Here is a 56,350-nt window from a genome sequence, read left to right as displayed (position 1 = left end):
TCGGAATGACCATTCAATTGCTCCCGATTACAGGTATTCCGCTCCCCTTCATCAGTTATGGTGGAAGTTCGCTAATGGGGAATATGCTCGCGATAGGACTCGTTTTCAGTATGAAGTTTCATCATCGAACGTATATGTTCAGTTCGGATGACGACGAATAAAGAAAAGCGCAAGCGCCTTGGTAGACCCGAGGGGCTGGGCGCTGGAGCTAGACATTGCTTTAGGTTGAAAAACTTGTACTTTCTTATCTTTTAAAGAAAAAAGCTTCGACGGTAAAACCCGTCGAAGCTTTTTTTAGATAAGATCACTTTCATTATTGAGATTGAATTTGCGGGTCTTGTGCAGGTGGCGCAAGGGCTTTCAGCATTTCCAGACGGGATTTCGTCATCGTAGCCGAAACACCCAACTTCGCCAAGTTGGAGATGATCTTTTTCAAATCAACTTCTTTAGCCATCTATTCCACCTCGACCTTTCTATTAGTTATAGACGAATACGCATAAGTAAAGTTTCTTTTCACAAGTAAATGTCGTTCTATTTTGCTCGTACTACAATCATACCACCCCTGTCCACTTTTTAATCTTTCAATTCTGTTACAATTGTGGACTTTTTGTAAATGTTTCATACCTCTAATTTTAAAAATCGATTTCATCAACATACCCTCACTAGGTATAATTAACTTAACTTAACGTAAAGAGGCGGCAAATTGACAAAAGACCTAATCTGAGATGATATTTCAGTAGAGACAGCAATTCAATCATGCCGGAAAAGCCATCATCCCCAGAACGTAAAAACCAATATGGTTCACCGGTTGAACAGAATTGAAGGGCAAATTAGAGGCATCAAAGGCATGGTTGAAAAAGATGTATATTGCGACGACATTATCACTCAACTTTCTGTCACTCAATCTGCACTTAATAGCGTGGTAAAAGTACTGCTCGATGGTCATCTGAAAGGCTGTGTCAAAAACCGACTTGCTGGAGGCGACGATGAAGCTCTTGATGAACTGCTTATTATAATTACAAAATTGATGAAAAAATGAGGAAGAATAAATTATGACAAATCTACAGTACTAAACGTTACAGGTATGATTTGCGGGCATTGTGTAAAAGCAGTAGAAGAAAGTCTCAGTAAACTTTCGGGCGTTGAACATGCGAAAGTCAATCTTGAATCGAGTAGCGTTGAAATCGATGCTTAATTTCAATATATACAGCATGAGATTTCATTATTTACTTAGCAATAACAACACTGCGGCTGGCTATAGTTCTTTTTTAAACACTATATCCTCCTGGAGAGTAGTATTTTTTTGCTTTGTTGGAGGCTTACGTGAAATGGGTGGACACTTCGAGGGGGTGGTTGGACACTTCAGGGATTTTGTTGGACACTCTCCCGTTTGTTGGAGGCTTTTCTGAAATGGGTGGACACTCCGAAGGGTGGTTGGACACTTCAGGGATTTCGTTGGACACTTACCATCCGATAACACCTGCTATCTGCGAAATACACTTATCCTTTGTGCGTTTAGTATATGACAGGTAAAATGAATGTATTGATTCAGCAGAAAGTGGGTTTGAATATGAAAAAAGCAATCCTTCTTCTTATGTCCGTACAATTTTTTGTTTATCTTGGATTCGGCATTATAATTCCAATCCTTCCGGAAGTCATCTTGCAGCAAGGATTTTCTGAAGTTCATGTCGGCGGTTTACTGACTGTTTATGCCCTTGCCTCATTCTTCACCGCACCGCTTTGGGGCGCATTGTCAGACCGTACTGGGAGGAAAAAGCTTATTTTGACAGGGCTTATCGGCTTCAGTCTTAGCTTCTTCCTATTTGCATTATTCCTTGAGAACTTGCCATTGTTGTATGTGTCCCGCGTTGTCGGCGGTATTTTCTCCGGTGCTCTTTACACCGCTGTTACTGGATTCGTTGCAGATATGACGGATGAAGAAAACCGCAATAAATATATGGGACTGCTCGGCATGTCGATTGGTCTCGGTTTCATTTTTGGGCCGGCAATCGGCGGTGTGCTCGGTAATGTCAGTCTTCAATTGCCTTTCCTAGCGTCCGGTACGCTGACATTGTTCCTGATGGTGTATGCGGGAATCATTTTGAAAGAACCCGAACGACGTGGACAAGCAAATAAACGTGCAATCCTTCCAAAAGGAGGAGCTACACTATGGCAATATCGAATCCGTTACCTGTTTTTGTTCTCGTTCATGGTGACATTCCTTCTTGCCGGGCTTGAATCGACGTTCCAACTGTTCCAAATATCAAAAATTGAAATCACACCGCTTCAACTTGGGTACTTATTCATGGCCAGTGGTTTTGTGGATGCAGCGATTCAAGGCGGTGTCGTCCGTCGTGTCAAAAATGGAACAGAAACGAAGTGGATTATTGGTGCGCAGATTGTTACCGCACTAGGACTTCTTCTTATTCCTTTCACTTCCAATCTCTTCTGGGCGGGATTTGCTCTTAGTGTCTTCACTGCCGGAAACGCACTCGCCCGTACAGTTCTCGTTTCATTAACATCAAAAGAGTCTGGCGGGAAATACGGAACGGCCGCTGGGATGACCTATTCCATGGACAATATGGGGCGCATCATCGGTCCATTATTATTTACATGGATTTTCACGCAACAAGCCGGCAATATGTATTTCATTTCCGCAATTCTTGCAGTTGTTTCTGTTGTGCTAATCGTTGCGTTCAGAAAGTCTGCTAAATCGCTCAAGAATTTGGAAACAGTTGCTGAATAATAGAAAACCGCTGGAGGCATTGCTCCCAGCGGTTTTTCTTTAAAGCAATTGCACAAATCCAACAAAAAAGTTATGAGCTTCAGGGTAATATTATTCCCTTCAATTTTATCCGTTTGCCTTATCTTTGTCGCTCAACCTAATTGGTAATCTCAAGCCGATTCGGAGATGAAATTGTAAATGCGATCTCCATATCCACATCACGTTCTATATGTTCAGGCGTCCACGGAATATGCAGATGCGGTTCAATTCCGATTCCTGTCATCCCTTGCCCTTTATCGATTCGGGACAGTCGGGATGTCGGGTACATCAGTTCAAATCCTTCGTCCCATTTTTTTGTTGCTAAGTTCGCATAATCATTTAGCCCCATTGTTGATCGACCGATGATGGTTACTTTGCTAGATTTCTTGCAAACTTCTACAAAAGAATCACCAGCACTGCCACACCTTACGTCCGTTAATACAACAATAGACTTTGGAAGTTCGTTCCCCTTGATAAAAGTGTCAGATATAATTTCACTGAAGTTGAATTCAACAAAACCTTTCCCCTTGTTCTTCTCCCATTGTTTCTTAAAAACCTTTAAAAACACTTGAGCCTGCTCGTCTTGAATATGTTTAAGAACTTCATCCAGTTCAGCTATTATTCGATTCGCACTTGCATCCGTGCAATTAAATAACATCTTTTCTTCATCGTCTGCCAAGTCGACGCCTTCCTCGGGCAAAAGGTATGGGAGTAAAGGATAATAACTGGAATCGCTTCCCCCATAATTGACACGTACATCGATGATCCATTGCTCCGCCGATTCAAGGATTGCCTGATTTTCAGTTACCACCATAGCTATGGCATCGGGATTTGCGAAGTCCGTCATGGTAATGACCACTTTTCCATCTGCTAGTTGCTGAACTGAATAAGTAGGCGTGTAGGTTTCTTTTTCATAGTAATCAAATGAAATGATATTCCGAATTTTCCCGTCGCTCTCAATTTCACCAACATCATAAAGTGACAGAATTGAAGTCCAATCTTCACGTTCAGAATGGTTTTCGTTTAGCAATCGATGGTGTCGTTCCCTTAATTCAGAAATGCTATGTCCTCCAAGTGATACGAAGTACATACCGGGCTTTAAACGATTTTCCGAGTCAACATGCGTAACATAAAGACGTTCTTCAAAACGACGGACTCGAAATCCGCGGACTTTCGGCTTTTCATTATTTTGTAAATCCGTCGCCGCGAAGAAAATATGATGATCGTTGAAATCCATCAAATAATCCTTAACAATTTCCTTAAACGTTTCTTTAGAAAGCTGATTTCTATCCTGTAATCCTCTTATCTTCTCGCTGAAGTATTCCGGATTATCACACCCTTTTTTATCTTGCCAACCCGCGTAATCATTATTCATAATATGGACGATTTCTTCGAAAACTCTTTCCATTTCCCCACCCCTTATTTCATTATTCAACAACTGTCTTCGCCTCCAACGCTTTCGAATCCCCAAGTTCCGGATGCGCTTTTCGTACGACGGACGGTCTTGCTAAGAATAGAACGGTGCCAATCAATAGTAGACTTGATGCAATGAGGATCCATTGTGCCGGGAATAGATCATATAAGAACCCATAGATAACTACTCCAAGCGGCATAAGCGCCATCGACATTGTTTCAAGGATAGAAAATACGCGCCCTTTATAATCATCGTCAATCATTTTCTGCATCATTACTTGCAAGGGCGTATTAACGATAATCATTATTGCTCCAAAGCTGAACATGATGAACAAATAAAAGCCAAACATAAAACTATATTGCATAGGTATGAAAAGGGGAATTGCTATGCTTCCCATAATGACACCCATTCCAAGAATGCCTCTCTTTGAGACAAGCAACGGATACTTCACTTCTTTGCGCATCGTCAAATAGATTGACAATAGCAGCATCCCCACCGCAAATGCACCTTCCGTCAATCCGAAATGCGTCGATGCCATCTTCATCTTTTCAATAAGAATGAATGAATAGCCGACTTGGAATGCACCAAATAGGAAGTTGATGAATAAAGCAATCCAAATCAATGTCATGAGAATTGATTGTAATTTTAAATAGGCTAATCCAGCCTTCATACTCTGCATCATCGATTCCTTCGGTTCCCCATCGACTATTTCTTTACGTTTCGCAAATAACTTGAAATTCATCGTTGATTCGAGAAACACTCCAATAACTGAAGCAATCATATACATTATGAGAAATACTGGCATCGAGACTGTTCCGTACAATAAACCACCTACTGCCGGGCTTCCGATTGCCGCAAATGAAATGGACATCTGATTTAAAGACATCGCCTTTTGAATTCGTTCTTCATCAACTAGACCAGTAATGGAAGAACTAAACGTTACGCCCGAAAATGTTGATGTAATTGATAAAACAACGGTTGTCGTATAGATAGCAAGTAAGGATAATCCTGAAGTTAGACTAACGATCAGAAGCCCCCCGATTGCAAGGGTTGAAGCAATTTGGGCTGTAATAACGATTGCCTTTCTTGAATACTTATCAGCCGCATAGCCTGCAAAAGGTGCAACAAGCGTCCGAGGTAAAAGGTTGCAAATAAGGTTCGTCGCAAAACTTGTTGCCGATCCTGTCAGTTGTAAAATGTAAAAACTGATAGCGAATGCGTATACTTGCGATCCGAATGAAGAAATAAGCTTGCTGATTGTGAACGTCCATAAATGATAGGTTGCTTTTTTAAGCTTGAAAACCTCTTCCATACAAACACCCCTGTCTGAATTGTTTAACTTCATTAAACGAATATTAACACGATAGATACTTCCATCACAAGAGAAAGTTTAATATAATTAAACTATATGATGAAAACTTCGGAGGTGCGCCTTATCGAAACGTTAGGTGAGCGAATACGGAAAATAAGAAAACAACAGAAACTTACGTTGGAAGCATTGGCGGGCAACGAGCTAACGAAAGGCATGCTGAGCCTTATCGAGAATAACAAGGCGAATCCTTCGATGGAAAGCCTATCTTATATCGCGGAAAGGCTCGGCGTTGAAGTTACTGAGCTATTGGAAGAAGTGAGTACGCAGGAACTGAGGGAAATATTGGAGCAATCGGAGAAGCTCTATAATACCGGACTAATGGCACTAACCGATGAATATGCCCAACTGATTTCAATCATTGAACCGTACGCTGAAAATTTAACACAAGGGTACGAATCTGCGCGCCTATTAGAAATGTATAGCTTCTGTCTTTATTACGAAAAAGCGGAAGGGTGGCAAGAAATTGCTGATAGAGCCGCCTGCATATATGAGCGAATGAACATTATTCCGAGACGTGCCGCAATCGGTATTTTCCGGGCGATGGTCAAATTCACAGAACATAACTATACCGTGGCTCTGGAATTTCTACTCCAAGAACGTTCCGAAATTGAAGCAACTAATACTTTTATCGATCCAATAACACGACTTGATTTTGACTATACGGAAGCAGTTCTTCACTTCGCAGTTGGAGATTCAGAAGCCGCTATCCGAGTAATGGCAAGTGCCTTTAAATTTTCGAAAGAACAACAAGTATTTTATCGGATCGACCACTTATATAGGCTGGCTGCCGCGCATGCCATGATGAAGGTAGATGAAATTGAATACACATATTATGTAAAGAAGTTGGCTCAATATGGGGATTTTGCCGAAGACAAAGAAGCATTGTTTTTCACGGAGTTCTCGGAAGTCCATTATTTGAATTCATACAAAAAGTCATATAAAGAAGCACTTTTACTTTTAGAGAAACTTCAGGAGAAAAAGGATACGCCAGATGAATACATTCCGTTTCTCAATTTAGAAAAAGGGAAATCCCTTTATGGAATTGGTCAATATAAAGAAGCCATTGCATTTTTAGAAAAAGTAACAATAGCGGATTATATTCATCATCCCTTTGATTTATCTAGCCTTTATGAGCACGATGCATACGAAGCCCTTTGTCAGTTGGAAATTGGTAATTCCAGTGAGGCAAGCCGTCTTATTCAAATTGCAGTTGAAAATATTTCACTAATGCCACATACACCGTACAAAGACTTCATCATGGAAACATACGAATTAATAACAAACTAAAAATACCGCAGAAGACAATGACGTCTTCTACGGTATTTTTTCATTTTATGAACGCTATCGCTATTATATGATCGGTCTGCAACAGCTTATGAGCGCTATCGACGTTATACGAGCGGTCTGCAACAGCTTATGAGCGCCCTCGATGTTATATGAGCGGTCTGTAACAACTTATGAGCAGTCTCGAGTTATATGAACAGTCTGCAACAAGCTTATGAGCGGTCTCGATATTATATGAGCGGTCTGCAACAGCTTTTGAGCGCTATCAACGTTATATGAGCAGTCTGCAACGAGCTTATGGGAGCTCTCGACGTTATATGAGCAGTCCGCAACAGCTTTTGAGCGCTATCAACGTTATATGAGCAGTCTGCAACAAGCTTATGAGCGACCTCGATGTTATATGAGCGGTCTGTAACAGCTTATGAGCGCTCTCGATGTTATATGAGCGGTCTACCATAGTATATCGGTAGACGGCTTATACTTCAGCTGTCTGTTTATCAAGCGGAGCGTTGTACATGTCTTTATCCAGTTCGCCTGTTACACGTGCAGTTGTAACGCCCGCCGTCATGGAGCCGCTGACGTTTAATGCTGTACGACCCATGTCAATGAGCGGTTCTACTGAAATCAGAAGTCCTGCTAATACAACTGGTAAGTTAAGTGCTGATAGAACAAGAATCGCAGCGAATGTTGCTCCGCCGCCAACTCCGGCAACTCCGAATGAACTGATTGCCACGATCGCAATCAAGGTAATAAGGAATGTCGGTTCAAGTGGATTCTGTCCTACTGATGGTGCAATCATTACTGCGAGCATCGCAGGGTAGATTCCTGCGCAACCGTTTTGACCGATTGATAAGCCGAATGATCCGGCAAAGTTGGCAATACCATCAGGCACGCCGAGACGATTCGTCTGTGTATCAATGTTTAGCGGAAGCGCGCCTGCACTTGATCTTGAAGAGAAGGCGAATATCAATACTTCCCCTGCTTTTTTCACGTATGTGATTGGGTTTAATCCTGATAGTGCAATAATGATTAAGTGAATGCCGAACATAACCAAAATGGCTACATATGAAGCAAGTACAAACTTGCCTAGACTATAGATAGCTGCAAAGTCAGACGTCGCTACGGTGGTTGCAATAATCGCTAAAATACCGTATGGAGTCAAGCGCAAGACAATCTTTACAACACCCATGATCAGAGAATAAATCGCTTCGATGCCCTTTTTCACTGTGGCTGCATTTTTTTCATCTTTTCTTGTAAGAGTCAAATATGCAAATCCAAGGAATGCTGCAAAGATGACAACACCAATTGTTGAAGTTGGTCGTGCACCGGTGAAGTCAAGAAACGGATTCGCAGGCAACAAGTCAATTAACTGATCCGGCAGTGTACGGTCCGCAATCCCTGCTGAGCGCTCTTCAATAGAAACGCCACGTGCAAGCTCAGCTTCTCCTTGCACGATTTCCTTCGCATCGAGGCCAAAAAGAAGTGTAACAGAAATTCCGATAACCGCGGCGATTGCAGTTGTTCCGATAAGAAGCCCTAATATCACACCCGCCATTTTACCAAAGTTCTTGCCGATTGTTATTTTTGTGAATGCTCCAAGGATTGAAATGAAAACGAGTGGCATAACAATCATCTGAAGTAATTTAACATAGCCTGTTCCTATCAGGTTGAACCACGGCATAGACTCCTGCAATACTGTTGAATCTGTGCCGTATGCAAAGTGTAAAATAAGTCCGTATACGATTCCGAGACCTAGCCCGGTGAAAACACGTTTTGAAAACGAAACCTTTTTGCGATGCATATTATATAGTATACCGACGAGCAAGAGCAACCCGGCAATGTTCAGAATAAGTAAGAATGTATTCACTTTTTTTCCTCCTAGTTTTTCAAATAAGTGCGTAGCATAAATAATACTCTAAACCAGTAATACATATCAGTCAAGTAGGCTTTCTATTATTTAGTTGCTATAGTTATCTTCTTTTTCCTAAGTCTTCCGGTATACTAGTAAGATAAGCATTATATGTAAAGGAGGTCGCTTATGACTCAGCTAATCAGTATTTCAGTTACTGCAGTTTTTATATTGAATATATTTCTCGCGATTGCTCTTATTTTTTTAGAAAGAAGAGATCCTACCTCGACTTGGGCGTGGCTTCTCGTTATATTCTTCATTCCATTTTTCGGTTTCTTCATCTATCTTTTACTCGGCAGACAGCTTAGAGAAAAACACCTTTTCCGCTGGGAAGGACGAAGTAAAATCGGAATTGATCAATTGATTGACTATCAGATTGAAGCAATCGAAGAAGACACCTTGGAATTTAGACTCGATGATACAGCCCATTACAAAGATATGATCTACCTTCATCTCCGGAACAATCATGCTGTTCTAACACAAGACAATGACGTCCAGGTCTTTAATGATGGCGCAGCTAAATTCGATGCACTTATTCAAGACCTCGAACAAGCGAAAGATCATATTCATTTTCAATATTACATTTTCAAATTAGATACCCTTGGAAAAAGGCTATTAAACGTTTTGATTCAGAAGGCGAAGCAAGGCGTGAAAGTGCGTGTGCTCTTCGATGATATCGGTTCACGGGGGCTTCGCAAGAGACATTTGCAAGAACTGATTGATAACGGAGGGGATGTTGAAGCATTCTTCCCAGCTACTATGCCACTTATCAATCCTCGAATGAACTTCCGGAACCATCGCAAAATCGTTGTTATCGACGGACGAATCGGTTATGTCGGTGGGTTCAATGTGGGCGATGAATACTTGGGATTGAACAAGAAGTTCGGCTATTGGCGTGATACACATCTTCGAATTGAAGGAAGTGCGGTACACCCGCTTCAGACAAGGTTTATATTGGACTGGAACCAAGCATCTGAAAAAAATGATATCGAGTATGCCGAGCATTTCTTCCCGGCTATCCCTCGTAAAGGTTCCGTCGGAATGCAAATCGTGTCGAGCGGCCCCGACTCTGAGTGGGAACAGATTAAAGACGGTTATTTAAAAATGATTTTCATTGCGAAGAAATATATTTATATTCAAACACCTTATTTCATCCCAGATATCAGCTTTTTGGACGCGCTGCGCATTGCATGTCTCTCTGGAATTGACGTACGGATAATGATTCCGAACAAGCCTGACCACATGTTTGTCTACTGGGCAACTTATTCAAATGTCGGTAAATTATTAAAAGCAGGGGCAAAAGTATATATATATGAAAATGGCTTTTTGCATACAAAGCAAATTGTTGTGGATGATGAACTTTCAACTGTTGGAACTGCCAATATCGATGTCCGCAGCTTCAAATTGAATTTTGAAGTCAATGCCTTCATTTATGATCGTGAAAAATCACATGAATTAGCTGAGCTTTTCGAACAGGATATGAAATTATCAACTGAATTGACCTATGAAATGTATTTGGAACGTACTCGTCTCATTAAATTGAAGGAATCAGTTTCACGATTACTTTCACCCATCTTATAATAAAAGAAAAGCGCAAGCGCCTTGGTAGACCCGACACGCATAAGTCGATTAAGGAACACAGCCTAGGTGCGCCGCGTCCTGCGGCAACGTCTGTGTGACCCCACATCCTGTGGGCCTCCGAGGGGCTGGGCGCTGGAGCTAGACACTGCTCCAGGTTGTAAAACTTATAATTTCTTATCTTAAAACAAAAGGGACGCGCCGCTAATACGGTACGTCCCTTTTGTTCTATGGGGATCTGAGTCACTTAAGTATTTATTGGACCCCTAGATATTCTTCCAATGTGATATTTCGTTTAAAAACTTCATCTGCAATTTCCTTGCCAACATAACGGAAATGCCAAGCCTCATGCATATATCCAGTAATCTGTTCTTTCCCTTTTGGGTAGCGCATAATGAAACCGAAACGGTGAGCATTCGCTGCCACCCATTTCCCTGCTCCCGTTTCCCCAAATGATGATGAGGCAAAGTGCTGTTCAAAATTCACTTCACCTATGTCGAACGCTAGCCCTGTTTGGTGTTCGGAATAGCCCGGGCGTGCACTGTACGTATCTGCCGCTTTTTTACCATCACGAGCAACATATCTATCGTAAAGGGTCGTTTGGTATTCAAATGAGCGATATGTGCTGAAAGCATTGAGATTAAAATCTGCAAGTTTCGCTTCCGCTGCCATCTTTTCAAATGCCGCACGCGCTGCTTTGTCTTCACCAGGCGCGTATGTTGCCGGAAGCGGATATTTTTTATTGGCGAGTAAAATCCCGTTTATGAATTTTGGTTCTTTAGGCAGCACCTGACCTTCAATATATCCTCCGTTATCAATTGAAGAATCCGACTTTGTTGAGTCTGTACTGTCGCTTTTAGCGGGTTTGGATGGCGGTGTTGTTTGCTCCTGTGATTTCTGATCGGGTATTTCCTCTTGTTCATTTCCCTTCTCATCATCTTCTACTGTTGCATCAGTTTCAGGGGCAACTGTCTCGTCCTCTGCGGGAACTGACATACCAATGGCTTCCTGTGCATTTTTTATACTTTTGTCCACATCCCAATTATTCAATCCAAGCCAAGTCAGCAATCCAATCATGATAACAGCTGAAACAAGTAACGTAATTGTAAGGCCTTTGCCTTGTTTTTTATGTCTTTTCTTAGAATAGCTTTTTTTTCGTTTCATTACTAAGCCTACCTTCTCAATATATATATCTAGTCTACCACCATTTCGCTTTGTGGTCAGCGTGTGCTATTATTTAATTTACCATTAATAAGGAGTTTGTAAGGGAGCAGATCAGATGAACAACCAAAGATGGCTTTCGTTCAGTTTTTTCGTTTTCTTCTTTACTTGGGGTGTATTTCTTCCCTATTGGACCGGCTGGCTAACAATTGAAAAAGGTTTATCCGTAACAGCGGCTAGTATTATTATGGGGGCTGGAATGATTGCCCGATCATTATCGACATTTCTTGTTTTTCCATACCTGACACAAAAACTGTCCCTGATTCGTGCTATGAAATGGATGTCCCTTGCAGCACTTATTTTAGCGCTCCTCTATTTACCCGATTCACCTTCTATTGTACTTCTCATTATTACGGTCTTATTCAGTGCAGTCTATCCAATGATATTGCCCGCTGTTGAGAGCGGCGCGTCTATCTTAATGCAGACAGAAGGTATTCATTACGGCAAAAGTCGGTCGTTTGGATCAATTGGTTACACAGTTGCACTTTTGTTAATTGGGGCTGCTACAGCTATTTGGACCGAAAAAGCAATTCTTTACATAATGATCGCCGGATTAGCCATTGCAACCCTATTTTTCATGCGCCCAGCACCGGCAGTTTTACAATTGAACCCAGTAAAAGGTAATTCAACAAAACGAGCAATTGATTTTAAAGCCCTTTTCACCTCTAAAGGGTTTGCAGTTGTCCTGATACTCGCTATTCTTTTACAAGGCGCGCATGCGTCCTATTATAACTTTGGATTCATTTTTCTAAATGATCTTGGAGTTAATGGTTTTTATATCGGGATCATCTTGAACGTTGCAGTGTTATTTGAAATATTGTTCTTCACATACGCTGATCGATTACTTGCAAATGTCAAAGTTTCTACAATGTTTTTACTAGCGGGTATTGGATCCACGGCAAGGTGGATACTTATCTCTTCATTTCCATACATAACTGTTTTCATTGGTACTCAAGCACTTCACGCCTTGTCATTCGGCTTAGCTCATTTCGCGTTTATACAATTTATTTCTGAAAAACTTCCTCGTGATCAAATTGCTGGAGCACAAGGAATCTACGCTGCGTTCGCCATGAGTTTAAGCACGGCTATCCTAACATTTCTGGGGGGCTATTTGTACGACATTTCTCCGCGGCTCGCATTTCTCGGTATGATTATCTGTTCTGTTCCAGCAATCATCATTGTGCTGACAACTAAGAAACGCTATGTTTATTGACTTGAATTTATCGTTCCATCTAAAAAGACGCTCACCAGAGGTTTCAGTTCCCGGTGAACGTCTTTTTATGCAATAAAACTAACAATGAGCAATATCACAAATGCGCAACCGAAAAAAAGTGACATCCATAACATCCATTTCGACTCACGAAACAATCCCTGCTCACGAAATGATTTTGCCCGAGCTCCGTTTGTCAATGAAAACAGAGCCACCATCGAAAGAACAGCATTGTTCAAATCGAGCTTAACAATGAAATAGACAGAAGCTAACGCAGCTGCAACAATTCCAATTCCAAATAACCATTTAGACTGCATTTTGATAACCTCCCTAGGCTGTATAATCCATACCATGTGGGCGTAGATTTGAATTCTATAGTTTGACTATAAAAAAGGCCGAAGATTTCTCTTCAGCCTACTTTCATTTGTCATCTTTAGTGTCTATTTCTTTTACTTTATCTTTTTTTGTCTCTGGTGCTTTTTCTTCTTTTTCACTTACTATACCCTCATTACCTTCTACCACTACTTCAGGATGCTTGTAATAGAACTTGCGGCCTAAATACGTTTGGAAGATAAGTAGAAGTCCCCCAACTGCCCAGTAAAGAGGTAATGCTGCCATCGCTTTGAATGAAATAAACATAATCATAATCGGCGATAGGTAAATAAATGCCTTCATCTGTTTCTTCTGCTGTTCCGGCATCGTCCAGAGTGATACACGCGCTTGAACAAAGTAGACCGCCCCGGCAAGTACCATCATGATCATGTCGGGTTCTCCGAGATTGAACCAAAGGAACTCATGTGTTTGTACTTCAGTGGAATTGAGAATCGCAAAGTAAAGACCCATGATGATTGGCATCTGGATGACTAATGGAAGACAACCCATATTAAGCGGATTGACACCATGCTTTGAATACAGCCCCATCATTTCTTGCTGAAGCTTCATTTGCTCATCTTTTTGTTCTTTTTCTTTTGCTTCTTTCAAACGCTTTTGAATGTCTTCCATCTCAGGGCGAAGCGCATCCATTTTAATTTTCATATTCTGTTGCGATTTATAGTTTTTCAGCATTAGCGGCATTAGAACTAACCGGATTAATACCGTGATAAGTATAATCGCAAGGCCGTAATTCCCATTGAAGAAATCACTGAAAAAATGCAGTAACCAATCCATAGGCTTTACAAAAATATTATAAAATGTACCTTCTTTGTTCTGGATGCCTGCACAACCGCTCAAGAAAACGGCAGTGGTCATTAACATCGCGACTAATCCAATTTTCTTCTTCATTAGATTCACCTTCACTATTTCAAACTATTAAAAAGTATACCTTACCTAGTCCTAAAATTACAACGATTGACCGTCAAGGAAATTTTTTTCTTCCCCATTAATGGTGTAACGAAAATATTCTCCTGCCAGACTGCTTCGAAATCGCCTAGGAGTTTGCCCTGTATACTTCTTGAATATGCGTGTGAAATAGCTTTGATTGCAAAAATGAAAACGGTCAGATATGTCAGAAATTTTATCTTCTGAAAAGCGCAGATGGTACTGTGATTCCTCCACTTTACGAATTGCAATATATTCTACAAGCGTAGTACCTGTATGCTCTCGAAAAATTCGAGATAAATGGCTCGTACTAATATTAACTATTTTTGCAATTTCTTCGACGGTCATCGCAGATTCCACATTATTGTTAATAAAGTCGATGACATCGTTTACTGTGCCGTGTATTAGTTCTGGCTGCTTTGTCTCTGCAAGTATATGTGTATAAAATTCAATCAAGTCATCAACAAACTCAATCCTATTTTTTTCATTCAACTTCGAGTCAATCAGAATGAAACAATCTAAATTGAAATCAAATGCCCTGTGCGGAGTATGAGTGTTTTTCTCCAAATGTCTTGCTACCAGCGATGAAAGGCTAATCAAATAATATTTTATGACATCAATATCTTTATGTTCTGTATGCATTATCAAAGAATCCAAAATGATTCTAATCTCTTGTTGCGCTTCTTCTTTTTCAGCTCGAAACAGATGATTCAATAATTTCTCTTCCATTCCAAAAAAGTTTTCATTTTTCTCATAAGAGTCATGCTGCTTCATCTCATCAATGGGAACATTATCGATTTCTGGTTGTCGTCTGTCATAAGTAACTTTCACCTATCCACCTCTTTGCCAATAGTTAATAAGTTTTTATTCTTTATTCCATACTCCGACTTAATTTTTCCCTAGTTATTAGCGCTGATGCCTAGTTGTGAAGTCTCTATGTTATAATCTGTTCCCCAACTTTATTGTTTCTTAACTCAGAACAAAAAACGCTTCCTAATAGAAAGCGCCTTTTGTTCGTTACAATCCTCAATTTTATTGAGAGGATTGTTCCACACCAGGTTCATTTTGTTCTTTTTTATGATAGAGTCCGTCTGTTTCCGGAGTCATCTCCACATCGTCTTCTACTTCCTGGTTATAATAATGAACACTCGTTTGAGCACCCTCACTTACCATTTTATTGTCTTGAAGATCATAAGGATCTGAATGACCAACTTTAGTTTCAGGAGAGCGGTTTAACTTTTGTGATTCAATGAAGGAATCTACTTTCGTTTTCATGTTGTTAAATGCGACTTGTGCCTTGTCCCTATTTTCTTTTTTACTGAAATAGGCGTAAGCCCCTGCCGCAATTGTTGCAAGCAATAAGTTATTATTTCGTTTACGAGCCATTTAAATCATTCCTCTCAGATTTAATAAAAATACACTATGCATAGAGTATACCCGCATATGCCAGTTTAGAAACTTTCATTTTCCAGGTTTATTAAAATCATATCAACATGTGGAATCCCATCGTCGGCATAAGGCTCTGAAACCGCTTCAAATCCATGCTTACCATAAAAGCCAACTAGATGGTGTTGGGCTTGCAGGCGAATCTTTTCAGGTTTCCAATGACTTTTCATAAAGTCGACGCTTCGTTCCATGAGCATATGGGCAAGTCCCGTACCCCTCCTGTCCTCTCTGATGATAACACGGCCAATAGACGGTTCAATGTACTTCACACCCCCGGGAATCAGCCGGGCATAGGCGGCTAGTCCTTCATCGTCAGTGCAACATATATGAATCGCATTGTAGTCGTGACCGTCAACCTCGTGGTACGCACAATTTTGCTCAACGATAAATACATCAACCCGCAGCTTCAATATTTCATATACTTCATGTCCGCTTAATTCTCCAAATTCTTGATAAGTCCACTTCATAATATAACTCTCCCATATATATCATTTTCATTACAACGGTAGTGTTTACCCTCTTTTTTTGTTATGATAGCCAAAAGAAATGCAGAGGTGACAGTGCAATGATCCGACCTATGACTGCCAAGGATAGTGTGCACGTTCAACAAATTGTTCGTAATACTTGGAATGCAACTTATAAAGATATTATTCCAGAAGAAATCCAGAAGAAATTTATCGATTGCTCCTATTCGGATGCAATGATTTTGAAACGTATGGAGAAAACCTGCGTGCTCGTAGCTGAATGCAATGGTGTTCCTGTTGGATTCGCCAATTTCACAAAAAAAGATGAAGATGGCGATTCTGAATTGACTGCTATGTATATTTTACCATCGCATCAAAAAAGCGGCTATGGGAAAAAGTTACTTGAGTATGCGTTGTCTATACTTTCGGATGCCCAGCAATTGTTCGTCTATGTGGATGAACGAAATGCAATTGGACGAGCTTTTTATGAAAACCAGGGCTTCGAACTGCTCGATATCTTTGAAGAATATTTCGAAGGTTTGCCTGTGGAAACAGCCCAATATGTATATTATATTCATAATCCCGTACTTGCCTAGTGATTTAAAAAAACGCTTTCCTCTAATTTTGGGAAAGCGTTTTTTTATTCTGTCTAGCTCATAAAGGTCTCATTGTTCCATTATACTGGTCATCTACAAACTGTGGTTCATCTGTCAATGGTGGTTTCTTTACAAGACAAAGAATACCTGCAATGTAAAGAAGGATCGAAGTCACAGAAATTATCCCCGCAGTCAAACCTCCGATAATGAACATAATCCCGGCAAGTTTAGGGTTTTTGTTATTCCATATGTTAACGATTCCGATAATCGTTAAAATCAAGCTGATGATGAAGCTGATAATGAACAGCCACATAAAGTTCCCAACAAGGAAAAAGTTCGAATAGATTACATCTAAATCCGCAGTTGTTAGCGTTGGGTCAAACGCCATCATCTCCAAATCGAAATCTACACGGAATGTTGGCTCCGACTTCAAAAAGTTAAATAAAGCCAGTACCATAAAACTTAAGATGATCCCTATTGCAGTAAATAGGACACTTATTATCGATAAAATCTTTTCCGCAGTGCGGCTCATTAAATACACTCCTCTCTTAATCTATATATGACTATACGTTTAGCAGTAGAATAGGTTTCATTTCCCCCACATTATTAGACAGAATACAACAAAGATGTTTCCCTGGCGAGAAATGGGGGTATTTAGTATGTATTCAGGCATTACAGTTTGAATAAGAAAGGGGACGATACAAATGGAGAAAAAACTGATTTTCAGTCAATCCGACATGATGTATACTGTCGCCGGTGCTTCAGTGTTAACTGGCATATTGTACTTCATTACATTACTGTGAGGGATATGAATGATTCCAACTTTTTCAAATGAAATTTAAAAGGCAATCCGTCGTTGTATCTATAAAACGGATTGCCTTTTATTATGCTATTTTTTATACTTTGACGTCATCATAATCTTTATAACGTTCAAACGCTGTCACTACATATGAGCAGACAGGTTCCATTTTCAGCTCTTGTTCCCGTGCATAGTCAGCCGCACGGTCTAGGATTTTTTTCGCGATGCCTTGGCCTCGAAGTTCTGGTGAAACGAATGTATGATCCATCACCATAACATCTCCAAGAATTGTCCATGTAATTTCAGCCAGCACTTTTCCGCCTTCTTCATAACGAAACGCAAAAGCGTCTCCGCCTAGTTCAACAAATTGGAATTCCATCTAAACTCCCCCTTTTTAAGAAATTCAATTTCACAATAGAGCACTCTACTTTGTTTCTCGATTATTTAAACCATGACTGTATGGATTCAAATAGATTAGCGAAGAATTCCTTCACACTTTCCCAAAAACCCGGGTCAATGTCGCCAATTTTCTCTTTTATTTTCGAGGTCATATCCGATAATTGCTCGGATAATTTATTGAAATCGATATCTAAGTTTCGGATTCTATCCATTAAGTCTATGAGTAATTGACGATCCGCATCACTTAGATTGATGTTGAGTTTCTTCATCTGCTCAGTCACAATTTTCTCAACATCTTCTTTAGTCGCTGGGTTTTTCTCTGAGATTTGTTTTTTTATTTCTGTTAGCAGTTCAGCTACTTTGTCACTGTCGACACCAGATTCTTTTGCAAATTTCGTTGCTAGGTTCAATTCATCGTTTGCAACGTCTGTCCGTTCCGTATCGAGTTTTTCACCAGTCACTTCATATGCTTTATAAATACCGACGAGTGCCGAATGACCCGTTACTTTTTTAGGCGATGCCACTTCAACAATCGCATCTTCAATTCCTGCCGTCATCATGGCAGTTGCATATATTTCCGGCGTTACTTCTGTAATATTGTCCTGCGTAACAATCGTGATGACAAGCCCTTTACCTTCTTCCTGCCTCGTGATTTTAGCAGAAGAATACATTCTTGCTTTACCATTGCCATTTTCAATATATTTCACAAGATCATTGCCGTCAACTGTTATTTCTTCTACTTCCGCTTCCTTTTCAACACCCAGGCTTTTCTTCACACTTTCCTTTTCAGAATCCGACAAATCTGCGCCATATACGACAATCGGTACGCCAAGCTTTTCATTGATGACTGGATCCTCCGCACTGACAGTTCTCGGAACTAAAACTCCGATTGCCAGTACAGCCGCCGCCAACATCGTCAGAAGACGTTTCATGAAAATCCCCCCTTCTTACTACAAATTAATACGATTCAAAGCCGGAAAAGTTCCCGCGTCCCAGATTCATTTTAACATTGTCCATCCATCGCCCTGTTCAATTCTGCCCTCTTTCATAAGTTTTCCGAGCGCCCGTTTGAATGACGCCTTACTTAAATTGAACATTTCCTTAATCTCATCAGGCGTTGATTTGTCAGTAAACGGCATCCGTCCCCCGACTTCGTTTAAGTAACGCAGAAGTTTTTCAGCATCGTCTCCCAAGCGCTCTTCTTTACGTGGCAGCATCGAACCATTCAACGTTCCATCATCACGGACGCCAATAATGCGCACATTCATTTCCTGTCCCAGACGCGGTTCCCGCTCCTGCTCTGTATTGTGGATAAAAACACGGTAATTTTCCGGTACGCTGAGCATAAATGAACCGACCGGCAACAACCGGTAAGCTCTGGCCTTGACGTCCATATTAAATAGAGATGTTGGTGCTTCGACGATTTGTTCCATAACTCGTTCTTCTGTGGCGAGCCTGCCGAAAATCGTGCCGCCCAAATCCATTCGGAGTGTCATATACAACGCATCATCTATCTTTGGCCAAAGTGCACGAACTTTTGGCATATCATTCTTATTCACTAGCACTTCGAATGAAGAGCCGATATCAACATAGACACCTTCATGATCATCAACACGTATCACACGTGCCCAACCAAACGTGTCAGCTGTCATATTCGGCATTTGCATCGTTGCAGAGAGTTCTCCGCGCCTGTTCGTATAGAGGAAGACATGTACCTTGTCCCCTTCTTGGATCGTTTCATCAGCATCAGATGCATTCATCATTATATGATCGCCATCGCCATCCAATACCCATCTTGAACCGTCTTGCTCCAACACTTCTAATTCAGCTATATAGCCTGATTTAAGTTGTTCCATTATTTATCATCCTCTTCCTTCTGATCCATTACCCGTAATTTTCTGACAAACTCATTATCCTGTCCCATTGCTTCAACAAGATCCGTTATTCGATCCATTGCGTTCCAGCTTAAGTGATGTTCAATTCCTTCTACGTCGCCATAGATATTTTCCTCATCAACTCCAATAATGCGAAGAAATTGTTCAAGAAGTTCATGACGACGAACAAGTTTTTTTCCAAAAGAGAATCCTTTTTTCGTCAACTCAAGACCTTTGTAACGTTCATAGCTAATATAGCCTTCCTTATCAAGCCGCTGTGCCATTTTTGTAACGGATGAAGGGAGTACTGCCAATGATTCAGCAACATCCGATACACGTGCCACACCTTTCGCTTCGATATGCAAATAAATCTGTTCAAGATAATCTTCCATACCTGGTGTTGCCAATCTTAACGCCTCCAGTATGTATGCCCGGACTCATTCCCATTTACTCCTGTTCAAACGCACCATGTTTAACTTTTTATAGTCGGGGGTAAATTTAGAGTACAAAGTAAAGGGGTGAATCACATGGGTCGAATTCTCTGGTTAATTATTGTAGCATTATTTGTGTTTTGGTTACTCGGTCTCGTTTTTAAAATAGGTGGCGGGCTAATTCATATTCTTCTTGTAATTGCGGTTATCGTATTTATTATCAACCTCATAACCGGAAAACGAAGCGTGTAACGAAAGGGATGTCGACATTAGTCGGCATCCCTTTTTAATGTCTAACTACAAGCGCCAGCCCCTCGAGTCGCTTCAGTCTTGCAGATAAAGGCAAAGAACGCCTTTTTCTGCAAGACCTCCAGCACTTTTCGGGGCTAGACGGCGCCTAGAGCTTGGACCTACACGAAGTAGGTCATGCAGCTGTTGCGACAGGACGTCGCGCACTTAAGCTGCATTCCTTATTTAGTCTATTTTCGCATAGATGCATGTATTTCGTAAAATATTACCGTCGGGTGATAAAGAATCTTGTTTTAAAATGCCTTCGAGAGTAAATCCCGCACGTTCTGCGACACTGCGGCTTTTCATGTTTTCTTCGTCGCAACGAATTTCCACCCTGCGTGCTCCTAGTTGTTCGAATGCAAATTGTTCAATACGTTTAACGGCTTCTGTCATATAGCCCTGACCTTCAAATTCCGTAGCGAGCCAGTAGCCGATTTCAAACTTCGGGATTGACCAATCGATTCGATGAAGACCTGAAGAACCTATGAACCTTCCCGTTTCTTTATGATAAACATGGAAGCGAAGGTCTTGTCTTGTGATGAAATTTGCAATTGCCTTTCGCAAGCTTTCTTCTGTCATATGCAGTTCCGGTTCAGGTTGTGCCCATGGCATCCACTTACGAAGTGCAGGTAAAGAATTTCGAATCGCGTTCCAAGCATCTGACGCATCACCAAGTTCAGGCGCTCGAATGATGAGGCGTTCCGATTCGAATGAATCCGTGAAATCCGGAATACGCGGAGAAGGAGTGGAAGCCCGTGATTTCTCTCCGTCTTCCCAAATAACAGGCGTAGTCGTTCCCGCCATAAAATCTTCACGTGTAATGCCGTAAGTCACTGCATCATAATAGGAATTCTCTTTAGGAGAAAACCAAGCTTTCCGAAGATGTGCTTCTTTGACAAAACCAGCACGTTCGAACGTTTTTCGCATCGCAAGATTATCTTGCCTTGTATGACCTTCGAGACGAATTTTCTTGCCTGGTAGCCCGAATACATATTCCGCCACAAGACGGAGGGCTTTCGGACCGTAGCCGTACCCTCTCGACATATCTGCAATACGTAAATCGAACAAGGGTATCTCATCTTGCAGATCATAAATTTTTACAATACCCACTTTTTCTCCGGATTCATTTTCTACCCAGAATGTTTTCACTTCATCCGATTCATAGCCGCCCTCTTCGATTGTTTTTTCAATCAGATGACGTCCCGGATCGGAGTTGTCATGGTAAGGCCACGTATTAGTTGTCATGAAATGAATAAGTTGCTCCTGCTCTTCCATTGTCCATTCTTGTAAATGCATTAGAATTCGCCTCCGTATAGAACCTGCTTACTTATGAACACGCAATAAACGAAGCGAGTTCAGCACGACCAGCAACGTCGCACCCATATCTGCGAAAATGGCAATCCATAATGTCAGCCAGCCAGGAATGATAAGAAGCAATGCTATAATTTTTAAGCCTAATGCAAACATAATGTTTTCTTTGATGATGCGCAATGTTTTTCGGCTTAATTTCATTGTATAAGGCAATTTTCCTAAATCATCTGCCATTAGAGCAATATCTGCTGTTTCCAACGCTGCGTCCGTTCCCGCTCCGCCCATTGCAATACCAACTGAAGCTGCCGCTAAGGCAGGCGCGTCATTGATGCCATCGCCAACCATGGCGACACGGCCGTATTGCTCACTCAATTGTTTAATCGCTGTCAATTTGTCTTCCGGCATCAGTCCAGCGCGTACATCTGTAACACCCAACTCAGCAGCAATCGCTTCTGCCGTTACCTGGTGATCGCCTGTCAGCATAACAGTATGACGAATGCCAATACGTTTCAGTTGTTCAAGGACGTCATGACTTTCCTTACGGATAGGATCTGCTACAGCAAGCAGTCCGCTAAATTCGGTTCCTGTGACAATTGCCATTACAGACTTTCCTTGACGCTGAAGAGACGCCGCTTGCTGCAACATTTCTTTTGGCAATGAAGAAAGCTCCTGCGCCCAGCTCAGGCTCCCAATATAAGTCGTCATTCCCTCAATTTCAGCATAAGCACCTTTTCCGGTAACCGATTGAAAGTTGGAAACATCGACTTTCTGTGCACCATGTTGATGCGCGTAATCGACTACTGCTTTAGCAAGCGGATGCTGTGACATTGATTCGACTGCCGCGATTGCACTTAGTAATTGTTCTTGAACGACTTCTTCACTGACGATGAAATCAGTTACTTCCGGATACCCTTTCGTTAATGTCCCGGTTTTATCGAACGCAATCGCATCAAGCCTACCTGTTTCTTCGAGGTGAATGCCGCCTTTAATCAACACACCTTGACGTGCCGCGTTTCCAATCGCTGTGACAATTGCAACAGGTGTCGAAACAACAAGTGCACACGGACAACCAACTACAAGTACTGCAAGGCCTTGATAGATCCATGCGTGCCAATCCCCGCCAAGCAGAGGTGGTACGATAGCCACTAAAATTGCAATACCAATGATTGCAGGTGTGTAGTATTTAGCAAATTTATCAACGAACTTTTGAGATGGTGCTTTTTCTGCCTGTGCGTCTTCAACAAGATGGATGATTTTCGCAATCGTCGTATCGCCGACAAGCTTCGTAACCGTTACTTCAAGTGCACCCTCTTCATTGAGCGTACCCGCGAATACATTATCTCCGGACTTTTTCGCAACAGGGATGGATTCACCTGTAATTGCTGCTTGGTTCACAGTAGATGAACCCGTTAGAACTGCTCCATCCATAGCAATTTTCTGACCAGGTTTTACGATTAAAATATCGCCGATGACAATATCTTCTGTCGGAAGTTCTACAAACGCTTCCCCACGTTTTACTAGGGCGGAAGGAGGTGCAATATCCATCAATTGTCGAATGGATTGCCGTGCTTTATTCATTGAATAAGCTTCTAACGCTTCACTTACTGCAAACAGGAAGACAACAACCGCACCTTCACGCCATTCCCCAATGATTGCAGCACCAATAATAGCAATCGTCATCAACGTTTTCATATCGAATTCGAAACGGACCAAGTTCCGCAGTCCGGTTTTAAATATGCCCGTTCCACCGATTACAATAGCAATTGCGAATAAAGCAATCGCCGCTGGGTGCGTTTCCGTATAGCGAAATGATACAATCATTCCTATCAGTAAGAACAGAAGCGAAAAGAGCGTAACGAGGTTTTCTTTTCTTTTAAAGAAAGACGTTTTCGGTTCAATCAACTTATTCTGAAGCGGGACAACTTTAATGCCATCGAAAGCGCCTGCTGCTTCCAGGTCTTCAATCGTCGCACTACCACTAAATGCTAATTTAGATGCACCGAAGTTCACTTGTACATTATCAACAGAAGACAGATTTTTAACGTTTTTTTCAAACTTCATCGCACAACTAGCACACGTTAAATTCTCCAACCGGTATTCTTTCTTTTCAGCCGTTGCCATGCTCAACACCCTCTATCGTATGCTCATGTGCGACTTTCACGAGTTGGTGAATGTGGTCGTCTGCGAGCGAATAGTAGACCATTTTTCCTTTTTTCTTTGATTTTGCAAGTGCATGTTCGCGCAAATAACGCAGATGATGGGAAGCTGTCGCAACGGATGAACCAATCACTGCCGCAACATCACAAACACACATTTCTTCTTCAAGCGTCAATGAAAAAGCAATTTTCAATCTAGTTTCATCTGCCAACGCCTTAAAAATTCTGACCGCAGCCCCCATATCGGGCAACGCTTGCTGCACCCGTTCTACGATTTCCTCGTGAACCGTTGTCACATCACATACTTCTTTTATCGTCATAATCCCACCTCATTCAAATGATTGTTTGATTAACTTAAGTATATGCAATGTTCTTTGCAGTTGCAAGGCTAATCAAACGACCGTTTGATTGTTATTGACTTTCTAGACATTGACATACGAATTTATCGATATAGACACAACCTTAGTTTCTGGTATAGAGTGGCAGGCTGACATGGCTGGTTTATACGCTTTGTTCAGCATTGCCGTCATTATTGCATTCGTCGGCGGAGGACCGGGAATGATTTCTGCTGCAACGGGTGTGATGGCACTCGCTATGGTGTTATTAGTTAAAAGAGCATGGATATAGTATTTGTTTGCAGCCACTATTTTAACCGGTGTTTTACAAGTCCCATGGGGAATGCTGAAAATTGCAAGGTTCATAAAATTCATTCCGCGTGCGGTTATGATGGGCTTCGTCAATGCATTAGCCATCTTAATATTCAGTGCACAAATCCAATATATTTTTGGCATGTCCGTCATGACGTACATACTTGTCCTTGCGACTCTTGCGATTGTTTATTTATTCCCTTACGTGTTCTAAGCAGTGCCGGCAAGGCTTGTCGCCATTTTATCTTTAACCGCTGTTGTTCTGCTGTTTGGAATTGACGCCCTAAATGTCGGCAATCTTGGGACGATTTCACAAATGTTGCCTACGTTCTTAATTCCTGACGTGCCTTTCAACTTTGAAACACTAAAGATCATCTTTCAGACGGCACTGGCGTTATCAATTATCGAATTGTTGGAATCGCCGCTTACTGGTTTCTTCGGTGGCATGGTTGGGGCTTCGATGATCGGTCTGGAGGCCGAGATCGTTCTTATGTTTTTAATCGTCGTTCTAGGGGAATGGGTGGTGTTAATATCTATGCCAGTTTTAGCTGCCATTATGGTAATGGTATATTCGATTGGTTTTCATTCAAATACTTGAAAATAGCGCCTCGCGGGGACCATTTTAAGTGCAATTTTATTTACCGCAAAAATCTCCAAAAAACAGTCAAAAAGAAGGTCTCCGGCAATACTTTGCAGAACATTTATAGTATCCGGGGACAATTGTTTTTCGCTTCTGTACAAGATTTCATGAATGATTTCGATGATGTGAAAGAAGGAAGCCGACTCGTCATAGACTTTACGAAAGTACGCATATGGGATTATTCAGGCCCAGGTGCAGTTGACAAGTTAGTGGCCTAATTGAATCTGAATCATGTCGATATTGAAGTGATTGGTTTGGATGCTTCAAGTGCACATCTGTTCGATAGCTTGTTCGTCCCGTATGTGAAGTGAAGGAGGAGTTCAAATGTATAAACGAATACTAGTTGCGGTCGACGGCTCAGAAAACTCGCACCGCGCCGCTAGACATGCCGCTCAGTTAGCGGGATTGAGCTCCGGAGCGGTCGTTGAAGTCCTCTATGTCCTGGACTTTGACCGGACACGTACAGATGTTATCCATAATGCGGGCAGTGATGATCTTCATATCGATCGAAAGAAGCGACTTATACCTATCGAAAAGGCTTTCGAGCAATTGGAAATTCCCTATAAACTTGTCATCAAACATGGTGACCCTGGACCGATTATCATTCAGTTTGCCAATAGTGGTGAATTCGACCTTGTCGTTCTCGGCAGCCGAGGTCTGAACTCCTTTCAAGAAATGGTGCTCGGAAGTGTGAGTCATAAAGTGGCAAAACGTGTGACTGGACCGATTTTGATTGTTAAATAAAAAGCTCTTAGGGAGTGAGTGCATGTTGCGCGGAAAATGGAATGCCATAACAGACGTGCCAGGGGTCAAAGTTGGGCACCTAACGCTGGAACAATCATTGGACGCCGGTGATTGTGTGTGTACGGGCGTCACTGCAATTTTGCCGCATAACGGAAACGTTTTCGATCAAAAAGTGCCGGCAGCCAGTTTTGTATTAAACGGCTTCGGAAAAACAGCGGGCTTGATTCAAATTGAAGAGCTCGGCGTGATTGAATCCCCCATTATGCTAACCAATACGTTTAGCGTCGGTGCAGTGCTGGAAGGTACTTTATCGTATATGCTCAATGAAAACCCATTGATCGGTGATTCGACGAGTTCCCTGAACATCGTGGTGGGGGAATGCAATGACAGTTATTTGAACTCCATGCGGCTGATGAAAGTAAAGCCTGTCCATGCAATTGAAGCGATTCAAAACACTGACACCGGACCGGTTGAACAAGGAGCCGTCGGAGCTGGCAAAGGGATGATCTGTTTCGGAATGAAGGGCGGCATTGGCTCATCGTCTCGAATTGTACAGATAGACGGCGTCAGCTTTACGGTTGGTGCGTTGACACTGACAAACTTTGGGAAGGTTGGAGAATGCAAGATTGATGAATGGCTCAACCAGAATGGCTATAAGGCTACTGGATCGATTCCACAGTCTGAGGCGGACTGCATAAAACCAGACGGGTCAATCATGATTATCGTCGCGACAAATGCTCCTGTGAATGAACGTCAGTTGAAGCGCTTCGCTAAACGAGCATCGATTGGGCTCGCCCGGACAGGGACGCATATCCATAACGGAAGCGGTGATATTATCATCGCATTTTCGAACGGCTTCACGATTCCGCATGAAAGCACGCATATGACTGATGCATATGAGCTGCTGCGTGACGATCATCCGATTATGAACGACTTATTTCAAGCGGTGATTGAAGCAACGGAAGAGGCTGTGTATCAGTCGATGATTCATGCGGAAAAGACTTCCGGACGGCTGGGGCGTATTGTGGATAGATGGCCGGTTCATGAAGATATGTATTGAAAGCGGGGCGCCTTTGGTGTCCCGCTTTTAGTTTATTAGATTCGGTTGTGACGGGCTTATGAGCGGTTAGGGAGCTGGTATGAGCGGTCTAGCTACTGATAGGATCGGTTGGCACGCGTTTACGAGCGGTCTGGCTACTGATAGGATCGGTTGGCTCGCGTTTACGAGCGGTCTGGCTACTGATAGGTCGGTTGGATTGCGGTTACGAGCGGTCTGGCTGTTGGTAGGATCGGTTGCCCCGTGGTTACGAGCGGGCTTGCTGCTGATTTGATCGGTTGGCACGCGTTTACGAGCGGTCTGGCTACTGATAGGATCGGTTGGCTCGCGTTTATGAGCGATCTAGCTGTTGGTAGGATCGGTTGGATTGCGGTTACGAGCGGTCTGGCTGTTGGTAGGATCGGTTGCCCCGTGATTACGAGCGGGCTTGCTGCTGATTTGATCGGTTGGCACGCGTTTATGAGCGGACTAGCTGCTGGTATGAGCGGTTGGACTGCGTTTACGAGCGGTCTAGCTGCTGATAGGATCGGTTGGCACGCGTTAATGATTGACTGGCACTCCAAAAACAAAAGCAGGGCGCCTTAGCGCCCTGCTTTCAACATCAATGTATGGCCATCTTTAATATCCCCGTTCAAAACGGTTTCATGGTACTCACCTTTCACCCAATCATCTGCCTGATCATGGAACCATTGTGATTTCATGTGGCCGCTTTGACCCGGTCCCACAATATGATTCGCCTTCGTCAAATCGGACAAATCGGCTACAAAGCGCCAAGGCGCACCATGATTCACAGTACCATCTTCTTTAAATGCGGCCGCCTGGACGGTAACATTTGAACCGCCGATTGCCTGTTTTTTTGGATTCAAGAAATGTTCAAAGATTGGAGAGGCACCTGACAGGGCGTGCGGGAACTCCACTTGATGGAAATCTCCCCACTTCCAACTCGCAACCTTATTACCGAACAATCCTTCAATATCTTCGACCGATGTTACGAATGAATCAAAGACCCACTTATCAACGCCGCCATACTTCTCTACCCAGGCTCCTGGTTCGCCTGCGTACGCGTCTCGCATCATTTGATCGGTAATTGTCCCTTTCCCCGGTAGAAGCTTATAAACGTCCTCAGGCATCGCTTCACTGAACATGCCGATCGGCAATTGTTTTATCCACTTATGGAAGACAAGCGGTGCTGCTGCATCTGCGGAATCGTATTGATCCCACTCACGAAGCATTTTCACAAGAGCTTCATACTTCCCGGCGGTGTCTTCCGCTTCAATCGAGCCGATCATATCGTCCAGAAACTCGCGGGCATATAAATTTTTCTGATCCATCTGTAGTTCTATCATATCTTCCGCCTTGAAGTTATCCCCTGCGCGAAGCACTTCCGCTATCCGTTCATAGCGATAGGGCTGTGCCCATAGTTTTGTAATGTGATAAGGATAAGAATCATCGACGACTTGGTTGTTCGCTGTGGCGATGAACCCTTCTTTTGGATTCACAACACGCGGCAATTCATTATACGGAATGTAACCGGTCCAGCCGTAGTCAGAAGAATCCCCTGGTACAGGCAATTGCGCATCTCCTTGTTTTCTTATTGGAATACGGCCATTCGCTTTATAAGCAATGGTGCCGTCATTCGCTGCAAACACAAAGTTCTGTGCTGGTGCATGGAAATCTTCTAATGCTGACTCGAAACTTTCCCAGTCGGAAGCCTTGTTCATCTTCATTATGGCTTCAAGTTCTTTTGTCGGTTCAAGCGCCGTCCATTGCATCGAGAATAATGCTTCGGGATCTTCATCCTTGTAAAGAATATCCGAAATAATTGGACCATGTCTCGTGACCATCACTTCAAATGGTATATCATCTCCGCCTTTTACGGAAATCGTCTCGTCTCTCACTTCAGCCTGTTCCCATTCCCCATCAAAGAGAAATTGAGTCCGGTCATCAGGGTTCGGAATTTCAATATATAAATCTTGGACATCAGGCCCGACGTTCGTCACGCCCCATGCAATGTTTTCATTATGACCGAGAATAATGCCTGGGATTCCCGCAAAAATGACACCACTGACGTTTTGTCCTGGTGACTGCAAATGCATCTGATACCAGATGGAAGGAGTGTCGAGTCCAAGATGCGGGTCATCTGCCAGAAGCGGTAATCCTGAAGCTGTTTTATCTCCCGATACGACCCAATTGTTACTGCCGTTAAACTCTGGTGGTACTAGATCGGGGTCGAACTGACCGGCAACAGCGACCGGATTCGCAATGTTCGCCTCGATAATCGATGGCGCATTTTCTGGATAGGTAATGAACAGTTCCTGCGCTAAATCTTCCGGGAAATTATTCAAAGCCCAGTGCCTGACTGCCAAGCTGTCCCAATTTCCGCCCAGGTCATAGGCCATATACTTGCCTATCGTCAGTGAATCGATTTCAGACCACGGTTCAGGCGTGTAGCCCAGTATCTTGAATTCATAAGGAAACTTGCCATCCTGTTCCGCCTTCTCAATGAATGCATTGACGCCTTCCGCATACCAGCCAAGTACCTTTTTCGCATCATCTCCATATCCGTCGTAAGAGGCTTCGGCTGCCGCACGCAAGCTGAATGCACGGAATTTCTTATCTGTCCCCACGGCAACTTCTCCGACTACTTCGGATAATCGCCCACTCGCTTGCCTGCGAGCCATATCCATTTGAAATAAACGGTCTTGGGCTTGAACATAGCCTTGTGTCCGGTACAAATCTGCGTCCGATTCCGCCGTTATATGCGGTACGCCAAACTCATCTCGTACAATTTTCACATCTTCATCCAGAAATGCCACAGTCACTTCCCCATCAATAAAAGGTTTCGACTTTCCTATGTAAACATTTACAAAAATTAGTGCCGCAACAGCCAAAACGATAATTGCTCCAAACACCGACAACAGAACTTTCGTCCATTTCCCCATCCGTTTCCCCTGTTTCACCATTTTCCATACCCTCCCCGTCTTCCTTAATGATATTCTACTATTTTGTTTAAATACCTTCTTTCTCCAAATTAACCTAAGGGCTGCTCGATCATAAACCCTGCGCGACCAACCATATCAACAACTCTCTCAACAAAAAAAGACGAGCCAGCCGCTATTGGCCAGCCCCGTCCTCTTCTTTTTTATCCTTATGCAAAACCTCATATAACTCATCCTCAGTCGAGATATCCGCCAGTTTCACGTTCGACCGATAAGCTGCCCGGACAATCAAATGCCCCGCAACGGGTGCCGTTAGAAAGACGAAAACAATTCCTAAAAGAAGGCGTACACTCACGAAATGTTGGCTGAACAAAAAGTAAATAAAAGCGCCTGACAAGGTTAGTAAGACAGCGAGCGTCGAACTTTTCGTTGCAGCATGGGATCTCGTGTAGACATCAGGCAACCGAAGCAATCCAAAGACACTGATTACACTCGCAATCCCGCCTGTCAAAATCAAAAATGCGCCGATGAATTCACCGATCGTGTTTACGTTCAACGATAACACCCCTCTCGATGAATTTTGAGAAGGCAATTGTGCCGATGAATGATAAAATCCCCAAAATAAGGATGACTTCCAAAAAAGCTTTCGTGTTCATTATTACTGAAATGACCGCTATTGTAGCGATCAGATTTACACCAATCATGTCGAGCCCGATGACACGGTCCGGCATCGAAGGTCCGAGAATAATGCGTATGACAGCTATTGCAATCGTTATTGAGAATAATACGAGCGAAGTCGTCAGCATTGCTTGAATCATCAGCGGGTCACCTCCATGATCGCTCTTTCAAAATTATGCAGTTGCATCAAAAGCCCCTCACGCGATTGTTCGACGTCCATCGCGTGAATGTAAAGGACATTTCCTTCTGGCGATACTTCCATGACGACAGACCCCGGTGTCAGCGTCAAAAGAAGCGACAGCATCGTCACTTCTGAATCGCTCTCCAAAACTGTCTCATATTTAAAAATACCGGGTTTTATTTTTAGCGTCGGGCTAAGAATTTGTTTCAATACGACTATGCTCGATTTGGTTAATTCGGATATGAAGATGAATAACAATTTGAATGTTGCATACAAACGGCGCAAGTAAAATTGTGTTCCAAAAAATCGATGCATGAAAAATATGATTCCAATCCCGACAAGGAAGCCGGCAAAGAAAGTCGTAAACTTCAGCTCATCCTCATCGATTAAGAGCATCCAAAGCAGGGCTATAAATAAATTCAACAGTAACTGGGCTGGCATTAACCTTCACCTCTTCTTTCCGGCCATTGGACGGGACCTTCTTCGATTAGCGGTTTCCATTTAAAACCGCGTCTATATAGATATCAGGATTTGTCAGTGTGCGAGCTGCATCCGAAACGTACGGCGCAAGCCCTTCTGCACCAACTCCCAGTAAAATTGTCAGTATTCCAAATAAGACAAGTGGAATAAGCATCCCCTTTTTTAACGGTACATCGTCATCTTCATTGATAATCGTTTCACCCCAAAAACAGTTCAGGAAAATACGCAGAAGTGAATACAAAACAAAAATACTGGATAGGAAAGCGATTGCGAGCAAGACAAACGCACCCGCCTCAATCGCTCCTTGTCCAACGTATACCTTCCCGATGAACCCGCTAAGTGGTGGAATACCGGCAAGTGACAGCATTGTGATGAAAAACAACCAGCCAAGCAACGGATAGTTGCGAATCAACCCACTCATCTTTTCAATTCGTGCGGTTCCAGTCAAGTAGATCATCGTCCCTGCGATCAGGAATAACAACGCTTTAATAATCATGTCGTGGATAAGGTAATAAATAGACCCTTGAATCGCCACTTCTGTCGAAACGGCAAGGCCAACGAGTATGAACCCGACCGCAATGACGACGTTATAGGAGACGATTTTCCGAATATCATTATAGGCAATTGCACCAATGCTGCCGCCAATCATCGTAATTGCCGCCATTATGCCAATCATCAAATGCGTAACGCCCGGCTCGTGATAAAAAATGAGCGTAAATACGCGAAACATTGCATAGATACCAACTTTCGTAAGCAATGCACCGAACAAAGCCGCAACTACTGTCGGCGGTGCGCTGTATGACCCCGGCAACCAGAAGTAAAGAAGCAGTCCTGATTTCAAACTAAATACAATGAGAAAAATAATGCTAATTACTGTCAACAGCGGCCCTTGACCCACTTCCGCAATTCGTACTGATAAATGCGCCATATTAAGCGTACCTACAGTACCGTACAAGTATGCAATTCCCACAAGGAAAAACCATGAGGACAGCACATTTATTGATATGTATTTAATTGATTCGACAAGCTGGACCTTCCTGCCCCCAAGTGTAATGAGCACATAAGAAGATAACAGCATCACTTCAAAACAAACGAACAAATTGAACAGGTCACCCGTCAGAAACGAACCGTTAACGCCTGCAATAAGGAAAAAAACGAATGGATAGAAGAACATATTCTCATGCGCCCGCCCAATCGACGAGAACGCATAGATTAAGAGTATTCCCGTTACAATCCCCGTTGTCAATACAAGCAGCATAGAAAATGAGTCCGCGACGAACGAAATCCCAAAGGGCGGCAACCAGCCTCCAAAATCAAGCCGTAATATACCATCCGCTTGAATTAGGTTCAAAATAATAATACTGACTGTAATGAGCCCAACAATAGAAACAATACTAAACACCCGTTGCACTTTCACATACGGCCGCAGAAATATGAGTAAAATCCCTGTCAGTAAAGGGATAATCATTGGCATAACTATAATATTATTCATCTTTGAACCCTCTCAATGCTGCGAGATTGTCCGACCCGGTCTCTTTGTATGTACGGTATGCAAGAACCAGTAAAAAAGAAGTCACCGCGAAACTGATTACTATCGCTGTCAGGATAAGCGCCTGGGGAAGGGCATCGACATAACTTTCCGCATTTTCACCTAGTAGGGGTACTGCCCCTTTTTTCAGCCCGCCCATTGTCATCAATAGCAAATGCACGGCATGCGACAAGATGGCAGTTCCTAAAATGACTCGAACCAGACTTTTAGATAGCAGCAAGTAGACAGCGACCGTTACAAGCACTCCAACGAGTATCGTTATTAACGTTTCCATCAGCTACACATCCTCACTAATACTTAAAATAATTGTTACAACCACACCAACAACAGTCAGTGCCACCCCCGCCTCGAATAGGACGACGGTCGACAGTTCCGTTTCCCCGAACACCGGTAAGTTGAAGTGAGCGGCTGTTTGGGTAAGGAATGAAGCTCCGAAGATAACTGACCCCAAACCCGTCCCCACTGCAAGCAAGACACCAAATGCCGCAATCTTTTTGAAATCGAAAGGGATTCCCTTATGGACCGTTTCGATATCGAACACCAAATAGAGAAGAACGAAAGCAGAAGAAAGGACAAGACCGCCAATGAATCCGCCTCCTGGATTATTGTGACCCGACAGGAATAATTCCACGCCGAAAGTCAAAATGATGAATACAACGATTTTGGTCACTGTTTGTAAAATGACATCATTGATCTTCAACGTCCTTATCCCCCTTTCCCGCCTTCAATTTGATTAATGTAAACACGCCGATGCCTGCGATGAAAAGCACAACAACTTCTAGCATCGTATCGAATGCACGGAAGTCGCCCAATATCGTATTGACGATATTCTTGCCTCCCGCCAACTCATAAGCGTTTTCAAAGTAAACGGAAACCGACTCGAACATTTTATTGCCTTGGACGAGTAGTGCAAGTACTGTGACAATAGTTCCGACAGAGACGGCGATAATGCCCTTGAATACTTTTAATGATCGAGTCGATTTCTCCTTGCTCCATTCAGGCAAGAAATAGAAGCATAAGAGGAATAACGCAGTCGTCACAGTTTCCACAATAATTTGCGTCAAAGCCAAATCAGGTGCTCGGAACACAACAAAAAGAATAGCAATCGAATAACCGAGGACACCATTTAACAAGATGGCAGTCATACGCGACTTGGCAAAAATAATGGCAATACTCGCGCCCATCATTACGAAGATGATAATGTACTCGTTAATCGTGATGGGAGCATCGTTAGAAAAGTCGAGTGAAAAACCGCCAGTCCATAGCAGACCACCGCCAACTGTCAGGATGAAAAACACAAATATATAAACAAGATAATCCCTGAGGTATCCCGTCATATAAGTTCGTGTCAAGAACGATGAAGCTCTCTCCGTCTGTATCAACAAGCCGTTGTATATCGAATCGAGATTCCAGCGCATCGGTGCAAGCGTGTAAACCCCTCGCCAATAGCGGAGAAAGATGTATAACAACGCGCCCACCCCGACGACACCAATTGTCATCATGATAGGTGCATTAAAACCATGCCAAGCTTGTATATGCGGAACAAAGCCTTCCGCTCCTTCAAATGGAGGTAAAACCGCGGACATCGCAGGACTCAACAAATATTGTCCGACCACATTCGGGAAGAAGAATATGCCTACGACGAACAAGGCAAGAATGGACGGGGCAACAAGCATCCCAATTGGAGCTTCAAAAGCTTTGCGATCAAGACGATCTGGCTGATGTTTCCCGAGAAATGTTTGAAAAACAATGATCATGCTATAAACGAACGTCAACACGCTTGCAATCCAAGCAACAACAGGCAACAAGCTGCCCATCAAAGGCCCCATTGAGAAAATGTCTAGATTACGCACATTCAATACGGATTCGAAAAACATTTCCTTACTTAGAAAACCGTTAAATGGTGGTAATCCTGCCATCGAAAAACTTCCGATAACTGCGATTGTAAACGTCACAGGCATAAGCGATATTAGACCGCCCAGCCTTCGGATATCCCGCGTTCCAACTTGATGATCGACAATACCAACGACCATAAAAAGAGCACCTTTGAACGTAGAGTGGTTAATAAGATGGAACATGGCGGCAAATGTTGCCTGCGTATAGATAACCGAGTCCGCACTGTAGCCTTCGTTAAGAGCCGCCGACCCGAGTCCAAAGAGACTCATAATCAAACCAAGCTGACTGATTGTCGAGTAGGCGAGCAACGCCTTCAGATCTGTTTGCCGCACTGCGTTGACGGAACCCCAGAACAACGTGAATATCCCCACCCCAGTGACTGTATAAAACCATACCGCTTCTCCGCCAAATACAGGCGTAAAGCGTGCCACGAGGTATATTCCCGCCTTGACCATTGTTGCCGAGTGTAAATAAGCACTGACTGGCGTCGGCGCCTCCATAGCATCCGGCAACCAGATATGAAACGGAAACTGTGCTGATTTTGTAAACGCGCCGAGCAACACAAGCAGCATTGCAGGTAAAAACAAACTGTCATTTGTATACTGACCAATCGTCATAATAATTTCGCGCACACTGAACGACCCGGTCATTGTATGCAACATGATAAAACCAGCAAGCATTCCTACTCCACCAGACACAGTGATGAGCATTGACTTTTGTGCACCGTACCTGGATTTTTTGCGATGGTACCAAAATGCAATTAAAAGAAACGACGAAATACTCGTCAATTCCCAGAAAACGTACAACACCATCAAGTTGTCCGAAAAAATAACCCCTAACATAGAGCCCATGAACATCAACAGGTATATATAAAAGCGCCCTAATGCTTCTCGTTCAGACAAATAGTATATGGAATAGAGGATTACAAGGCTACCGACCCCAGTGATTAGAAGCCCAAAAATCATACTAAGCCCGTCAAGATATGTCGTAAAATTGATTCCGGCAGAATCAATCCATTTAATCGTATGTATATATGTTGCCCCGCCACTTACCGCAGGAATGAAACTGACAAAATAGATGAATAAGACGAGTGGAATGACCATGACAAACCACCCGATGTTGCGACTCTGCACCCTCTTATAAATAAACGGGACGAGCAGAGCGGCTAAAAACGGGATAAAAATAGCTATCGTTATCGCCAACGAATATAAACCTCCAATACTAAACAGATTAAGAAAAACGTAAGTCCATAAAAACAGTAAGTCTAAGATTGCAACGTATATTGCAATAAGGATGAATGAAGTTCTATTCCCCCGCTTCATAACTCACATTCTGTGAGCCACCGAGCGGCCGGCCCCCTAGGGTCTAACCATTATTCCAGGTCATAAAACTTACACTTTTCTTTTAAAATAGTCGTGATAAATTATCGGAAAATCTACAGAAATATACAACCTGTGTTATATACGTCTTGCAAAAATTCATTATTATATAGGGTAAACTTGACCTGCGTCGAGACTGACGGGATAATAGGGAGCTATAGCTAACAGTATTAGGGGGAACTCAAAGAGTTTATACAGGAAATTATACACTATTACTGAACTCTTAGCACTTTGAAGCATTCGCATCTTGTCATTTGTTACAATTTCATATATAATTGTTTGGTTTTCAAGCAATCAAAACTGCCAGTAGGAATTCAACTAACCAAAAAATAATTAAGAGGTGACTACCGTCATGGGCAAAGTAAAAGGTCGTATGGACGAGAGTATTCTCGTTTGTGTCTACTACGGTCCAAATGGTGAACGTCTCATTAGACGCGGACATAAAATAGCAGCAATCATGGATTGTCCATTATACATTTTAACAGTGGACCCGCTTCCATATGATGAATTTGACGCGGAAAAATCTGAGTATATCGATCGTTGGAAAGAACTGGCTGAAGAGCTGGAGGTAGAAGACTTCTTAATTCGGGATAATGAAAAACGTCCTTCCGCCAAAGTTATTAAGGAAGTGGCACATACACATAACATTACTCAAATTATTCTTGGCCAGACAGCCCAAAGCAGATGGGAAGAGATTACTAAAGGCTCGTTCATGAATGTATTGCTGCGGGAAATCACATTTGTTGACTTCCATGTCGTTTCTGTCGATCGCGCCATCAAAGACGAAATTGACGGCATGTTTGAAAAAGGAGTACGTGCTTACTTAGTCGAAGACGGCAACGGTTTCCGCGTCAACTTCACGCTGTCCAAAGGAGTTCGTTTTGAAGGTATTTTCTTCAAAGAAATCGGGACTGACTTTAATAACGGGATTTTTAAATTCATGAGCAACAATAAAATGTGTCAAGTACACATTACAGACGACCAGGTGACCGACCCTTCCCTGCTCTCTTGTAAAACCGCCCGGTAATAAGAAAATCGCCGGCCGTATCCTAGCCCCATATATGTATAAGGAGGCGTACTTAGCCTCACAGACGGGTTGGCTTCAGCCCCCGAACACTTAAGTCTGGATTTGAAGTCTCTACGTCATGGCTTATCTATATTATGAGTTTTTATCGTTTCCTAAGCATGAAAAAAAACGGATGGCCCAGTTATTGGGTCATCCGTTTTTTCATTCTGCTATTTCTTCACCAACGATTTTCACTTCAAGTTCCAAATCGACATCGAATCTTTTCTTTACTTCCGCTTTCACCATTTCAATTGTCTCAATGTAATCAGAAGCGGTCGCATTATTTTTATTAATGATAAAACCGGCATGCTTCAGTGATACTTCTGCTCCGCCATGCCCTTTCCCTTGCATGCCGCAATCTTGAATAAGCTTGCCTGCAAAATAGCCCGGAGGTCGTTTGAACACGCTTCCAGCCGAAGGATATTCTAGCGGTTGCTTTGACTGGCGCTGGAAGGTCAGATCTGACACTTTCTCATCAATGACTTCCTGATCTCCTACTGTGAGCTGGAAATCTGCTGAGAGAACGTAATAGCCGTTTGTTGAAATGATGCTTTGGCGATAACCGAGTTCAAGTTCGTCTTTTGAAAGAACTAACCGCTTGCCTTCCTTCGTCAGTACTGTCGCCTGTACAATTATATCTTTTATTTCCCCGCCATACGCACCAGCATTCATCGCCATTGCTCCCCCAATCGATCCAGGAATGCCACATGCGAATTCGATACCTGACAGTGTAGCTGCTGCTGCCTGTTTTGAAACATCAATAATCAATGCACCTGCCTCTGCATGCACAAATGAACCTTCTATTCTAATCGCATTGAGTTGTGACAAGTGAAGAACAATCCCTCTTACCCCCCCATCTCTAACGACCATGTTCGATCCATTGCCAAGTAATAGTAAAGGGATTTCATTTTCATATGCGTAACGTACCGTCGCTTCTGTTTCATCTATAGTACCAGGTATGACAAGAAGGTCTGCAGCCCCTCCAAGTTTTGTCATCGTGTATTTACACAGTGGTTCGTCTATTAATAATGTGCCTCGCTTAATTTTTTTCTGAAGTTCTTCAAACCATTGATGCTTCGACATCAACATTCAACCCTTTCAATATAAAGCTTTTCATCTTTAATAGTATGCTTGCAAACTTTTCTTTTGACAAGGAATTATTATTGAGTGTAAAATCCCACTGTTTACCCTATTCAAATTTAAATCATAAAAATACCTTGACTTCGAGATATATCTAGAATATAGTAAGACTATACTTATTCAGAGGGGATGTTTTTGTAATGACAAAATGGACAGTAGATGCTTCACATACAGGTGTTGGTTTTTCAGTAAAACATATGATGGTTTCTAAAGTAAGAGGGCGTTTCACTGGAGTAGAGGGTACAATTGAAGGTAATCCTGAAGATTTGACAGGTGCTAAAATCAATTTTAAAATCGATGCTTCTACAATCCATACAAACAGTGATGATCGCGATAATCACCTTCGTTCTGCAGACTTCTTTGATGTGGAAACATATCCGAATCTAACATTTGTTTCAACAGATATCGCGAAAAAAAGCGATAACAAATATGACGTCACTGGCGACATGACTGTTAAAGACGTAACGAAAAAAGTTACATTCGAAGCCGAGTACGAAGGAACAGCAAAAAACCCTTGGGGCGTAGATATAGCTGCATTCGAAGTTGAAGGTAAAATTTCAAGAAAAGAATTCGGCCTTACTTGGAACCAAGCGCTTGAAGCAGGCGGCGTTCTTGTTGGAGATGATATTAAAATCACAATCGATCTGCAAGCAAATCCAGCAGAATAATAAGAAACGCTCAAGATGCTGTTTAACCCGGACAGACATAAATCAGATTGGCGAAGCGGATGTTTCGCTAGGGAAAGATGCAATTCAATCCTTCCTAGCTGATATAACTTATGCTCCGAGGGATGGCACTTGAAGTTTGGACATTTATTAGTAAGTTAACAAAACCGGCCATGCGATCATTATGATCACATGGCCGGTTTTTATTTCATTAAGCTTCTTCTGCAGCTTTTCGAAGTGCATCCGCAAATGCTTCGGCCGGCTGCGCTCCAGAAATCGCGTATTTACGATTAATGACGAAAAACGGCACACCTTTCACGCCTATTTGCTGAGCTTCTGCAATATCCATTTTTACGTCATCTGCAAACTCGTCAGAATCTAGTACTTCTTTTGCACGGTCTCTGGAAATCCCTGCTCCTTCAGCAATACGAAGCAGCACATCGTCCTTACCAATTTTTTCTCCGTCAATGAAATATGCCTGCAGTAATTGTTCAGATACCGTTTTATCGACACCTTCCTGTTCGGCTAGTTTCGCAAGACGATGTGCATTGAATGTGTTTGCTGGTGTCATTTTGTCAAAATTATAGTTCAGTCCAACCGTTTCCGCTTGAACCGCTACGTTATCAGTCATCTTTTTTGCCTCTTCAATACTCATTCCATACTTCTCCGCTAGTCCTACCTGCATGGGTATGTCGGATTCCACTGGCGAATTCGGATCCAGTTCATATGCCTTGAACACGATTTCGGCACTTTCCCCGAGACCAGTTTGCTCCAACGCCTCTTCTAATCTACGTTTACCAATATAACAAAAAGGGCAAACATAATCTGACCATATTTCAATTTTCATTATTTTCAACCACCCTTCCTCCTTCTATTTTAAATTTCATCAAAGAAGGTAACAATGAATATGCTTACTGCTATTTCAAGCATACTTGACGGAGGTTATTTTATGTACAATTCATTATGGCTCAATACCGCGTATCCACAGGAACTATACCCAAAAATCGAGGGGGATGTCACATGTGATGTCTGTATTATCGGAGGCGGATTGAGTGGAATTGCCAATGCTTATTTTTTAGCAAAGGAAGGAAAAAACGTCATCCTTCTTGAAAAAGATACAATTCTAGCGGGGGCGACGGGTAACTCCACTGGTAAACTGACTGCCCAACATGATTTTGTTTACGCCAAATTACTGAAACAGTTTGGACGAGACAACGCCAAACTGTATTTTGATGTAAATGAAGATGCCGTTCAATTCGGGAAATCTATTGCTATAAAAGATGAACTAAAAGCAGCTGATTCAATTCTTTATTCCCAATCAAAGCTCGGCACTGATTTACTCCATTATGAAATGAAAGCCTATAAGGAGCTTGGTATCCCCGGTGAACTTGGGCGAAATTCAGAATTACCGCTTCAAATTGACGCAACGCTTACCTTGAATAACGAAAGTCAGATTCACCCTGTACGATTCGGACAGCATCTTGCACAGCTGGCGGTCGAAGCTGGCGCCCGTATTTACGAACAATCGGATGTAGTAGTAATGGATTTTAAAAAACGGCTGCTCTCTTTGAAATCAGGGCATGAAGTCACATTCACTGAACTCGTATTATGTACCCACTATCCAATTGAAGCCCTGCGCGGACTCCAAATCATGAAATTATCAGTCGATCGATCTTATATCGTCGCCGCAGAAGGAGATATGCCGCTCCGCGGACAATATATTGCCGTCGATGAACCGAAGCGGTCGATTCGGACCGCACTGATTGATGGGAAAACATTTTTTCTGCTATCTGGGGAAAGTCATCAGGCTGGAATGGAAAGTGATACACAAATACATTACAACCGCCTATACACCGATTTGCAAGAGTTATATAGTCTTTCCACTCTCACGCATGGCTGGTCGGCGCAAGACCCGCAGACACCAGATTTGATTCCCTATGCAGGGATTATTTCTCCCAGTATGCCTTACGTCTATTTAAGTACGGGATATCGAAAATGGGGATTATCGAATTCAATGGCTGGCGCACGAATTATCAGCGACCTTATCGTCGGAAAAAAGAACGCAGCTTCCGCCCTTTATTCACCTGATCGAACGGGGTTTGGCACATTTTTATTACAAGCTTTAAAAAATACAGGACTTGTCTTGAAAGAGTTCACGGGTGGCCATCTGACCCGGACTGACTCGCCTATTTGTACACATATGGGATGCCGGACGAGATGGAATTCCGGCGATGAAACATGGGATTGTCCATGCCATGGCTCACGCTTTCGAAAAGATGGATCTGTCCTCGAAGGCCCTGCAACCAAACCATTAGAATTGTAATATAAGATGACATCCTTTTCAGGTATACTGTCGAAAAGGGGTGTTCGTATGACTTTACGTGAAATCAGACGCATTCGACGGACTGCAGAAGATCGCTATCCGTTTAATCCGGATGTCATTCAAAATTTCGAATCACTTACATTGAAAGCTCCTGTTACGATTATTGCCGGTGACAATGGAAGTGGCAAAACAACACTTCTTGAAGGTATCGCGGCAGCTGCCGACAGCACTTTAATCAGTGGAGAGCATATGAATCTAGACCGCTCTCTTTCCCCGGCATTTGAACTCGCAGATGAATTGAAGCTTATTTGGTCTGTGAAAACTGGAAACGGATTCTTTTTCAGGGCTTCTGACTTTATCACGTATACACGAGGTATTGCCAACATTCGGGAAGAGGCACGACTGACAATGGAGGAAATACAACGGCGCGATCCGAATAGTCTTGAAGTGTTGCCTTACGCAAGAACATATTATGAACTTCGGGATTTATATGGAGAAGGACTTGAGAAGCGTTCACATGGGGAAAGTTTTCTTGACTTGTTTCAAGCTCGCTTTCGACCTGACGGCTTTTATATACTGGATGAGCCCGAAGCACCATTGTCCCCAAATCGGCAACTAACCCTACTGGCGATTCTCCACGATATGATTGCCGAAGGTGCTCGATTCCTTATCTCAACCCATTCGCCGATTCTAATGGCCTACCCCGGTGCAGATTTGTATGAGATTCAAGATGGAGAACTCATAAATGTATCGTTTGATGACATCAGGCATGTCAGTATGACGAAGGACTTCTTGAATGACCCTCAGAGATATTTACGGCATTTGTTTAAGTGACCGAATTGGATTATGCGCCTTTGATTAGTCTGTTGCGGATTGTTATGGGCAATCTATAAACTTTGAGGGGCATTTCAGACGCCATATATCCCTCCTTAAAGCAAAAAAGGTTACAATCCAGTGGACTGCAACCTTTTCCTAATCACTTTATTTCAATGCTTCTGTCAATACAGGTACAATTTGTTTCTTACGAGAGACGACGCCTTTCAATGTTGCTGTGTTGTCTACAAGTGTAACATTAAATGCAGCACTGGCACGGTCTGCTTCTTTACCAAGTGCTAGGACAATCGAATCGTTATTCAAAATATCCGTAACAACGAACAAGAATAGATCCAGCCCTTTTTCAGCGATGACGCGGTATAGAAGGTCTTCTAAATCCGCTTGCCGGTTCATGACTTCGTTAATATCGATTGCGTTCACTTGTGCGATTTCCACTTTCACATCATTGATTGCAAATTCTTTCGCGTCGAGCTTTACAAGATCTTCAAGCGTTTTATCACTTAAATCCGCACCAGCTTTTAACATAGCTAGTCCATATTCCTGCACATCTACGCCAGCGATGGCTATCATTTCTTCCGCCGCTGCCCGATCTTCGTCTGTAAACGTCGGTGATTTGAACAGAAGAGAATCTGAAATAATTGCTGAAAGCATTAGTCCAGCAATATTTTTCGGTATCTCAACACCGTTTTCCTTGTACAACTTATTCAAAATCGTTGCTGTACATCCGACTGGCTCAGCCCGGTAATAAAGAGGATCGTTTGTTTCAAAGTTAGCGATTCTGTGATGATCCACAACTTCGATTACTTGCACGTCATCGAGATCATCCACACTTTGCTGTTTTTCATTATGATCGACAAGGATGACTTGTGCCACTTCCGGAGCAGCCCTCTCAATAAGACGTGGTGCCTCGAAACCGAAATAGTCAAGTGCATATGCCGTCTCGTTCGTGATAACACCAAGTCTCACTGCTTCCACGTTCATCCCCAATTGTTGCTTCAGATACGCATAACTGATTGCCGAAGAGATTGAATCGGTATCAGGATTTTTATGTCCAAAAACAAAAACCTTTTCCATGTAAAATAGCCCCCTGCTTTTTATATTCTTTTTCATTTTATCATAAAGGACGATCAAACAGAATTGCTGCAAGTTCATCTTTATTAATAATGAAGTCGACGATCGTATAGTTATCTAAAACCGCCAAATAAGCATTCAGTGCCTCGTGTAAGGCACCTTTTAGCCGGCAAACCGGTGAAAGTATACAACTATTCAATCCAGGTTTGAAGCATTCGACAAGATGAAAATCGTCCTCTGTCTTTCGAACAAGTTCCCCAACGTTGATGTTTTCTGGTTTCACTTTCATCCGGATGCCACCGCCTCGTCCCCGGATTGTTTCGATTAATTCCATCTTTCCAAGTTCGTGTACAACTTTCGTCAAATGATTTTTCGAGATGCTATAGGTGTCTGAAATCTCCTGTATTGTCGATAACTCTCCAGGTTCTTTCGCTCCGAGGTAAATTAAAACGCGCAAAGAAAAATCTGTATACATCGTCAGACGCATCATTTCACCGCTCTTTCAAATCCTATTATAACGTTTGTGGCAATTGCGTGAAAGAAATGTGACTAACTTTCTAACACTCTTTAAAGGTGTATTAAATATATATCTTTAAACCTTTTTATGGTTTAAGGTTAAGTTAACAAATATGAAAGGTCGTGCTACCACATGCTATCACAAGAAACCATCAACATTATCAAATCGACTGTACCTGTATTGGAACAACACGGCAAAACAATTACAACTGTATTTTATAAAAATATGTTTAAGGCTCATCCCGAACTTCTGAATATCTTTAATCATGCCAATCAATCTCAAGGACGGCAACAAAATGCACTTGCAGGCCTAGTTTACGCGGCAGCCGCTAATATCGATAATCTTGAAGCAGTATTGCCAGCTGTTGTCCAAGTTGCACACAAACACAAATCCCTCAATATTACACCAGAACAATATCCAATCGTTGGCTACCATCTATTAGGCGCTATTAAAGAAGTGTTAGCAGATGCTGCAACTCCTGAAATTATCGCAGCTTGGGGAGAAGCGTACGAAGTTATCGCAGGTGTCTTCATCGGTATCGAAAAAGAGATGTACGCCAAAGCTGAACAAATGGACGGCGGATGGAAAACATTCAAGGACTTTGTAATTGCTGATAAAGTCGTCGAAAGTGATGTGATTACATCATTCTATTTAAAACCTGTCGACGGGCAAAAACTGCCTTCATACAAACCGGGTCAATATATTACTTTACGCGTTACCATCCCGGGTGAAGAGTATATACTGAATCGACAATACAGTTTGTCACAAGCGCCAACAGGCGATCATTACCGCATTTCGGTCAAACGGGAAGATGAAATTACACCAAACGGTAAAATGTCTGTTAACCTCCATTGTGAAATGAATGTTGGTGACACAGTTGAAGTCAGTGTTCCTGCGGGAGTTTTCCACTTGGATACCGAAAGCAAAAAACCAGTCACACTTATCAGTGGTGGTGTTGGTATCACTCCAATGATGAGCATGTTTGAAACTATTGCAAAAACAACACCAGAACGGCCAACTGCATTTCTGCATTCGGCACGTACCCGCAAACACCAAGCATTCGATGCGAAATTACGCACATTGAACGAATCCATGCCCGCTTCAACTTATGCTGTCCTGTATTCCGATGAAGGTGACGGTTTCATCAACCGTGACTTCCTGGCGGCAAACGTTATAGATGGCAGCGATATCTACGTGTGTGGACCGACAGTATTCATGCAGTCTGTCATTAATGATTTACATGCGATCGGGATTGCAGAAGAGCAAATTAACTTCGAATTCTTCGGTCCGGCAGAAGAGTTAGAACTTGTAAACGCATAAAAAAGACTGTCCAAAAAGATTTAGAATGAAAAAGCCGTCACCCTACTTGGATGACGGCTTTTCTTTGTTCAATTTTAGAAATATAAGCAATGGATGCCTGATTAAACATTTCTGGCTGGTCTATATTGCATACATGCCCTGAGCTTTTTATCTTGATGAATTCGAACCCTTCATTGCGTCGAACCACTTCCTCGATTGGCGGGATGAAGAGATAGTCCTCGTCACCCATCAGGAACAATGTCGGGATCGCAGTCGTTGAGACTTGCAATCGTGATAAATAGGGATTGACAAGTCTTGTCAAAGAAAGCCATTTGACAAACTCCTTCTGACACATCTTCTTTGCCTCGTTGACAAACAACAATCTCGATTCTTCATGTTTTTTAAGAGGCATGATAATATAAGCAAATAATCTATAGAGCATCATGTAAGGGATGAAACGTTTAGAGGTCCGGCCAATCAACAGTAACAGTTTTGTGCGGATATCCAGACGGATGATAGCTCCTCCAAGAATAAGCGATTTCACCCGCTCAGGATAATGATCCGCTAGCGTCTGGGCAACAATCGTACCGAGCGACATTCCGACCACATGCGTTTTTTCGACACTGATTTCATCTAATACATCAATAACTTCTTTTGAAATGTCTGTAAATGTATCGCCTTTTTTCCACTTCCCACGGTCTGACTGTCCGTGCCCCCGCAGATCCAGTAGAAGAACATTGTGTTTTTTTCTAAATTCCCGGATTTGCCTGTACCAGACGGAAGAGCTGCCGCCTGCACCGTGTATAAAGGTCACCCAAGGAGCTGTTGAACTTATTTCGAAAGTTCGATAGTGAAGCAAGCCTTTCACCCTTCCTCATTAACTAAGTCCATTAAACCATCTTACATGGAACTAACTCAACCTTCATAAGTGTTCATTCGCTTTATTCTCTGAAAGTGCGACTTCTTTTCGACACAAACTGCAGAAAGAAAAGCGCAAGGCGCCTGGAGGCTAGAAACAGCTCCTGGTTAAAAAACTTATACTTTCTTATCGTGGACAAAAGCGCAGGGCGCCTTGGTAGACCCGAAAAGCACTGGAGCCTAGACGTGAACGATCACTTTACTCAAGTTTCTATCAGTAAGAGATTTTATAATTTCCGAAACGGCAAAAAAACAGGGACGGTCATCGAAGCTGAGCTCCGTGAACGTCCCTGAGTGTATTTTGAAATAACGTTATTTCTCAACCTTTGCAGGAAGTTTGATCGATGCGAAAATCAGTGTGACAACTAGGAACAGACCGAGATAACCGATTGTTGGATAGAAGTAAGCTACAAGATCTGTAAAGCCAACAAAGCTCAATCCAAATCCGATCACGAGAGAAATCAAAATAAAAGTATTGAATTTTTTCGTGTCAGTTTGAACGAAACGTGCTCCGAACGAATAGAACATACCGACCGCAGTATTGAATATCATTCCGTATAGAACGAACGCCATAAATACGCCAAGTATTGGAGAAACGTCGTTGATAATTGCCAGCATTGGCATGGCAGTATCTCCAACCGTTTCAATTTTAGCAAAAACCGCCAAGTGACTTAGCAAGATAAGTATCCCTAGACCAAGTCCTCCCGCCAATCCACCCCACGCCGCTATTTTCTCATTCTTCTCTGTTCCGCCCATAACCAGAGTCATGGAGGCACCCACAGCAATGTTAAATGACACATAGTTGATTGACGAGATGAACCAGTTCGGCAATGTCGTTTTTATACCTTGAGCAATCGGATCGAGCACCGCGAATGAAGTATCCATGGTAGTTAAGCAATAAATAGATACAAGAACAACCGCAAGAATAAGGAAGGGTGTAATACTTCCAATTATGCCGACGACCTTATCAACATTAAGCATGACCGTCAACATGACAAGAACAATCATAAGAAGACTGCCGACAAATGATGGTAATCCGAACTGTTGGTTCAAGTTTGAACCAGCCCCTGCAATCATGACAACTCCAACGCCAAATAGCGTGAAAACTATTATGTAATCAACAATAATACCTAAGTAACGACCACTTATTTTATAGATGACTTCTTTATGTGAAGTGGTCTGCATTCGACTTCCAAGTCGAGTAAGCACCATTCCGAGATAAGCAAACAATGCTGTCGAAATAATTGCCCCCACGATGCCAAGAAGACCGAAACTTGTAAAGTATTGTAGAACTTCCTGTCCGGAAGCGAAACCTGCTCCTACGATTATACCGATGAAAGCGCTTCCCATTTTAAGTACTTTTTTCATGATGTCCCCCTATTAGTACACGGCACTAAAAATAAGCAACTCCATGAATCAGCTGCATTTTTAATATTAAGTGTTATAGTACTCTTCTAACTTATCACTCTTCCGATACATTTTCAACAATAATAAAAGCATAAACGCCTAGTTAAGGGCGGCAGATATATAACAGACCGACGGAGAGACGGAGAAGTGTTCGGGTTGGCATATACCGCACAAACCCTTTGGTATTGAAGTCTAGACGTAAAATCCTCTCCACAGTTTGCTATTTTATAGTCTCCTAATAATACAAAAAAGGCCGCTATCCGGCCTTTTTGTAATTTTTGCTATTATGATAATACTATTTACTTTTCAAGAAGCTTTAATGATTCACGATTAAACGCTGGTATGTCATCAGGTGTGCGGCTCGTCACGAGCTGATTTTGGCACACGACAACTTCTTTGTCCACATATTTCGCACCTGCATTTTCCATGTCGACTTTTATCGATTTATAACCCGTTGCATCTCTTCCTTCAAGAGTTTTGGCTGTGATTAAAAGCTGAGGCCCATGACAGATTGCAAATACCGGTTTTTTATCATCCATGAACGTCTTCGCAAATTTAACAAAGCGGTCGTCTGCACGTAACTGATCCGGGGAAAATCCTCCAGGGATAAATAATGCGTCAAAGTCTTCCGGTTTTACATCGTCGATGCCGAAATCCGTCTTAACTTTTGCATTACCTTGCTTTCCGGTCACTTCTGTACCTGCTGATTTTTCAATTGTTACTACTTCATGTCCAGCATCCTTGAATGCTTTTGCTGGCTCCGTGTACTCTGAGTCTTCAAATAGATTCGTGATTAAAGTTGCTATTTTAGCCAATTTAAATACACTCCTTTTTTGTTTGTACTCTTGTTCTATACCTCTATGGGCTACATTTAAACTTAAGGCCGGTACTTTGAGACATAAGGATTATCTTTTTCATAAAAACGCCATGGATAATGAACTGCTTCCCCGGAGTTTCCAATACCCACCCGGGGACCTGCCACAATTTCTTCCGGTGCAGCACCTGCCGCAATAAATAGCGGTTCATCTGTCCAATGATGGCCGTAATACTTCATAGTCACACCGAGGGCTTTCGATAATTTCCCTGGTCCATTTGTCCAATCAATCATTTTCAAATGATTGCCGCGATTCTCCTGCATCATTTCTAATCCAGCGACCGGTTCCCCCGCCCGGATAAGAATGGCATGGGGAGTTCCGATTGCTCCGCTTACAACATTCATAAGGGTATGTGTATGCATTTGATAGGTATAAACAAGTCCCGCGGTTCCAAACATGATTTCTGTCCGCTTCGTTCGACGATTATCAAAACTATGCGCCGCTCTGTCTTCAGGTCCATGGTACGCTTCTGTTTCAACAATACGAACCACAATATCTCCTTCCGGCTGTTTGTGCACAATATACTGTCCAAGCAGATTTCGGGCCAATTCGAGTACAGGCGCCTCAAAAAATGGTTTATCTATAGGTGTATACATCGCAATCGTCCTCCACTTCTTTATTAGTATTCCCTAGAATCACAAATCTAAATAACGTATACTCAAGAAAAGCATCAGGCGCCGTCCAGCTTCGACAGGCATAAGACGGTTTGTGGAGAGGGCGTTCTTCAGCCCTCGTAACAAAACGCCTTATGTCCCGAGGCGTTGGCGCCTGAAGCTGGACATCAAGAAAAATAGTCGATAGGATGAGATAAATATGGAAAAGCTGCAAAATGAAATACGTGAATTCACGAAAGCTCGAAATTGGGGCGGCAATCACGATGCTCGAAATCTCGCCATTTCAATCTCATTGGAGGCAAGTGAACTACTGGAACACTTCCAATGGAAATCGGGAGAGGAAGCAGTCGCTCATAATAGGCAGGAAATCGTAGACGAGGCGGCGGACGTGTTCATTTACCTACTGCAATTCGCTGATCTCCTCGGCATTGATTTGGAAGAAGCAGCACGTGCGAAGATGAAAAAGAACGCAGTGAAATATCCTGTATAAATTTATTTAAACCGTTCCCAATCTTACAGGAACGGTTTTTTGTTAAAAAGTCAAAGTATAAGGCTACCAAGGCGCTTGCGCTTTTCTTTTTGTCTAGCTACAGGCGCCAGCCGCTCGGGTCATAAGCAATCCGGCTATGTGGCAAAGAGCGCCACAAGCTGGATCGACTTATGCCTGTCGCGTCTAGCGGGCGCCTTGCGCTTTTCTTTATTCCTTAATTAATCCTTTTTCTACCAGAAAGTCCTTTGCAACATCTTCTGGCTTCTCTTTATCCAAATCGACGCGGGCATTCATTTTCAACATATCTTCTTCCGAAATTTTTCCTGCCAAGCTATTTAATACTTTTTCAAGATCTGGGAACTTTTTTAATGTTTCTTGACGGACGACTGGCGCCGCGTCATATTTCGGGAAGAACCCTAGATCATCTTCCGTTGTGGCAAGATCGAACATCTGAATACGGCTGTCTGTTGTGAATGCTGGAATAACGTCAACATCCCCATTTTTCACCGCTTCATACATCACATTCGGGTCTAAGCTTTTCGTTTCCTTAAATTTAAATGGATAAGAAATCACCATATCATCGTAGCCATCACCTTTACGTTCATAGAATGCATGCGGTGCTCCGAATACCATGTCTTCATCAGCGGAAATTCCCGCCAGATCGGAGTACGTTTTCGCATTGTATTCTTTATCCTTCGTAAAAGCCAGTGTATAGCCGTTTTCGAAACCAAGCGGTTGAAGCCATGTTACTTCAAATTTATCTTCGTATCCCTTTTTCACACGTTCCAACACGCTTTCAGAACTCTCTCCCGCTGTCGATTCTTCTTTCAGAACGTCTTTCAAACCCGTTCCTGTATATTCTACATAAAGATCGATGTCACCTTTTTCAAGCGCTGGCGTCATGATTGCCACTTCACCCAGCCCGTCTTTGTAAGTCACTTTATAATCTGTTTCCGCTTCAATGTATTGACCTAAAATATGCGGCAGTATGAATTGCTCTGTCCACGGCTTTCCACTGATAACAATTTCATCTTTACCGCCGCACGCTCCAAGAAGCAGTGCCGACGACAGTAAAATAATTCCTAACCCTTTTTTCATCTTTCTTCCCCCTATCAATGTTGTACGCCTTTTGGTGTTACCTTCTTCTCTACCCATTTCAGGATAAAGTCAAAAGCGATGGCGAGAAGTGCAACTGGTAGCGCCCCTGCAAGAACAAGCGCATTATTGTAGGACTGCAACCCCCTATAAATAACATCTCCGAGCCCCCCTGCTCCGACAAACGTTGCGAGGGTAGCAATACCGACCGTCAGCACCGTTGCCGTTCTAATCCCCGCCATGATGACAGGCAAGGCGATGGGGAGTTCAATTTTCTTCAAGATTTGATTCGGAGTCATCCCCATTCCGCGACCCGCCTCGACAATCGCTTCATCGACACCGGTAAGACCTGCATATGTATTTCGTACGATTGGCAACAACGCGTAAATAATAAGTGCAATAAGAGCGGTCTTTGAACCAATTCCAATTAAAGGAACTAGAAAACCGAATAACGCAAGACTTGGTATTGTTTGCAGAACTGCTGCTACTCCGATAATCGGCTCTGCAAAACGACGATGGCGGGCGATCAGCATTCCAGCTGGCAAAGCAATGAGAATCCCGATGGCAAGTGCTACAAAAGAAAGGAAAATGTGTTGGAGAAAAGCTTCTGTAATCATGTCTGAGCGGCTAGTCACCGTTTCGATAAAGTTCTTCATGATTTCACCCATTTCCCATTTTCCATGGAGGCTTGTAAGAGAGAATGATGCCCTATATAACCAATTACGACCCCATTTTCAACTACAGCAAGACGGCTGGCAGGATGAGCGTCCAAGATCGTAATTGCTTCCTCCACTGTCAGTGCCGAAGTAACTTCCCTAATTTCGCCTGTCCATGTTTCATCAAAAAAACTAGTAAATTCTTTGATAGGCCTTTGACCAAAATTCCGCTGTCTATCAATTCGTTCCTGTCCAATAAATTCACGAACAAAATCATTTGCCTGATTCTCAATCAATTCATCGGGTGAAGATATCTGCTCTATTTGCCCCTCCCGCATCACGATAATTACATCTGCAATATCGAGTGCTTCATCCATATCATGTGTTACAAATACAATTGTCTTTTGGATTTTCTTCTGCAACTTTTTTAATTCTTTCTGCAGCTGCTCACGGCTGATGGGATCCAGCGCCGAAAAGGGCTCGTCCATTAAAATAATATTCGGGTCACTCGCAAGTGCCCGGCTAACGCCGACCCGCTGCTGTTGCCCGCCAGATAGTTCAAAAGGATAGCGCTTCTTAAATATACCCGGATCGAGATCCACCATATCGAGCAGTTCATCGACACGACCAGTAATTTTTCCTTTATCCCACTTGAGTAATTCCGGAACAAGTGCAATATTATCTTCAATCGTCATATGAGGAATGAGACCAATGCGCTGAATGACATAGCCGATTGAACGACGTAGCTCCACTTCATCCCGTTCGGAAATTGGCAGCTCATCGATATAGACAGCGCCTTCTGACGGCGCTTCTAGCCGATTAATCATTCGCATAAGCGTCGTCTTTCCACAGCCGGATGGACCGATAATAGCCGTCAGCTTATGTGTAGGGATTGTCACAGAAACACCTTTCAACGCCTCTGTACCGTCCGCAAAACGTTTTGTTACATTATCAAAGCGTATCATGGAATTCCTCCTATTGAAGTTCTTTGCGGCGAAGACACTAACCATCTTTCAACTTCATCCGATGTCTTCAGCAGTACGACATCCGCTTTAGTTTTCTGCAAAATGTTTAATACACCCGGCCGCGCGTCTTTCGGATAGCGCCAAATCCAGCGGGCAAATTTCATATCAATCTTTTCTGGACACCCCTTCACCATATCTGGACGCGTCTATCCCCAGTAGCTCCATGCTCTTTTCATGACTCGCGATAGGCAAAGCCAGTTTGGGAAGTCAAGGAAGATGATTAAATCCGCATATTGTGGTCTCATTTCAAGTGTGGAATCGAAATTTCCATCGATGATCCATTCATGCTGCGCTACCACATCTTTCAACATCTCCCGGAACTCCGGTTTCGATGTAGGCACCCACCCTTCATTCCAAAATAGGGCATCGAGATGATGCAAGGGCAATCCCCACCTCAGAGCAAGCTTGCGGGACAAAGTCGATTTCCCGGCGCCGCTGCAACCAATAATCAGTACTTTTCGATGTTGAATCGTTTTCATTAATTCCTCTCTCCCAATACACGGCCAATCTCCAGCCAATCCGCATCCAGTGAGGGTCTATGCGAGGGCCTGTAAAAAATAGACGCGGGATGAAATGTTGGTACGATTGTATACAATTCTTTCGTCCAGTTGAATGTCGTATCATCCAGTTCGTTCAAATACTGAATCGGTCGCTTTAACAGCTTTCCATGGAGTTCTGTCACTTTGGCTTCTTTGCCGAGCAGCCGTTGCAACCCGACGTTGCCGAGCGTGACGATCAGTTTCGGTTCAATGTTCGCCAGCTCATAATCGAGCACGGGCGCATGTGCCAAAATTTCTTTCATTGTTGGCGGCCGATTATATTTCCGTTCCGTTTTCGTTCCGTCACGGTTATTTTTCGTTCCCCATCTATAGGGCCTGCTGCGGACTGCACTTGTAATATAAACGTCCTCACGTGTTAAACCGATTGTGGCGAGTGACTTCATCAATTCCTTACCGGCACGTCCAATGAATGGAATGCCATCAACCAATTCGAACTCACCCGGTGCTTCTCCTATTAGCATCAGTTTCGGCTTTTTCGGGCCTTCCCCGTAAATGAATCCCTCCACAGGAAAGCCTTCTACCCGCTCTTTTCCAAGAGTCGCAATCGATTCAGGTATACGGAACATCAAAGCACCCCTTTCTGGTCTTTTCATTCTAACAAAAAAAGCCTTTCCATCAAAAGGAAAGACTCTAAACTTTAAAGCTATTGGCGTGTTGTGTTATGTAGTTTGTGATTTACGCTGTTTAGTTTGGGCCATATGTTGTTAACTATTCAAGGTAAATAAAGGTTCTATAGAATTCTTTATTGTGCTCCAGTTATATATGGACCCAATGCCTCGTCCACACTATTCGCGAAATTTTTCCCCGCACCCCAATCAAAGCGCATGAACATTCCTTCTGAACCGCCGGATGCAACTGCATGGACTTTCGTTTGTCCAGCTAAATTATCGATTGTCACAGTAAGCGACGCTCGGTTGCTAGACCTCATATAATACTTTTCAAACACCGCTACATGGATCTCATGTTCACCAAGCCGCCTTACATACTGATCGACAAGCGTTCCACTGATGCTCCCTCTCACAACGTATGTTTCAATAGCATTCATTGCAACTACTGGTGATAGTCTCACAGTAAATTCACGTACTGACATTTTACCATCTCCCTTTATCCTTATCTTAATTTACGGATGAACAGGGGCAGAAGTTTCATTCATATGTTGAACATTGAATTCACTAGGGATGCTTTTGCTCAGTAAATATAGGTATTCATTTGTTCAACATATCCTATAAAGTCAAAAAACCTGCCCTCATCGCCTAGGGCAGGTCCATCATTCATTCCAATTCTAGTTGTTTTGTTTCTGTCCCTAAAAAAATGACGGCTAATACTCCGATAATAATTGCTCCGCAAAAGATGCCGAAGACTGTACTGAATCCGTATCCTGCTGCAAGAAGCGAACCAACGAGCAACGGTCCAAAAATACCTCCAATGCGACCAACCGCGGCTGCCATTCCGGAACCTGTTGCACGGATTGCAGTTGGATATTGTTCTGGGGAGTATGCATATAATGCTCCCCATGCCCCCAAGTTAAAGAAAGATAATAATGCTCCTGAAATAAGAAGCAGCGTTAGTGTTTCCGCATTTCCAAAAAACAATGCACTGGCCGCAGTTCCAAGAAGATACGTTGCAAGAACAAACTTCCGTCCTGCCCTCTCTATTAACCAAGCAGCAGTAAAGTAGCCAGGCAATTGCGCTAGCGTCATGATCAAAACGTATTTAAAACTATGGATTAAATCGAAGCCTTTCATCACCATGACACTAGGTAACCAAAGAAACATACCGTAATAGGAGAACACAACCGTAAACCAGACGATCCAAAGCATGAGCGTCCGCTTTGCGTACTTCTTCGACCAGATTGTTTTGATTTTATCCCCCATTGACTGTTTGGGCTGTCCATCCGCTTTAAATTTCGGCGAATCTGGCAATCTACGCCGAAGGTAAATGGCGTAAAATGCAGGGAGGGCTGTGATGATTAGCGCTAGTCTCCAACCATAGTCCGGGATGATAAAGTAAGCAATTAAGGCAGCAATCAACCAACCCGCTGCCCAGAAACTTTCAAGAAGAACGACGATGCGCCCCCGTTCATGTGCCTCTACGCTTTCAGATACCAAGGTTGACGCGACTGGCAATTCACCGCCAAGTCCTGCTCCGACAAAAAAGCGAAGGATCAGAAATGCCGTAAGTGTCATCGTCAACGCCGACAATCCGCTCGCGACCGAGAATAGAACAAGCGTCATCATAAAGACATTTTTTCTGCCGACGCGGTCCGCCAGCAATCCAAAACCAAACGCACCAACAGCCATCCCGATTGAGTTGACACTGCCTATCCAGCCCATCTGGGACGGTGTTAAATGCCATTCTACTGTAAGTGCCGCAATAACGAACGACAGAATTCCCACATCCATTGCATCGAACATCCAGCCTGTTCCTGCGAGTGCTAATAATTTATTTCGAGAAATTCCCTGTTTCTTTTTCACAATTTTTCTGCCCCTTGTAATGTAATGTATAACTAGGTGTCTTTACACCTGTAATTATACCCCATACACTAAGGTAGCACAAAGGTTTTTTAAGCTACAAGCACTAGACTGACTGCCATAACTGCCATTCCAGCCATCATACCGTAAACAGATAGATGGGCTTCTCCGTATTCACGTGCTGCCGGCAATAGTTCATCGATTGAAATGAATACCATAATGCCTGCAACTGCGGCAAAAATCACGCCAAACATAATGCCATTCAAATAGGGCATCAAAATTAGGTAAGCCACAATCGCGCCAACTGGTTCTGCCAACCCAGAAAGAAATGATAACTTGAATGCCTGCTTTCGATTACCCGTCGCAAAATAGATAGGTACAGCGACAGCAATACCTTCTGGAATGTTATGAATCGCCACCGCGATGGCAATAGCAATTCCAAGCGTAGGATCTTGCAATGCCGAAGTGAATGTTGCAATACCCTCTGGAAAATTGTGAATGGCAATAGCAAGAGCCGTGAACATTCCCATTTTTTTCAGTTTCGCGTATTCATCATTCGTCGGACCTGCATTTACATCCTCTACACTCTTTACGTCATGCGGATTCCCAATCGCAGGAATCAGACGGTCAATAAGTGCAATCAGCAGCATTCCGCCGAAAAAACCAGCAATTGTTGCCCAATAGCCATTTGTTAGGCCAAGCTCCAGTACCAGTTCATCTTTCGCTTTTACAAATATTTCTACAAGTGACACGTAAATCATTACGCCCGCTGAAAAACCGAGAGCTATTGAAAGAAACTTGGTATTCGTCCTTTTCGTAAAAAAAGCAAGTAAGCTTCCTATCCCTGTCGCAAGTCCTGCAAACAGAGTAAGAGCGAATGCAAACAGTATATCTCCATCCATACATACATCTTCTTTCTATTTCAAAGTTAAAATTATTGTATGCTACAAGTTTCCCTACTGCAACATATGATAAGAAAAAACTATTATGATCGCTGTAGATGATTTAGTCTATCAACAACATTGCTTCATCATCCAGAAGGGCATAATCACCCATTTTATTATTTATAAATATAAGACCAGTTCCCGACATGTAATTCTGTTCCTGCATGCACGTATCCAATTATGATAGTTCCTTTTTCGCCCGTTCGGACAACTGTCTTAACTACGTTTACAGAATCTTTATTTTGTAAGGTTGTTTTATTGGCAGCAGTGATTTCTCCGCCACGAAAAAGTCTTGCACCTTTATATTGTGACCCGCTGTAACAGAGCTATAATAAAGCCCCTTCGATGTCACTT

General features: G+C 42.8%; 66 protein-coding genes (1 of these 66 only partly in view). 23 read left to right on the top strand and 43 right to left on the bottom strand.

Annotated elements, in window-relative coordinates:
* Positions 1-161 carry the end of an FtsW/RodA/SpoVE family cell cycle protein gene (locus MKZ11_RS06895; RefSeq protein ID WP_445327032.1) on the top strand. 1,018 nt of this gene lie to the left of the window's left edge, so only the last 161 of its 1,179 coding nucleotides appear in the window; its start codon lies off the left edge, out of view; it ends in the stop codon at positions 159-161.
* 152 nt (positions 162-313) lie between these two features.
* On the opposite strand, the gene MKZ11_RS06890 is transcribed toward MKZ11_RS06895, so the two are convergent.
* Positions 314-454 (bottom strand): Lmo0850 family protein, encoded by a 141-nt coding sequence (locus MKZ11_RS06890; RefSeq protein ID WP_340793272.1) that lies wholly within the window; start codon positions 452-454, stop codon positions 314-316.
* Between the two features lie 342 nt (positions 455-796).
* Between MKZ11_RS06890 and MKZ11_RS06885 the strand changes: the two genes are divergently transcribed.
* The 3 genes from MKZ11_RS06885 to MKZ11_RS06875 all read left to right on the top strand — a co-directional run bounded on the left by MKZ11_RS06885 (position 797) and on the right by MKZ11_RS06875 (position 2,746).
* Positions 797-1,039 carry a metal-sensitive transcriptional regulator gene (locus MKZ11_RS06885; RefSeq protein ID WP_340793271.1) on the top strand — a complete coding sequence of 81 codons (243 nt, stop codon included), beginning with the start codon at positions 797-799 and terminating at the stop codon, positions 1,037-1,039.
* 6 nt (positions 1,040-1,045) lie between these two features.
* Positions 1,046-1,195, top strand: coding sequence for a cation transporter (locus tag MKZ11_RS06880; protein ID WP_340796940.1), 150 nt, complete (start codon positions 1,046-1,048; stop codon positions 1,193-1,195).
* A 375-nt stretch (positions 1,196-1,570) separates the two neighbouring features.
* Positions 1,571-2,746, top strand: a complete 1,176-nt coding sequence (locus tag MKZ11_RS06875) for an MFS transporter (RefSeq protein WP_340793270.1) — start codon at positions 1,571-1,573, stop codon at positions 2,744-2,746.
* 136 nt (positions 2,747-2,882) lie between these two features.
* Here the strand turns inward: MKZ11_RS06875 and MKZ11_RS06870 are convergent, their stop codons facing one another.
* Both MKZ11_RS06870 and MKZ11_RS06865 read right to left on the bottom strand, forming a co-directional pair.
* Positions 2,883-4,172 carry a S41 family peptidase gene (locus tag MKZ11_RS06870; RefSeq protein ID WP_340793268.1) on the bottom strand — a complete coding sequence of 430 codons (1,290 nt, stop codon included), beginning with the start codon at positions 4,170-4,172 and terminating at the stop codon, positions 2,883-2,885.
* A gap of 19 nt (positions 4,173-4,191) precedes the next feature.
* Complete coding sequence (locus MKZ11_RS06865; RefSeq protein WP_340793267.1) at positions 4,192-5,490, bottom strand: MFS transporter; 1,299 nt, start codon at positions 5,488-5,490, stop codon at positions 4,192-4,194.
* Positions 5,491-5,589: 99 nt separating this feature from the next.
* Here MKZ11_RS06865 and MKZ11_RS06860 point away from each other — a divergent pair, with 99 nt between their 5' ends.
* A complete protein-coding gene (locus MKZ11_RS06860; protein WP_340793266.1) occupies positions 5,590-6,837 on the top strand; it encodes a helix-turn-helix domain-containing protein in 1,248 nt (415 codons plus the stop codon).
* 472 nt (positions 6,838-7,309) lie between these two features.
* Here MKZ11_RS06860 and MKZ11_RS06855 read toward each other — a convergent pair whose 3' ends face one another.
* Positions 7,310-8,635, bottom strand: coding sequence for an L-cystine transporter (locus MKZ11_RS06855; RefSeq protein ID WP_340796939.1), 1,326 nt, complete (start codon positions 8,633-8,635; stop codon positions 7,310-7,312).
* Between the two features lie 237 nt (positions 8,636-8,872).
* Here MKZ11_RS06855 and cls point away from each other — a divergent pair, with 237 nt between their 5' ends.
* Entirely contained in the window at positions 8,873-10,324 is a 1,452-nt protein-coding gene (gene cls, locus MKZ11_RS06850; protein ID WP_340793264.1) for a cardiolipin synthase, read from the top strand.
* Positions 10,325-10,576: 252 nt separating this feature from the next.
* On the opposite strand, the gene MKZ11_RS06845 is transcribed toward cls, so the two are convergent.
* Positions 10,577-11,485, bottom strand: a complete 909-nt coding sequence (locus MKZ11_RS06845; RefSeq protein ID WP_340793262.1) for a M15 family metallopeptidase — start codon at positions 11,483-11,485, stop codon at positions 10,577-10,579.
* A gap of 115 nt (positions 11,486-11,600) precedes the next feature.
* Between MKZ11_RS06845 and MKZ11_RS06840 the strand changes: the two genes are divergently transcribed.
* Positions 11,601-12,755: a 3-phenylpropionate MFS transporter gene (locus tag MKZ11_RS06840; protein ID WP_340793261.1), complete on the top strand. Its 1,155-nt coding sequence runs from the start codon at positions 11,601-11,603 to the stop codon at positions 12,753-12,755.
* Positions 12,756-12,820: 65 nt separating this feature from the next.
* On the opposite strand, the gene MKZ11_RS06835 is transcribed toward MKZ11_RS06840, so the two are convergent.
* The 5 genes from MKZ11_RS06835 to MKZ11_RS06815 form a co-directional block, all read right to left on the bottom strand.
* On the bottom strand, positions 12,821-13,069 hold the full coding sequence (locus MKZ11_RS06835) for a hypothetical protein (protein WP_340793259.1): 249 nt from the start codon (positions 13,067-13,069) through the stop codon (positions 12,821-12,823).
* A 103-nt stretch (positions 13,070-13,172) separates the two neighbouring features.
* A complete protein-coding gene (yidC, locus tag MKZ11_RS06830) occupies positions 13,173-14,033 on the bottom strand; it encodes a membrane protein insertase YidC (protein WP_340793257.1) in 861 nt (286 codons plus the stop codon).
* Between the two features lie 57 nt (positions 14,034-14,090).
* On the bottom strand, positions 14,091-14,900 hold the full coding sequence (locus MKZ11_RS06825; protein WP_340793255.1) for a helix-turn-helix domain-containing protein: 810 nt from the start codon (positions 14,898-14,900) through the stop codon (positions 14,091-14,093).
* A gap of 201 nt (positions 14,901-15,101) precedes the next feature.
* The gene (locus MKZ11_RS06820) at positions 15,102-15,455 is read right to left on the bottom strand and encodes a hypothetical protein (RefSeq protein ID WP_340793253.1); all 354 of its coding nucleotides are present in this window, start codon (positions 15,453-15,455) and stop codon (positions 15,102-15,104) included.
* A gap of 65 nt (positions 15,456-15,520) precedes the next feature.
* Positions 15,521-15,982: a GNAT family N-acetyltransferase gene (locus MKZ11_RS06815; RefSeq protein ID WP_340793251.1), complete on the bottom strand. Its 462-nt coding sequence runs from the start codon at positions 15,980-15,982 to the stop codon at positions 15,521-15,523.
* Between the two features lie 98 nt (positions 15,983-16,080).
* On the opposite strand from MKZ11_RS06815, the gene MKZ11_RS06810 reads away from it, so the two are divergent.
* Positions 16,081-16,575 (top strand): GNAT family N-acetyltransferase, encoded by a 495-nt coding sequence (locus MKZ11_RS06810; protein WP_340793248.1) that lies wholly within the window; start codon positions 16,081-16,083, stop codon positions 16,573-16,575.
* Positions 16,576-16,633: 58 nt separating this feature from the next.
* On the opposite strand, the gene MKZ11_RS06805 is transcribed toward MKZ11_RS06810, so the two are convergent.
* From MKZ11_RS06805 to mntR, 5 genes are all read right to left on the bottom strand, one after another.
* Positions 16,634-17,107, bottom strand: coding sequence for a DUF4064 domain-containing protein (locus tag MKZ11_RS06805; protein ID WP_340793246.1), 474 nt, complete (start codon positions 17,105-17,107; stop codon positions 16,634-16,636).
* A gap of 364 nt (positions 17,108-17,471) precedes the next feature.
* Positions 17,472-17,753, bottom strand: coding sequence for a GNAT family N-acetyltransferase (locus MKZ11_RS06800; protein ID WP_340793244.1), 282 nt, complete (start codon positions 17,751-17,753; stop codon positions 17,472-17,474).
* Between the two features lie 61 nt (positions 17,754-17,814).
* Positions 17,815-18,705, bottom strand: a complete 891-nt coding sequence (locus MKZ11_RS06795; RefSeq protein WP_340793242.1) for a DUF1002 domain-containing protein — start codon at positions 18,703-18,705, stop codon at positions 17,815-17,817.
* Between the two features lie 66 nt (positions 18,706-18,771).
* Positions 18,772-19,629: a CvfB family protein gene (locus tag MKZ11_RS06790; RefSeq protein ID WP_340793240.1), complete on the bottom strand. Its 858-nt coding sequence runs from the start codon at positions 19,627-19,629 to the stop codon at positions 18,772-18,774.
* Positions 19,629-20,054, bottom strand: coding sequence for a transcriptional regulator MntR (mntR, locus tag MKZ11_RS06785; RefSeq protein ID WP_340793238.1), 426 nt, complete (start codon positions 20,052-20,054; stop codon positions 19,629-19,631). The genes MKZ11_RS06790 and mntR overlap by 1 nt, the downstream gene beginning before the upstream one ends.
* A gap of 129 nt (positions 20,055-20,183) precedes the next feature.
* On the opposite strand from mntR, the gene MKZ11_RS06780 reads away from it, so the two are divergent.
* The gene (locus MKZ11_RS06780; protein WP_445327031.1) at positions 20,184-20,330 is read left to right on the top strand and encodes a lmo0937 family membrane protein; all 147 of its coding nucleotides are present in this window, start codon (positions 20,184-20,186) and stop codon (positions 20,328-20,330) included.
* Positions 20,331-20,552: 222 nt separating this feature from the next.
* Here the strand turns inward: MKZ11_RS06780 and MKZ11_RS06775 are convergent, their stop codons facing one another.
* Genes MKZ11_RS06775 through MKZ11_RS06765 form a run of 3 tightly spaced genes read right to left on the bottom strand, consistent with a single transcriptional unit; the run spans position 20,553 to position 24,156 of the window.
* The gene (locus MKZ11_RS06775; RefSeq protein ID WP_340793235.1) at positions 20,553-21,665 is read right to left on the bottom strand and encodes a GNAT family N-acetyltransferase; all 1,113 of its coding nucleotides are present in this window, start codon (positions 21,663-21,665) and stop codon (positions 20,553-20,555) included.
* Positions 21,666-21,692: 27 nt separating this feature from the next.
* Positions 21,693-23,801: a heavy metal translocating P-type ATPase gene (locus tag MKZ11_RS06770; protein WP_340793234.1), complete on the bottom strand. Its 2,109-nt coding sequence runs from the start codon at positions 23,799-23,801 to the stop codon at positions 21,693-21,695.
* A complete protein-coding gene (locus MKZ11_RS06765; protein WP_340793232.1) occupies positions 23,788-24,156 on the bottom strand; it encodes an ArsR/SmtB family transcription factor in 369 nt (122 codons plus the stop codon). Before MKZ11_RS06765 ends, MKZ11_RS06770 begins: the two co-directional genes overlap by 14 nt.
* Positions 24,157-24,265: 109 nt before the next feature.
* Between MKZ11_RS06765 and MKZ11_RS06760 the strand changes: the two genes are divergently transcribed.
* From MKZ11_RS06760 to MKZ11_RS06725, 8 genes are all read left to right on the top strand, one after another.
* Positions 24,266-24,463, top strand: coding sequence for a hypothetical protein (locus MKZ11_RS06760; protein WP_340793231.1), 198 nt, complete (start codon positions 24,266-24,268; stop codon positions 24,461-24,463).
* Between the two features lie 51 nt (positions 24,464-24,514).
* A complete protein-coding gene (locus MKZ11_RS06755; protein WP_340793230.1) occupies positions 24,515-24,697 on the top strand; it encodes a SulP family inorganic anion transporter in 183 nt (60 codons plus the stop codon).
* Between the two features lie 3 nt (positions 24,698-24,700).
* Positions 24,701-25,081 (top strand): hypothetical protein, encoded by a 381-nt coding sequence (locus MKZ11_RS06750; RefSeq protein WP_340793229.1) that lies wholly within the window; start codon positions 24,701-24,703, stop codon positions 25,079-25,081.
* Positions 25,082-25,173: 92 nt separating this feature from the next.
* Positions 25,174-25,341: an STAS domain-containing protein gene (locus MKZ11_RS06745; protein ID WP_340793228.1), complete on the top strand. Its 168-nt coding sequence runs from the start codon at positions 25,174-25,176 to the stop codon at positions 25,339-25,341.
* A gap of 106 nt (positions 25,342-25,447) precedes the next feature.
* Complete coding sequence (locus MKZ11_RS06740; RefSeq protein ID WP_340793227.1) at positions 25,448-25,867, top strand: universal stress protein; 420 nt, start codon at positions 25,448-25,450, stop codon at positions 25,865-25,867.
* 22 nt (positions 25,868-25,889) lie between these two features.
* Positions 25,890-26,927, top strand: a complete 1,038-nt coding sequence (locus MKZ11_RS06735) for a DmpA family aminopeptidase (RefSeq protein WP_340793226.1) — start codon at positions 25,890-25,892, stop codon at positions 26,925-26,927.
* 79 nt (positions 26,928-27,006) lie between these two features.
* Entirely contained in the window at positions 27,007-27,198 is a 192-nt protein-coding gene (locus tag MKZ11_RS06730; RefSeq protein WP_340793225.1) for a hypothetical protein, read from the top strand.
* On the top strand, positions 27,168-27,509 hold the full coding sequence (locus MKZ11_RS06725; RefSeq protein ID WP_340793224.1) for a hypothetical protein: 342 nt from the start codon (positions 27,168-27,170) through the stop codon (positions 27,507-27,509). The genes MKZ11_RS06730 and MKZ11_RS06725 overlap by 31 nt, the downstream gene beginning before the upstream one ends.
* On the opposite strand, the gene MKZ11_RS06720 is transcribed toward MKZ11_RS06725, so the two are convergent.
* From MKZ11_RS06720 to MKZ11_RS06685, 8 genes are all read right to left on the bottom strand, one after another.
* Positions 27,506-29,887, bottom strand: a complete 2,382-nt coding sequence (locus MKZ11_RS06720; RefSeq protein ID WP_340793223.1) for a penicillin acylase family protein — start codon at positions 29,885-29,887, stop codon at positions 27,506-27,508. The genes MKZ11_RS06725 and MKZ11_RS06720 overlap by 4 nt on opposite strands.
* Before the next feature lie 151 nt (positions 29,888-30,038).
* Complete coding sequence (locus MKZ11_RS06715) at positions 30,039-30,419, bottom strand: Na+/H+ antiporter subunit G (protein ID WP_340793222.1); 381 nt, start codon at positions 30,417-30,419, stop codon at positions 30,039-30,041.
* Positions 30,397-30,681, bottom strand: a complete 285-nt coding sequence (locus MKZ11_RS06710; protein ID WP_340793221.1) for a Na(+)/H(+) antiporter subunit F1 — start codon at positions 30,679-30,681, stop codon at positions 30,397-30,399. Before MKZ11_RS06710 ends, MKZ11_RS06715 begins: the two co-directional genes overlap by 23 nt.
* Positions 30,681-31,163 (bottom strand): Na+/H+ antiporter subunit E, encoded by a 483-nt coding sequence (locus MKZ11_RS06705; protein WP_340793220.1) that lies wholly within the window; start codon positions 31,161-31,163, stop codon positions 30,681-30,683. The genes MKZ11_RS06710 and MKZ11_RS06705 overlap by 1 nt, the downstream gene beginning before the upstream one ends.
* Before the next feature lie 46 nt (positions 31,164-31,209).
* Positions 31,210-32,694: a Na+/H+ antiporter subunit D gene (locus MKZ11_RS06700; protein ID WP_340793219.1), complete on the bottom strand. Its 1,485-nt coding sequence runs from the start codon at positions 32,692-32,694 to the stop codon at positions 31,210-31,212.
* Positions 32,687-33,025, bottom strand: a complete 339-nt coding sequence (locus MKZ11_RS06695) for a Na(+)/H(+) antiporter subunit C (protein ID WP_340793218.1) — start codon at positions 33,023-33,025, stop codon at positions 32,687-32,689. The genes MKZ11_RS06700 and MKZ11_RS06695 overlap by 8 nt, the downstream gene beginning before the upstream one ends.
* Before the next feature lie 3 nt (positions 33,026-33,028).
* Positions 33,029-33,451: a Na(+)/H(+) antiporter subunit B gene (locus MKZ11_RS06690; RefSeq protein WP_340793217.1), complete on the bottom strand. Its 423-nt coding sequence runs from the start codon at positions 33,449-33,451 to the stop codon at positions 33,029-33,031.
* Positions 33,438-35,849 (bottom strand): Na+/H+ antiporter subunit A, encoded by a 2,412-nt coding sequence (locus tag MKZ11_RS06685; protein WP_340793216.1) that lies wholly within the window; start codon positions 35,847-35,849, stop codon positions 33,438-33,440. The genes MKZ11_RS06690 and MKZ11_RS06685 overlap by 14 nt, the downstream gene beginning before the upstream one ends.
* A gap of 529 nt (positions 35,850-36,378) precedes the next feature.
* Between MKZ11_RS06685 and MKZ11_RS06680 the strand changes: the two genes are divergently transcribed.
* The gene (locus tag MKZ11_RS06680) at positions 36,379-37,053 is read left to right on the top strand and encodes a histidine kinase (RefSeq protein ID WP_340793215.1); all 675 of its coding nucleotides are present in this window, start codon (positions 36,379-36,381) and stop codon (positions 37,051-37,053) included.
* Positions 37,054-37,254: 201 nt separating this feature from the next.
* On the opposite strand, the gene murB is transcribed toward MKZ11_RS06680, so the two are convergent.
* Entirely contained in the window at positions 37,255-38,175 is a 921-nt protein-coding gene (gene murB, locus MKZ11_RS06675) for a UDP-N-acetylmuramate dehydrogenase (RefSeq protein WP_340793214.1), read from the bottom strand.
* Positions 38,176-38,372: 197 nt separating this feature from the next.
* On the opposite strand from murB, the gene MKZ11_RS06670 reads away from it, so the two are divergent.
* Positions 38,373-38,900 (top strand): YceI family protein, encoded by a 528-nt coding sequence (locus MKZ11_RS06670; protein WP_340793213.1) that lies wholly within the window; start codon positions 38,373-38,375, stop codon positions 38,898-38,900.
* A 208-nt stretch (positions 38,901-39,108) separates the two neighbouring features.
* Here the strand turns inward: MKZ11_RS06670 and MKZ11_RS06665 are convergent, their stop codons facing one another.
* The gene (locus MKZ11_RS06665) at positions 39,109-39,744 is read right to left on the bottom strand and encodes a DsbA family oxidoreductase (RefSeq protein ID WP_340796938.1); all 636 of its coding nucleotides are present in this window, start codon (positions 39,742-39,744) and stop codon (positions 39,109-39,111) included.
* Positions 39,745-39,846: 102 nt separating this feature from the next.
* Here MKZ11_RS06665 and MKZ11_RS06660 point away from each other — a divergent pair, with 102 nt between their 5' ends.
* Positions 39,847-41,220 (top strand): FAD-dependent oxidoreductase, encoded by a 1,374-nt coding sequence (locus tag MKZ11_RS06660; RefSeq protein ID WP_340793212.1) that lies wholly within the window; start codon positions 39,847-39,849, stop codon positions 41,218-41,220.
* A gap of 48 nt (positions 41,221-41,268) precedes the next feature.
* Positions 41,269-42,054: an AAA family ATPase gene (locus MKZ11_RS06655; protein ID WP_340793211.1), complete on the top strand. Its 786-nt coding sequence runs from the start codon at positions 41,269-41,271 to the stop codon at positions 42,052-42,054.
* 147 nt (positions 42,055-42,201) lie between these two features.
* Here the strand turns inward: MKZ11_RS06655 and MKZ11_RS06650 are convergent, their stop codons facing one another.
* Both MKZ11_RS06650 and MKZ11_RS06645 read right to left on the bottom strand, forming a co-directional pair.
* Positions 42,202-43,128, bottom strand: a complete 927-nt coding sequence (locus MKZ11_RS06650; RefSeq protein WP_340793210.1) for a manganese-dependent inorganic pyrophosphatase — start codon at positions 43,126-43,128, stop codon at positions 42,202-42,204.
* 40 nt (positions 43,129-43,168) lie between these two features.
* Positions 43,169-43,612, bottom strand: coding sequence for an Rrf2 family transcriptional regulator (locus MKZ11_RS06645; protein WP_340796937.1), 444 nt, complete (start codon positions 43,610-43,612; stop codon positions 43,169-43,171).
* Between the two features lie 162 nt (positions 43,613-43,774).
* Between MKZ11_RS06645 and hmpA the strand changes: the two genes are divergently transcribed.
* Positions 43,775-44,962: an NO-inducible flavohemoprotein gene (gene hmpA / locus MKZ11_RS06640; RefSeq protein WP_340793209.1), complete on the top strand. Its 1,188-nt coding sequence runs from the start codon at positions 43,775-43,777 to the stop codon at positions 44,960-44,962.
* A 37-nt stretch (positions 44,963-44,999) separates the two neighbouring features.
* Here hmpA and MKZ11_RS06635 read toward each other — a convergent pair whose 3' ends face one another.
* From MKZ11_RS06635 to MKZ11_RS06620, 4 genes are all read right to left on the bottom strand, one after another.
* Complete coding sequence (locus tag MKZ11_RS06635; protein ID WP_340793207.1) at positions 45,000-45,800, bottom strand: alpha/beta fold hydrolase; 801 nt, start codon at positions 45,798-45,800, stop codon at positions 45,000-45,002.
* Positions 45,801-46,171: 371 nt separating this feature from the next.
* Complete coding sequence (locus MKZ11_RS06630; RefSeq protein WP_340793206.1) at positions 46,172-47,227, bottom strand: YkvI family membrane protein; 1,056 nt, start codon at positions 47,225-47,227, stop codon at positions 46,172-46,174.
* Positions 47,228-47,565: 338 nt separating this feature from the next.
* Entirely contained in the window at positions 47,566-48,081 is a 516-nt protein-coding gene (locus tag MKZ11_RS06625) for a type 1 glutamine amidotransferase domain-containing protein (RefSeq protein WP_340793205.1), read from the bottom strand.
* Between the two features lie 62 nt (positions 48,082-48,143).
* Positions 48,144-48,737, bottom strand: coding sequence for a DNA-3-methyladenine glycosylase (locus MKZ11_RS06620; protein WP_340793203.1), 594 nt, complete (start codon positions 48,735-48,737; stop codon positions 48,144-48,146).
* A gap of 217 nt (positions 48,738-48,954) precedes the next feature.
* On the opposite strand from MKZ11_RS06620, the gene MKZ11_RS06615 reads away from it, so the two are divergent.
* Positions 48,955-49,245, top strand: coding sequence for a nucleotide pyrophosphohydrolase (locus tag MKZ11_RS06615; RefSeq protein ID WP_340793202.1), 291 nt, complete (start codon positions 48,955-48,957; stop codon positions 49,243-49,245).
* A 207-nt stretch (positions 49,246-49,452) separates the two neighbouring features.
* Here the strand turns inward: MKZ11_RS06615 and MKZ11_RS06610 are convergent, their stop codons facing one another.
* The 9 genes from MKZ11_RS06610 to zupT form a co-directional block, all read right to left on the bottom strand.
* On the bottom strand, positions 49,453-50,343 hold the full coding sequence (locus MKZ11_RS06610) for a glycine betaine ABC transporter substrate-binding protein (protein ID WP_340793201.1): 891 nt from the start codon (positions 50,341-50,343) through the stop codon (positions 49,453-49,455).
* A 14-nt stretch (positions 50,344-50,357) separates the two neighbouring features.
* Positions 50,358-50,996, bottom strand: coding sequence for an ABC transporter permease (locus MKZ11_RS06605; RefSeq protein WP_340793200.1), 639 nt, complete (start codon positions 50,994-50,996; stop codon positions 50,358-50,360).
* A complete protein-coding gene (locus MKZ11_RS06600) occupies positions 50,993-51,961 on the bottom strand; it encodes an ABC transporter ATP-binding protein (protein WP_340793199.1) in 969 nt (322 codons plus the stop codon). Before MKZ11_RS06600 ends, MKZ11_RS06605 begins: the two co-directional genes overlap by 4 nt.
* Positions 51,958-52,155 carry a hypothetical protein gene (locus tag MKZ11_RS06595; RefSeq protein ID WP_340793198.1) on the bottom strand — a complete coding sequence of 66 codons (198 nt, stop codon included), beginning with the start codon at positions 52,153-52,155 and terminating at the stop codon, positions 51,958-51,960. The genes MKZ11_RS06600 and MKZ11_RS06595 overlap by 4 nt, the downstream gene beginning before the upstream one ends.
* Positions 52,156-52,167: 12 nt before the next feature.
* Positions 52,168-52,500 carry a hypothetical protein gene (locus tag MKZ11_RS06590; RefSeq protein ID WP_340793197.1) on the bottom strand — a complete coding sequence of 111 codons (333 nt, stop codon included), beginning with the start codon at positions 52,498-52,500 and terminating at the stop codon, positions 52,168-52,170.
* Entirely contained in the window at positions 52,500-53,147 is a 648-nt protein-coding gene (locus MKZ11_RS06585; protein WP_340793196.1) for a uracil-DNA glycosylase, read from the bottom strand. Before MKZ11_RS06585 ends, MKZ11_RS06590 begins: the two co-directional genes overlap by 1 nt.
* Before the next feature lie 176 nt (positions 53,148-53,323).
* Positions 53,324-53,671 (bottom strand): DUF6054 family protein, encoded by a 348-nt coding sequence (locus MKZ11_RS06580; RefSeq protein WP_340793195.1) that lies wholly within the window; start codon positions 53,669-53,671, stop codon positions 53,324-53,326.
* A gap of 181 nt (positions 53,672-53,852) precedes the next feature.
* Complete coding sequence (locus MKZ11_RS06575; RefSeq protein ID WP_340796936.1) at positions 53,853-54,995, bottom strand: MFS transporter; 1,143 nt, start codon at positions 54,993-54,995, stop codon at positions 53,853-53,855.
* A gap of 149 nt (positions 54,996-55,144) precedes the next feature.
* Positions 55,145-55,954 (bottom strand): zinc transporter ZupT, encoded by an 810-nt coding sequence (gene zupT, locus MKZ11_RS06570; RefSeq protein WP_340793194.1) that lies wholly within the window; start codon positions 55,952-55,954, stop codon positions 55,145-55,147.
* Positions 55,955-56,350 lie beyond the last annotated feature (396 nt).

This window comes from Sporosarcina sp. FSL K6-1508 (genome assembly GCF_038007465.1).
Classification (GTDB): Bacteria; Bacillota; Bacilli; order Bacillales_A; family Planococcaceae; genus Sporosarcina; species Sporosarcina psychrophila_B.
The sequence above is the reverse complement of the archived record's forward strand: the minus strand, read 5'-3'. Positions and strand labels throughout refer to the sequence as shown.

Excerpts from the sequence above, each read along its gene's own strand:
- MKZ11_RS06700 (WP_340793219.1), bottom strand. The coding sequence starts at position 32,694 with ATGAATAATATTATAGTTATGCCAATGATTATCCCTTTACTGACAGGG.
- MKZ11_RS06680 (WP_340793215.1), top strand. The coding sequence starts at position 36,379 with ATGGGCAAAGTAAAAGGTCGTATGGACGAGAGTATTCTCGTTTGTGTC.
- MKZ11_RS06705 (WP_340793220.1), bottom strand. The coding sequence starts at position 31,163 with ATGCCAGCCCAGTTACTGTTGAATTTATTTATAGCCCTGCTTTGGATG.
- hmpA (WP_340793209.1), top strand. The coding sequence starts at position 43,775 with ATGCTATCACAAGAAACCATCAACATTATCAAATCGACTGTACCTGTA.
- cls (WP_340793264.1), top strand. The coding sequence starts at position 8,873 with ATGACTCAGCTAATCAGTATTTCAGTTACTGCAGTTTTTATATTGAAT.
- MKZ11_RS06770 (WP_340793234.1), bottom strand. The coding sequence starts at position 23,801 with ATGGCAACGGCTGAAAAGAAAGAATACCGGTTGGAGAATTTAACGTGT.
- MKZ11_RS06585 (WP_340793196.1), bottom strand. The coding sequence starts at position 53,147 with ATGTTCCGTATACCTGAATCGATTGCGACTCTTGGAAAAGAGCGGGTA.
- MKZ11_RS06840 (WP_340793261.1), top strand. The coding sequence starts at position 11,601 with ATGAACAACCAAAGATGGCTTTCGTTCAGTTTTTTCGTTTTCTTCTTT.
- MKZ11_RS06730 (WP_340793225.1), top strand. The coding sequence starts at position 27,007 with ATGAGCGGTCTAGCTACTGATAGGATCGGTTGGCACGCGTTTACGAGC.
- MKZ11_RS06735 (WP_340793226.1), top strand. The coding sequence starts at position 25,890 with ATGTTGCGCGGAAAATGGAATGCCATAACAGACGTGCCAGGGGTCAAA.
- MKZ11_RS06740 (WP_340793227.1), top strand. The coding sequence starts at position 25,448 with ATGTATAAACGAATACTAGTTGCGGTCGACGGCTCAGAAAACTCGCAC.
- MKZ11_RS06820 (WP_340793253.1), bottom strand. The coding sequence starts at position 15,455 with ATGGCTCGTAAACGAAATAATAACTTATTGCTTGCAACAATTGCGGCA.
- MKZ11_RS06665 (WP_340796938.1), bottom strand. The coding sequence starts at position 39,744 with ATGAAAATTGAAATATGGTCAGATTATGTTTGCCCTTTTTGTTATATT.
- MKZ11_RS06600 (WP_340793199.1), bottom strand. The coding sequence starts at position 51,961 with ATGATACGCTTTGATAATGTAACAAAACGTTTTGCGGACGGTACAGAG.
- MKZ11_RS06580 (WP_340793195.1), bottom strand. The coding sequence starts at position 53,671 with ATGTCAGTACGTGAATTTACTGTGAGACTATCACCAGTAGTTGCAATG.
- MKZ11_RS06655 (WP_340793211.1), top strand. The coding sequence starts at position 41,269 with ATGACTTTACGTGAAATCAGACGCATTCGACGGACTGCAGAAGATCGC.
- MKZ11_RS06805 (WP_340793246.1), bottom strand. The coding sequence starts at position 17,107 with ATGAGCCGCACTGCGGAAAAGATTTTATCGATAATAAGTGTCCTATTT.
- MKZ11_RS06620 (WP_340793203.1), bottom strand. The coding sequence starts at position 48,737 with ATGTATACACCTATAGATAAACCATTTTTTGAGGCGCCTGTACTCGAA.
- MKZ11_RS06775 (WP_340793235.1), bottom strand. The coding sequence starts at position 21,665 with ATGCATTTACAAGAATGGACAATGGAAGAGCAGGAGCAACTTATTCAT.
- MKZ11_RS06615 (WP_340793202.1), top strand. The coding sequence starts at position 48,955 with ATGGAAAAGCTGCAAAATGAAATACGTGAATTCACGAAAGCTCGAAAT.
- MKZ11_RS06595 (WP_340793198.1), bottom strand. The coding sequence starts at position 52,155 with ATGGTGAAGGGGTGTCCAGAAAAGATTGATATGAAATTTGCCCGCTGG.
- MKZ11_RS06865 (WP_340793267.1), bottom strand. The coding sequence starts at position 5,490 with ATGGAAGAGGTTTTCAAGCTTAAAAAAGCAACCTATCATTTATGGACG.
- MKZ11_RS06630 (WP_340793206.1), bottom strand. The coding sequence starts at position 47,227 with ATGAAAAAAGTACTTAAAATGGGAAGCGCTTTCATCGGTATAATCGTA.
- MKZ11_RS06650 (WP_340793210.1), bottom strand. The coding sequence starts at position 43,128 with ATGGAAAAGGTTTTTGTTTTTGGACATAAAAATCCTGATACCGATTCA.
- MKZ11_RS06845 (WP_340793262.1), bottom strand. The coding sequence starts at position 11,485 with ATGAAACGAAAAAAAAGCTATTCTAAGAAAAGACATAAAAAACAAGGC.
- MKZ11_RS06810 (WP_340793248.1), top strand. The coding sequence starts at position 16,081 with ATGATCCGACCTATGACTGCCAAGGATAGTGTGCACGTTCAACAAATT.
- MKZ11_RS06645 (WP_340796937.1), bottom strand. The coding sequence starts at position 43,612 with ATGCGTCTGACGATGTATACAGATTTTTCTTTGCGCGTTTTAATTTAC.
- MKZ11_RS06575 (WP_340796936.1), bottom strand. The coding sequence starts at position 54,995 with ATGTTCGATGCAATGGATGTGGGAATTCTGTCGTTCGTTATTGCGGCA.
- MKZ11_RS06660 (WP_340793212.1), top strand. The coding sequence starts at position 39,847 with ATGTACAATTCATTATGGCTCAATACCGCGTATCCACAGGAACTATAC.
- MKZ11_RS06795 (WP_340793242.1), bottom strand. The coding sequence starts at position 18,705 with ATGAAACGTCTTCTGACGATGTTGGCGGCGGCTGTACTGGCAATCGGA.
- MKZ11_RS06890 (WP_340793272.1), bottom strand. The coding sequence starts at position 454 with ATGGCTAAAGAAGTTGATTTGAAAAAGATCATCTCCAACTTGGCGAAG.
- MKZ11_RS06855 (WP_340796939.1), bottom strand. The coding sequence starts at position 8,635 with ATGCATCGCAAAAAGGTTTCGTTTTCAAAACGTGTTTTCACCGGGCTA.
- murB (WP_340793214.1), bottom strand. The coding sequence starts at position 38,175 with ATGTCGAAGCATCAATGGTTTGAAGAACTTCAGAAAAAAATTAAGCGA.
- MKZ11_RS06885 (WP_340793271.1), top strand. The coding sequence starts at position 797 with ATGGTTCACCGGTTGAACAGAATTGAAGGGCAAATTAGAGGCATCAAA.
- MKZ11_RS06835 (WP_340793259.1), bottom strand. The coding sequence starts at position 13,069 with ATGCAGTCTAAATGGTTATTTGGAATTGGAATTGTTGCAGCTGCGTTA.
- zupT (WP_340793194.1), bottom strand. The coding sequence starts at position 55,954 with ATGGATGGAGATATACTGTTTGCATTCGCTCTTACTCTGTTTGCAGGA.
- MKZ11_RS06870 (WP_340793268.1), bottom strand. The coding sequence starts at position 4,172 with ATGGAAAGAGTTTTCGAAGAAATCGTCCATATTATGAATAATGATTAC.
- MKZ11_RS06765 (WP_340793232.1), bottom strand. The coding sequence starts at position 24,156 with ATGACGATAAAAGAAGTATGTGATGTGACAACGGTTCACGAGGAAATC.
- MKZ11_RS06720 (WP_340793223.1), bottom strand. The coding sequence starts at position 29,887 with ATGGTGAAACAGGGGAAACGGATGGGGAAATGGACGAAAGTTCTGTTG.
- MKZ11_RS06860 (WP_340793266.1), top strand. The coding sequence starts at position 5,590 with ATGAAAACTTCGGAGGTGCGCCTTATCGAAACGTTAGGTGAGCGAATA.
- MKZ11_RS06790 (WP_340793240.1), bottom strand. The coding sequence starts at position 19,629 with ATGGAACAACTTAAATCAGGCTATATAGCTGAATTAGAAGTGTTGGAG.
- MKZ11_RS06610 (WP_340793201.1), bottom strand. The coding sequence starts at position 50,343 with ATGAAAAAAGGGTTAGGAATTATTTTACTGTCGTCGGCACTGCTTCTT.
- MKZ11_RS06695 (WP_340793218.1), bottom strand. The coding sequence starts at position 33,025 with ATGGAAACGTTAATAACGATACTCGTTGGAGTGCTTGTAACGGTCGCT.
- MKZ11_RS06800 (WP_340793244.1), bottom strand. The coding sequence starts at position 17,753 with ATGGAATTCCAATTTGTTGAACTAGGCGGAGACGCTTTTGCGTTTCGT.
- MKZ11_RS06755 (WP_340793230.1), top strand. The coding sequence starts at position 24,515 with ATGCTGAAAATTGCAAGGTTCATAAAATTCATTCCGCGTGCGGTTATG.
- MKZ11_RS06590 (WP_340793197.1), bottom strand. The coding sequence starts at position 52,500 with ATGAAAACGATTCAACATCGAAAAGTACTGATTATTGGTTGCAGCGGC.
- MKZ11_RS06670 (WP_340793213.1), top strand. The coding sequence starts at position 38,373 with ATGACAAAATGGACAGTAGATGCTTCACATACAGGTGTTGGTTTTTCA.
- MKZ11_RS06710 (WP_340793221.1), bottom strand. The coding sequence starts at position 30,681 with ATGATTCAAGCAATGCTGACGACTTCGCTCGTATTATTCTCAATAACG.
- MKZ11_RS06815 (WP_340793251.1), bottom strand. The coding sequence starts at position 15,982 with ATGAAGTGGACTTATCAAGAATTTGGAGAATTAAGCGGACATGAAGTA.
- yidC (WP_340793257.1), bottom strand. The coding sequence starts at position 14,033 with ATGAAGAAGAAAATTGGATTAGTCGCGATGTTAATGACCACTGCCGTT.
- MKZ11_RS06875 (WP_340793270.1), top strand. The coding sequence starts at position 1,571 with ATGAAAAAAGCAATCCTTCTTCTTATGTCCGTACAATTTTTTGTTTAT.
- MKZ11_RS06605 (WP_340793200.1), bottom strand. The coding sequence starts at position 50,996 with ATGAAGAACTTTATCGAAACGGTGACTAGCCGCTCAGACATGATTACA.